Origin of the sequence: Oryzomonas sagensis, from assembly GCF_008802355.1 — a bacterium.
In the GTDB taxonomy this organism is placed as follows: Bacteria; Desulfobacterota; Desulfuromonadia; order Geobacterales; family Pseudopelobacteraceae; genus Oryzomonas; species Oryzomonas sagensis.
The window spans coordinates 465,392-521,531 of record NZ_VZRA01000002.1 but is presented as its reverse complement, the minus strand read 5'-3'; the positions used below and the strand labels follow the sequence as shown (position 1 = coordinate 521,531).

Annotated in this window: 55 protein-coding genes, 1 tRNA gene and 1 riboswitch (1 of these 57 only partly in view); of the genes, 33 read left to right on the top strand and 23 right to left on the bottom strand. The window is 61.4% G+C overall.

Features of this window, described 5'->3' with window-relative positions; translation table 11 throughout:
- Positions 1–47: 47 nt before the first annotated feature.
- Both hisG and hisI read right to left on the bottom strand, forming a co-directional pair.
- Complete coding sequence (hisG, locus tag F6V30_RS10285) at positions 48–923, bottom strand: ATP phosphoribosyltransferase (protein WP_151156879.1); 876 nt, start codon at positions 921–923, stop codon at positions 48–50.
- A 152-nt stretch (positions 924–1,075) separates the two neighbouring features.
- A complete protein-coding gene (gene hisI / locus F6V30_RS10280) occupies positions 1,076–1,456 on the bottom strand; it encodes a phosphoribosyl-AMP cyclohydrolase (RefSeq protein ID WP_151156878.1) in 381 nt (126 codons plus the stop codon).
- Between the two features lie 163 nt (positions 1,457–1,619).
- Here hisI and F6V30_RS10275 point away from each other — a divergent pair, with 163 nt between their 5' ends.
- Positions 1,620–2,603 carry an HD-GYP domain-containing protein gene (locus F6V30_RS10275; protein WP_151156877.1) on the top strand — a complete coding sequence of 328 codons (984 nt, stop codon included), beginning with the start codon at positions 1,620–1,622 and terminating at the stop codon, positions 2,601–2,603.
- A gap of 70 nt (positions 2,604–2,673) precedes the next feature.
- Here F6V30_RS10275 and F6V30_RS10270 read toward each other — a convergent pair whose 3' ends face one another.
- The 5 genes from F6V30_RS10270 to F6V30_RS10250 all read right to left on the bottom strand — a co-directional run bounded on the left by F6V30_RS10270 (position 2,674) and on the right by F6V30_RS10250 (position 6,957).
- Positions 2,674–4,770, bottom strand: coding sequence for a lytic transglycosylase domain-containing protein (locus F6V30_RS10270; protein WP_191965651.1), 2,097 nt, complete (start codon positions 4,768–4,770; stop codon positions 2,674–2,676).
- 159 nt (positions 4,771–4,929) lie between these two features.
- Complete coding sequence (locus F6V30_RS10265) at positions 4,930–5,811, bottom strand: ATP-binding protein (RefSeq protein WP_151156875.1); 882 nt, start codon at positions 5,809–5,811, stop codon at positions 4,930–4,932.
- Positions 5,812–6,051: 240 nt separating this feature from the next.
- Positions 6,052–6,312 (bottom strand): DUF507 family protein, encoded by a 261-nt coding sequence (locus F6V30_RS17460; RefSeq protein WP_151156874.1) that lies wholly within the window; start codon positions 6,310–6,312, stop codon positions 6,052–6,054.
- Positions 6,309–6,596, bottom strand: coding sequence for a DUF507 family protein (locus F6V30_RS17455; RefSeq protein ID WP_151156873.1), 288 nt, complete (start codon positions 6,594–6,596; stop codon positions 6,309–6,311). Before F6V30_RS17455 ends, F6V30_RS17460 begins: the two co-directional genes overlap by 4 nt.
- Before the next feature lie 52 nt (positions 6,597–6,648).
- Entirely contained in the window at positions 6,649–6,957 is a 309-nt protein-coding gene (locus tag F6V30_RS10250) for a c-type cytochrome (RefSeq protein WP_151156872.1), read from the bottom strand.
- 245 nt (positions 6,958–7,202) lie between these two features.
- On the opposite strand from F6V30_RS10250, the gene F6V30_RS10245 reads away from it, so the two are divergent.
- The 5 genes from F6V30_RS10245 to nuoE all read left to right on the top strand — a co-directional run bounded on the left by F6V30_RS10245 (position 7,203) and on the right by nuoE (position 11,129).
- Positions 7,203–8,084: a PKD domain-containing protein gene (locus F6V30_RS10245; RefSeq protein ID WP_151156871.1), complete on the top strand. Its 882-nt coding sequence runs from the start codon at positions 7,203–7,205 to the stop codon at positions 8,082–8,084.
- 26 nt (positions 8,085–8,110) lie between these two features.
- On the top strand, positions 8,111–8,686 hold the full coding sequence (locus F6V30_RS10240; protein WP_151156870.1) for an exosortase/archaeosortase family protein: 576 nt from the start codon (positions 8,111–8,113) through the stop codon (positions 8,684–8,686).
- Positions 8,658–9,122 (top strand): hypothetical protein, encoded by a 465-nt coding sequence (locus tag F6V30_RS10235; protein WP_151156869.1) that lies wholly within the window; start codon positions 8,658–8,660, stop codon positions 9,120–9,122. Before F6V30_RS10240 ends, F6V30_RS10235 begins: the two co-directional genes overlap by 29 nt.
- Before the next feature lie 190 nt (positions 9,123–9,312).
- On the top strand, positions 9,313–10,455 hold the full coding sequence (hemW, locus tag F6V30_RS10230; RefSeq protein ID WP_151156868.1) for a radical SAM family heme chaperone HemW: 1,143 nt from the start codon (positions 9,313–9,315) through the stop codon (positions 10,453–10,455).
- A gap of 188 nt (positions 10,456–10,643) precedes the next feature.
- Positions 10,644–11,129: an NADH-quinone oxidoreductase subunit NuoE gene (nuoE, locus tag F6V30_RS10225; RefSeq protein ID WP_151156867.1), complete on the top strand. Its 486-nt coding sequence runs from the start codon at positions 10,644–10,646 to the stop codon at positions 11,127–11,129.
- A 38-nt stretch (positions 11,130–11,167) separates the two neighbouring features.
- Here nuoE and F6V30_RS10220 read toward each other — a convergent pair whose 3' ends face one another.
- Complete coding sequence (locus F6V30_RS10220) at positions 11,168–12,799, bottom strand: methyl-accepting chemotaxis protein (protein WP_246163418.1); 1,632 nt, start codon at positions 12,797–12,799, stop codon at positions 11,168–11,170.
- Positions 12,800–13,067: 268 nt separating this feature from the next.
- On the opposite strand from F6V30_RS10220, the gene nuoF reads away from it, so the two are divergent.
- From nuoF to F6V30_RS10155, 13 genes are all read left to right on the top strand, one after another.
- Entirely contained in the window at positions 13,068–14,333 is a 1,266-nt protein-coding gene (nuoF, locus tag F6V30_RS10215; RefSeq protein ID WP_151156866.1) for an NADH-quinone oxidoreductase subunit NuoF, read from the top strand.
- 9 nt (positions 14,334–14,342) lie between these two features.
- Entirely contained in the window at positions 14,343–16,334 is a 1,992-nt protein-coding gene (nuoG, locus tag F6V30_RS10210) for an NADH-quinone oxidoreductase subunit NuoG (protein ID WP_151156865.1), read from the top strand.
- Between the two features lie 55 nt (positions 16,335–16,389).
- The gene (locus F6V30_RS10205) at positions 16,390–16,773 is read left to right on the top strand and encodes a sirohydrochlorin chelatase (RefSeq protein ID WP_151156864.1); all 384 of its coding nucleotides are present in this window, start codon (positions 16,390–16,392) and stop codon (positions 16,771–16,773) included.
- Positions 16,773–17,408 (top strand): precorrin-8X methylmutase, encoded by a 636-nt coding sequence (locus F6V30_RS10200; RefSeq protein WP_151156863.1) that lies wholly within the window; start codon positions 16,773–16,775, stop codon positions 17,406–17,408. Before F6V30_RS10205 ends, F6V30_RS10200 begins: the two co-directional genes overlap by 1 nt.
- A gap of 204 nt (positions 17,409–17,612) precedes the next feature.
- Positions 17,613–18,728 carry a cobalt-precorrin-5B (C(1))-methyltransferase CbiD gene (gene cbiD, locus F6V30_RS10195; protein ID WP_151156862.1) on the top strand — a complete coding sequence of 372 codons (1,116 nt, stop codon included), beginning with the start codon at positions 17,613–17,615 and terminating at the stop codon, positions 18,726–18,728.
- Between the two features lie 127 nt (positions 18,729–18,855).
- Positions 18,856–19,323 carry a 6,7-dimethyl-8-ribityllumazine synthase gene (ribH, locus tag F6V30_RS10190; RefSeq protein ID WP_151156861.1) on the top strand — a complete coding sequence of 156 codons (468 nt, stop codon included), beginning with the start codon at positions 18,856–18,858 and terminating at the stop codon, positions 19,321–19,323.
- On the top strand, positions 19,323–19,760 hold the full coding sequence (nusB, locus tag F6V30_RS10185) for a transcription antitermination factor NusB (RefSeq protein ID WP_151156860.1): 438 nt from the start codon (positions 19,323–19,325) through the stop codon (positions 19,758–19,760). Before ribH ends, nusB begins: the two co-directional genes overlap by 1 nt.
- A gap of 109 nt (positions 19,761–19,869) precedes the next feature.
- The gene (locus tag F6V30_RS10180; RefSeq protein ID WP_151156859.1) at positions 19,870–21,186 is read left to right on the top strand and encodes a homoserine dehydrogenase; all 1,317 of its coding nucleotides are present in this window, start codon (positions 19,870–19,872) and stop codon (positions 21,184–21,186) included.
- A 138-nt stretch (positions 21,187–21,324) separates the two neighbouring features.
- A complete protein-coding gene (locus F6V30_RS10175; RefSeq protein WP_151156858.1) occupies positions 21,325–22,680 on the top strand; it encodes a TrpB-like pyridoxal phosphate-dependent enzyme in 1,356 nt (451 codons plus the stop codon).
- Positions 22,681–22,762: 82 nt separating this feature from the next.
- The gene (locus F6V30_RS10170; RefSeq protein WP_151156857.1) at positions 22,763–23,380 is read left to right on the top strand and encodes a phosphoribosylanthranilate isomerase; all 618 of its coding nucleotides are present in this window, start codon (positions 22,763–22,765) and stop codon (positions 23,378–23,380) included.
- The gene (gene trpB / locus F6V30_RS10165; protein WP_151156856.1) at positions 23,377–24,567 is read left to right on the top strand and encodes a tryptophan synthase subunit beta; all 1,191 of its coding nucleotides are present in this window, start codon (positions 23,377–23,379) and stop codon (positions 24,565–24,567) included. Before F6V30_RS10170 ends, trpB begins: the two co-directional genes overlap by 4 nt.
- Positions 24,568–24,841: 274 nt before the next feature.
- Positions 24,842–25,846, top strand: a complete 1,005-nt coding sequence (gene pta, locus F6V30_RS10160; protein ID WP_151156855.1) for a phosphate acetyltransferase — start codon at positions 24,842–24,844, stop codon at positions 25,844–25,846.
- A 111-nt stretch (positions 25,847–25,957) separates the two neighbouring features.
- Positions 25,958–26,323 (top strand): hypothetical protein, encoded by a 366-nt coding sequence (locus F6V30_RS10155; protein WP_151156854.1) that lies wholly within the window; start codon positions 25,958–25,960, stop codon positions 26,321–26,323.
- A 95-nt stretch (positions 26,324–26,418) separates the two neighbouring features.
- On the opposite strand, the gene queC is transcribed toward F6V30_RS10155, so the two are convergent.
- The gene (gene queC / locus F6V30_RS10150; RefSeq protein WP_151156853.1) at positions 26,419–27,099 is read right to left on the bottom strand and encodes a 7-cyano-7-deazaguanine synthase QueC; all 681 of its coding nucleotides are present in this window, start codon (positions 27,097–27,099) and stop codon (positions 26,419–26,421) included.
- A gap of 95 nt (positions 27,100–27,194) precedes the next feature.
- Between queC and F6V30_RS10145 the strand changes: the two genes are divergently transcribed.
- The 3 genes from F6V30_RS10145 (at position 27,195) to F6V30_RS10135 (ending at position 29,954) form a co-directional block, all read left to right on the top strand.
- Entirely contained in the window at positions 27,195–28,010 is an 816-nt protein-coding gene (locus F6V30_RS10145) for an OB-fold nucleic acid binding domain-containing protein (protein ID WP_151156852.1), read from the top strand.
- A gap of 341 nt (positions 28,011–28,351) precedes the next feature.
- A complete protein-coding gene (locus tag F6V30_RS10140; RefSeq protein WP_151156851.1) occupies positions 28,352–28,792 on the top strand; it encodes a GSU0071 family protein in 441 nt (146 codons plus the stop codon).
- Positions 28,793–28,853: 61 nt separating this feature from the next.
- Positions 28,854–29,954 (top strand): class I SAM-dependent methyltransferase, encoded by a 1,101-nt coding sequence (locus tag F6V30_RS10135; protein ID WP_246163416.1) that lies wholly within the window; start codon positions 28,854–28,856, stop codon positions 29,952–29,954.
- A gap of 63 nt (positions 29,955–30,017) precedes the next feature.
- On the opposite strand, the gene F6V30_RS10130 is transcribed toward F6V30_RS10135, so the two are convergent.
- The 6 genes from F6V30_RS10130 to F6V30_RS10105 form a co-directional block, all read right to left on the bottom strand.
- Entirely contained in the window at positions 30,018–30,824 is an 807-nt protein-coding gene (locus F6V30_RS10130) for a TIGR03915 family putative DNA repair protein (RefSeq protein ID WP_151156850.1), read from the bottom strand.
- Positions 30,821–32,107 (bottom strand): putative DNA modification/repair radical SAM protein, encoded by a 1,287-nt coding sequence (locus tag F6V30_RS10125; RefSeq protein WP_151156849.1) that lies wholly within the window; start codon positions 32,105–32,107, stop codon positions 30,821–30,823. The genes F6V30_RS10130 and F6V30_RS10125 overlap by 4 nt, the downstream gene beginning before the upstream one ends.
- 61 nt (positions 32,108–32,168) lie before the next feature.
- Entirely contained in the window at positions 32,169–32,846 is a 678-nt protein-coding gene (locus tag F6V30_RS10120; RefSeq protein WP_246163414.1) for a metallophosphoesterase family protein, read from the bottom strand.
- Positions 32,843–34,174 (bottom strand): glycerate kinase type-2 family protein, encoded by a 1,332-nt coding sequence (locus F6V30_RS10115; RefSeq protein ID WP_151156847.1) that lies wholly within the window; start codon positions 34,172–34,174, stop codon positions 32,843–32,845. The genes F6V30_RS10120 and F6V30_RS10115 overlap by 4 nt, the downstream gene beginning before the upstream one ends.
- Positions 34,175–34,310: 136 nt before the next feature.
- Positions 34,311–35,342, bottom strand: coding sequence for a low-specificity L-threonine aldolase (ltaE, locus tag F6V30_RS10110; protein ID WP_218043324.1), 1,032 nt, complete (start codon positions 35,340–35,342; stop codon positions 34,311–34,313).
- A 138-nt stretch (positions 35,343–35,480) separates the two neighbouring features.
- A complete protein-coding gene (locus F6V30_RS10105; RefSeq protein ID WP_151156846.1) occupies positions 35,481–36,662 on the bottom strand; it encodes a class I SAM-dependent rRNA methyltransferase in 1,182 nt (393 codons plus the stop codon).
- Positions 36,663–36,791: 129 nt separating this feature from the next.
- Here F6V30_RS10105 and F6V30_RS10100 point away from each other — a divergent pair, with 129 nt between their 5' ends.
- On the top strand, positions 36,792–37,424 hold the full coding sequence (locus F6V30_RS10100) for a hypothetical protein (RefSeq protein ID WP_151156845.1): 633 nt from the start codon (positions 36,792–36,794) through the stop codon (positions 37,422–37,424).
- 6 nt (positions 37,425–37,430) lie between these two features.
- On the opposite strand, the gene F6V30_RS10095 is transcribed toward F6V30_RS10100, so the two are convergent.
- Complete coding sequence (locus F6V30_RS10095) at positions 37,431–37,964, bottom strand: YkgJ family cysteine cluster protein (RefSeq protein ID WP_151156844.1); 534 nt, start codon at positions 37,962–37,964, stop codon at positions 37,431–37,433.
- Positions 37,965–38,177: 213 nt separating this feature from the next.
- Positions 38,178–39,164 (bottom strand): NAD(P)H-quinone oxidoreductase, encoded by a 987-nt coding sequence (locus tag F6V30_RS10090; RefSeq protein WP_151156843.1) that lies wholly within the window; start codon positions 39,162–39,164, stop codon positions 38,178–38,180.
- A 315-nt stretch (positions 39,165–39,479) separates the two neighbouring features.
- Between F6V30_RS10090 and surE the strand changes: the two genes are divergently transcribed.
- The 7 genes from surE (at position 39,480) to F6V30_RS10055 (ending at position 45,602) form a co-directional block, all read left to right on the top strand.
- Positions 39,480–40,229 (top strand): 5'/3'-nucleotidase SurE, encoded by a 750-nt coding sequence (gene surE, locus F6V30_RS10085; RefSeq protein ID WP_151156842.1) that lies wholly within the window; start codon positions 39,480–39,482, stop codon positions 40,227–40,229.
- Between the two features lie 61 nt (positions 40,230–40,290).
- Positions 40,291–40,953, top strand: coding sequence for a protein-L-isoaspartate(D-aspartate) O-methyltransferase (locus F6V30_RS10080; protein WP_151156841.1), 663 nt, complete (start codon positions 40,291–40,293; stop codon positions 40,951–40,953).
- A gap of 17 nt (positions 40,954–40,970) precedes the next feature.
- Positions 40,971–41,954, top strand: a complete 984-nt coding sequence (locus F6V30_RS10075; protein ID WP_151156840.1) for a sigma-70 family RNA polymerase sigma factor — start codon at positions 40,971–40,973, stop codon at positions 41,952–41,954.
- Positions 41,955–42,178: 224 nt separating this feature from the next.
- Complete coding sequence (locus F6V30_RS10070) at positions 42,179–42,694, top strand: adenine phosphoribosyltransferase (RefSeq protein ID WP_151156839.1); 516 nt, start codon at positions 42,179–42,181, stop codon at positions 42,692–42,694.
- 61 nt (positions 42,695–42,755) lie between these two features.
- Positions 42,756–42,832, top strand: a tRNA-Arg gene (locus tag F6V30_RS10065).
- 450 nt (positions 42,833–43,282) lie between these two features.
- The gene (locus tag F6V30_RS10060; RefSeq protein ID WP_151156838.1) at positions 43,283–44,821 is read left to right on the top strand and encodes a glycosyltransferase family 39 protein; all 1,539 of its coding nucleotides are present in this window, start codon (positions 43,283–43,285) and stop codon (positions 44,819–44,821) included.
- Positions 44,822–44,921: 100 nt separating this feature from the next.
- Positions 44,922–45,602 (top strand): glycosyltransferase family 2 protein, encoded by a 681-nt coding sequence (locus F6V30_RS10055; protein ID WP_246163442.1) that lies wholly within the window; start codon positions 44,922–44,924, stop codon positions 45,600–45,602.
- Positions 45,603–45,795: 193 nt separating this feature from the next.
- Here the strand turns inward: F6V30_RS10055 and F6V30_RS10050 are convergent, their stop codons facing one another.
- Entirely contained in the window at positions 45,796–47,640 is a 1,845-nt protein-coding gene (locus tag F6V30_RS10050) for a carbon starvation CstA family protein (protein ID WP_151156836.1), read from the bottom strand.
- Between the two features lie 477 nt (positions 47,641–48,117).
- On the opposite strand from F6V30_RS10050, the gene F6V30_RS10045 reads away from it, so the two are divergent.
- On the top strand, positions 48,118–49,926 hold the full coding sequence (locus F6V30_RS10045) for an asparagine synthetase B family protein (protein ID WP_151156835.1): 1,809 nt from the start codon (positions 48,118–48,120) through the stop codon (positions 49,924–49,926).
- An 18-nt stretch (positions 49,927–49,944) separates the two neighbouring features.
- Here F6V30_RS10045 and F6V30_RS10040 read toward each other — a convergent pair whose 3' ends face one another.
- The 5 genes from F6V30_RS10040 to F6V30_RS10020 all read right to left on the bottom strand — a co-directional run bounded on the left by F6V30_RS10040 (position 49,945) and on the right by F6V30_RS10020 (position 54,667).
- A complete protein-coding gene (locus tag F6V30_RS10040; RefSeq protein ID WP_151156834.1) occupies positions 49,945–50,805 on the bottom strand; it encodes a diguanylate cyclase in 861 nt (286 codons plus the stop codon).
- 175 nt (positions 50,806–50,980) lie between these two features.
- Positions 50,981–51,625 carry a 3-keto-alpha-glucoside-1,2-lyase-like domain-containing protein gene (locus tag F6V30_RS10035; protein WP_151156833.1) on the bottom strand — a complete coding sequence of 215 codons (645 nt, stop codon included), beginning with the start codon at positions 51,623–51,625 and terminating at the stop codon, positions 50,981–50,983.
- 38 nt (positions 51,626–51,663) lie between these two features.
- Positions 51,664–52,830, bottom strand: a complete 1,167-nt coding sequence (gene chrA, locus F6V30_RS10030) for a chromate efflux transporter (protein WP_218043323.1) — start codon at positions 52,828–52,830, stop codon at positions 51,664–51,666.
- A gap of 99 nt (positions 52,831–52,929) precedes the next feature.
- Positions 52,930–54,162, bottom strand: coding sequence for a hypothetical protein (locus F6V30_RS10025; RefSeq protein WP_151156832.1), 1,233 nt, complete (start codon positions 54,160–54,162; stop codon positions 52,930–52,932).
- Between the two features lie 166 nt (positions 54,163–54,328).
- A complete protein-coding gene (locus tag F6V30_RS10020) occupies positions 54,329–54,667 on the bottom strand; it encodes a cytochrome c3 family protein (RefSeq protein WP_151156831.1) in 339 nt (112 codons plus the stop codon).
- A 201-nt stretch (positions 54,668–54,868) separates the two neighbouring features.
- Positions 54,869–54,944, top strand: a riboswitch (cyclic di-GMP riboswitch).
- 72 nt (positions 54,945–55,016) lie between these two features.
- On the opposite strand from F6V30_RS10020, the gene F6V30_RS10015 reads away from it, so the two are divergent.
- On the top strand, positions 55,017–55,370 hold the full coding sequence (locus F6V30_RS10015; RefSeq protein ID WP_151156830.1) for a hypothetical protein: 354 nt from the start codon (positions 55,017–55,019) through the stop codon (positions 55,368–55,370).
- A gap of 229 nt (positions 55,371–55,599) precedes the next feature.
- Positions 55,600–56,140, top strand: partial view of a diguanylate cyclase gene (locus F6V30_RS10010; RefSeq protein ID WP_151156829.1) — the beginning only. The gene runs 1,133 nt beyond the window's last position; the window shows 541 of its 1,674 coding nt (coding positions 1–541); it begins with the start codon at positions 55,600–55,602; its stop codon lies beyond the right edge, outside the window.

The window sequence follows — 56,140 nt, the reverse complement described above, 5'->3', positions numbered from 1 at the left end:
GTTGGGAGGTCAACGCCGGGATTGCGGCACGGGCGCGTTCCACTACGCTAGATGATTTTATTGAGGGGATATTCGATAATCCCCTCCGCGCCCAGCTTCAGCAACTCCGGCACCACGCGGCGCACTTCCTTCTCGGACATGATGCTCTCCACGGAGAGCCAGTCGGAGTTGTACAGGTGCGAGATGGTCGGATTTTTCAAGCTGGGCAGGACCTTGGTGATGGCCTCGATCCGGCTGGCCGGGGCGTTCATCTTGAGCCCCACCATCCCTTCGGCGGCCAGGGACGATTTCAGGAGGGTGGCGATCTGCTCGATTTTCTCCCGTTTCCAGGGGTCGGCCCAGGCCGACGTGCTGGCGAGCAGGACCGGCACGGACTCCATCAGGTCGCAGACGATGCGCAGGCCGTTGGCCTTGATGGTGGAGCCGGTTTCGGTCACCTCCACGATGGCGTCGCACAGGCCGTCCACCACCTTTGCCTCGGTGGCGCCCCAGGAAAACTCCACGTTCACCGGGATGTTGCGTTCGGCAAAGTAACGCTTGGTGAAACCGACCAGTTCGGTGGAGATGGTGGCGCCGTGCAGGTCTTCCGGTCCCTGAACCGTGGAGTCGCTGCCCACCACCAGCACCCAGCGGGCCGGGCGGCGCGACACCTTGGAGTAGACCATCTCGCAGACCTCGACCACGTCCGCCTCGTTCTCCCGCACCCAGTCGCGGCCGGCGATCCCGGCGTCGATGGTGCCCCGCTCCACATACTTGCCCATCTCCTGGGGGCGGATCAGCTTGCAGTGCATCTCGTTATCGTCAACGCCGGGGAAGTAGCTGCGGGAGGAGATGCTGATCTGCCAGCCGGCCTTTTTGAACAGCTCGACGGTGGCATTCTCAAGACTCCCTTTGGGAATGCCGAAGTTCAGAACATTGCTCATATCAACCTCGCATGATGTCGATTTTGATTTTCCTGGTGGATGCGATTTTTTCGCAAGGCCAAGGCGACCGAGGGATGCCGAGGAGGCGTAGCAGCGCTACGCCGCACGACAGCATCCCGAAGGTCAACGCCGGGATTGCGGAAAAGGCGCATTCATCCCTTCTTATAGACCTCATCGGGGTTAAACAAAGGATTCGAATGTTCTACCCACTGACCGTTCTCCCATTTGACATAGAAGCAGCTGCGGTTGCCCGTATGGCAGGCGGCCAGACCGTTCTGTTTCACCTTGATCACCACGCTGTCGGCGTCGCAGTCGGTCAGGACCTCCACCACCTCCTGGGTGTTGCCCGACTCCTCGCCCTTCATCCAGTACTTGTTGCGGGTGCGGCTGAAAAACCAGGTCTTGCCGCTCTCCAGGGTCAGGTCCAGGGTCTTTTTGTCCATGAAAGCCACCATCAGCACCTCGCCGGAGACGTGGTCCTGGATAATGGCCGGGATCAGGCCGCCCATCTTGTCGAAATCGATCTGAATCATCTGTCCCCCCACAATTTTTGAAGTGCTGAAGTATACGAAAATACCTCGCCGAATGCAATTGGCAAGAGACATTAGCCGGCAATCATTAAGTTAATTATTATTGACTGCCGCCCGCCGGAGCCCTATTTTGGTGACCCAAATCCAAGCCGGCGGAGGGCAGTGCATGCAGGAAGTTGTTCTTGTCGTGGATGACGATAAAGCCATTTTGGGCTATACGGCCGAACTATTGACCGGCATAGGCGCCAATGTCCTCTCCTGCAACTCTCCCGACGAGGCCCTGGCGATCATCAGGGAAAAGCCGATCGCCATCGTGGTTTCGGACTACTACATGCCCGGGATGACCGGGCTTGAACTCTTCAGCCGCATGCGGGAGTTTTCCCACAGCATCGTCAAGATCCTCATGACCTCCAAGGCGGACCTCGCCATGGCGGTGGGCGCCATCAACAGCGGCGAGGTGTTCCGCTTCCTGTCCAAACCGTGGCAGGATGCGGAGATGGTTGCCGCCGTGCGCGACGGGATACGTCGTTACCGGATGATGCTGGCTTCCAGCGAGGACATGGAGTTCCTTCTCCATGCCCTGGGGCAAACCATCGAACTGAAGGACCCGCTCACCAAGGGGCATTGCGAGCGGGTCGCGACCTATGCGGAGATTATCGCCCGGCGGATGGGCCTCGATATGGAAGCAAAGCACGACCTCAAGGTGGGGAGCTGGCTCCACGACTGCGGCAAGATCGGCGTCCCGGAGGCCATTCTGAATGCCGAGCGGGGCCTGACCGACGGGGAGATGGAGGTGATCCGCAAGCATCCCCTCTGGGGGGCGACCGTGGCCGAGGCCGCCAACATGCCGGCGGTCGTGGTAAACATCATCCTGCACCACCACGAACACTATAACGGCAGGGGGTATCCCATGGGGCTCGCGACAGACGCCATCCCCCTGGAAGCCCGGATCGTGGCGGCGGCGGACGTGTATGACGCCCTGCGTTCCTCGCGCCCCTACCGCCCCGGATTCTCCTACAGCGACACCCGCGGCATCATGGCATCCATGTCGGGTAATCAACTGGACCCGGCCATCCTGGAGACCCTCTTCGAGGGGCTCGAAGAGTACCGGGACGAGGAGGGCGATCATCCCCTTCCCCCCCCTCTCTAGCAAGGATATACGAGAAAGGCCTTCCCCCACCGGGAAGGCCTTTCTCATATACAGACTATGCCGGGCGGGCCTACTTGATGCCGTACAACTGCCGGTAGGTGGCGGCCGCGGCGTAGACCTTCTTCACGTAGTCCCGGGTCTCCTGGTAGGGGATGCTTTCGATGAATTCGTCCTTCTTCAGCCCCTTGAAGTTCTTCCTCCACCGTTCGACCGCCGCCGCCCCGGCGTTGTAGGCGGCGATGGAGTAGACCACATCCCCGTCAAACCCCTTGAGCAGTTCCCGGAGATGCTTCGTTCCCAGCTTTATGTTGTAATCCGCCGCAACCAGCCGCTGTGGGTTGAAATTACCCTTTTCCCGCGCTGTCTGCTTGGCCGTGGCCGGCATGAGTTGCATCAGGCCGATGGCCCCGGCCCCGGATCTGATGGTCGGCGAGAAACCGCTCTCGGCCCGGACCAGGGCGTAGACCAGCCCTTCCGAGAGGGCGTTGGCGGCGGCCTGCTGGCCGATGTGATCCGCAAAGGCCACCGGATACCCGACCGTCCAGAGCGGCAAGCTGGTCTTCTCCCACTTTATCGGCCGGTTTTGCAGGAACAGGGCGATGGCGGAACCGTACTCCCCCATCTCCACATAGATGCGGGCCAGGCCGGGAAAGGCAACTTTCCTGTCGCCGTTTTTTTTGCGGGCGGCCGCCATCTCGACCCGGGCCTCGTCCTGCATCCCCAGTGCGGCCAGGAGGCGCGGCTTCTCGAAGCCGGCAGGCAGGGGCAGTTCCGTCAGGGCGTTGCGCTTGCCCAACGGCTCGCGCAGATCGGCGATCCCCTTCCGGTCCCGGTACCAGGTGGCGTAGAAACCGGCCGGGCATTCGTCCAGGAGCGTGCGGTAGTAGAGAGCGGCATCGGCCGAGGCGGTGTTTTCCAGGGTCCGCGCCAGCCAGTACAGCGCCTTTTCCCGCACGTTGTTATCCTTGAGCTGCGCCTTGAACGCTTCGGCGGCCACGGCGTACTCGCCGGCCAGATAGTGGCACCAGGCGGCCTCCCAGGTGGAGCGGGGCAGGAACCTGGAGCCGGGGAAGTTCTTGGCAAGCTGCTCATACAGGCGCGCCGCCTCGGCAAAACGCCCCATGTTCTTGCGCAGGCCGGCCGCCTCCATCAGGGCGTCGTCGGCAAACTCCTGCCGTTTCCCTTCGCCCGCCAACTCCATGTAGAGGGCAAAAGCCTGCTCGTTCTGATCCTGCCCCTGGCGCTCCAACGACTTGGCCCGCCAGAAGCGCGCCTCGGAGCGTATGCTCGGCAGGGAGGAAGCGGTTGCCCGCAGAAAAGACTTCTCGGCCAGCTTGAAGTTCCGCAGGCGATACTGGGCCATGCCGGTCCGGAAATCCACCCGGCTGGCAAAACCCTCGGGCTGGCCATCGGTCTGAATCACCGCCAACGCCTTCAGGGCGGTGCTGAAGTCGTTCTGGGTGTACAGACTGGAGGCCCGGCGCAGAAGTTCCTCGGGGGTGAACAGGGCGGTCTTGACGCCGTTTTTCTCCAGGTCCGCGAGCCGGTCGCGGGCCTGGTTCGCCTGGGGCGCGGTCGGATTGTTCAGCCAGATGCTGCGATAGTTCTGGGCCGCGCCGCTCTTGTCGCCGTTTTCCTCCCGGCTGCGGGCCGCCTGGAACAGGGCGTCCACCGAGTCGCTACCGGCCGCGTACCGTTCCACAAAAGCCTGGTACGCCTTGAACGCCCTCCGGTAATCGGCGGCCCCGAACAGGCTGTCAGCGGCCAGTTTGTCGGCCCGGCGGGTCAGTTGGGAACCGGGGTAAGCCCTGGCAATGGCCTGCGCCTTGGCAGCGGCCTCGGCGTACCGTTTCTGCTTCAGCAGCGCCTCGGCCTGGTACAGGGCCGCATAGTCCCCTGCCAGGGGGAGCTTCTGTTCGGCCCCGGCCAACAGGGGCAAGGCCTCGTCGGCCTTGCCCAGACGCAGAGCGGTCACGCCGAGCAGAAAGGTGCGCTGGGGCGATTCGGCGCTTCTCTTGGCCAGGGAGTAGGCGTCATTGTAATCCTTTTCCCGAAACTGGGCGGCAGCCTGGGACAGGAGGTCGTCGGCGCGGGATGGGACTACGGACAGCGAAAAAAGGGAAACACCGGTGATGGTGATAAGGAACGATTTATACGGGAACTGCATGTACCTGCCTTTCGTGAAAAAAGGCCGCGGGCGAGTGCCCATGGCCCTGCGGTAATAGATTCGATGTAACCCTGCGGTTTAACTCTGCCTTGCTTTTTTCTGTGGACCTCTGTGTCTCTGCGTCCCTGTGGCGGAAGTCGGTCGTTCCGTTTTTTTCCTCTAACCCCGGGCCAAAAGCCGCTTTCCCACCCAATGGCTGGCGAACTGGTAGGCGATGCGGCCGCTGCGGTCCCCTTTTTGCTGGGACCAGAGGATGGCCGCCTGCCGGGCCTCGTCATCCCAGATGGACGCCGTGTCCCGCTTGGCGCAGAGCTTGCCGACCCACTGGCGGACGACCTCGACGTACTGGTCCTGGCTGAAGGGATGGAAGCCCACCCAGAGCCCGAATCTGCCGGACAGGGAGATCTTCTCCTCCACCGCCTCGCCGTGGTGGACTTCATTATTATAGAGCATGGCCCCGCGATTGTCGCTCTCGTACTCGGGCAGCAGGTGGCGGCGGTTGGAGGTGACGTAGATCAGCACATTCTCCGGGGGCGCGTACACCGAGCCGTCCAAGGCGCTCTTCAGCATCTTGTAGCTGGACTCCCCGGTTTCGAAGGAGACATCGTCGGAGAACACCAGGAACCGGTACGGCTCCGCCTTGATGGCGTCCACGATATCCGGCAGGTGCACCAGATCGTCCTTGTCCACCTGGATCACCCGCAACCCCCGGGGTGCGTAGCTGTTGAGGATGGCCCGCACCAGGGACGACTTGCCGGTCCCCCGGGTCCCCCACAGCAGGCAGTTGTTGGCCGGCAGCCCGGCCAGGAACTGGCGGGTATTCTCCTCGACCACGCTCTTCTGCTCGTCGATGCCCAGCAGGTCGTCCAGGCGGATGCTCGCCACCACGTCCAGCGGTTCCAGGTATCCGGCAAAGGAATGGCGGTGCCAGTTGGCGGCGGTGGTGACGGACCAGTCGATGCGTGGAATCGGTCGGGGCAGGAGTTGTTCAATCGAGGTCAGCACCCGCTTGAGCTGGGCGGTCAGTTCGGGGTCAAGCATATCGTTGGTCTTTCCGTTTAGCACGTTGTCGAAAACTCAGGTTGTTCAAAAACAGTCAGATCGTCGCACCCGCGAGACAAGCCATGAGGAGTCCCTCACCCGGCCTTTGGCCACCCTCTCCCGGAGGGAGAGGGTAACGGTATCCCTTCTCCCTTTGGGAGAAGGATAGGATGAGGGGCGCTACGCCGCACGAAAGGGCTTTTGAGGACGAAGGCCTGATGGCTGTTTTTCAACAACCTCTTAAAGGTGCCGCTTGGCCAACTCTTCCTGGTAGAACTTCTGGTAGAGGAGTTCCCAGTCCCGGCTCCCCTGGGCATGGTTCCGCAGCTTGGCGCGCACCGTCCCGTCGATTTCCTCGACGGCGCCGAAGAAGGCGCCCAGGGATTGTTTGACCCGTGCCAGAGCCCGGCTTTCGTCGATCACATCGGCCAGGTCGTCGCGCCAGATGCAGTTGATGACCTCGTGGGCCATATTGGATACGCGGTCTTCGGAGAGGCTCATAGTACGATTTTCCGTTCTTTTGCCAGTTTTTCCTTGATCATCCTGAGCATCTTGCGCCGGTCGATCTCTGCGGCGCCCCGCCCCATGGCGGCAACGGTTTCGTCCAGCAGCCGTTCGGCATCACGCTCCAGCAGCTGCTCGCGGCTGAAATCCTGGCTGATGGCCTTGGCGATCCCGGCCACCACGGCGCCCCGCTCGCCCTTGGGCGTGATGAGCCCTTCGGCGGCCAGGTCGCTGTACACCTTTTCCGCCAGGCGGTGTATCTGATCTTCCCTCAGTCGCATAAGCCTCCAAAGAAAAAAGGCCCGCCTCGCGGCAGGCCTTTCGATGCGCCGGTTATTTCAATGTCTTCAAATACCCCAGCAGGGCGACCATATCGGCCTTGGGCAGAGTTTTGAAAGAGGGCATGGAGGTGGAGGGGTTCTTCTTCTTGGGGTTCTCCAACTGGACCTTGAGGTCGCCTTCTTTCAGCCTGGCGGCGATCTTGGTCAGGTCCGGGCCGATGGAGCCGCCCTTGCCCTTGACGATGTGGCACATGGCGCACTTCTGCTTGAAGATCTGCTCGCCCTTGCTCTCAGCCTGGGCCGCAACCGTTACGAACGCTACGGCGACAAAGGCGACCAGGATGGCAACTGCACGTTTCATGACGAATCTCCTTGGCGTTGTTTTATAGATGAGGGAACATTGTACCCAATCCGGCTAAAATTGCAATCCATAAGAGGCATGAAAGTATATCAAACCGATTTATCGATTTTTTCCCCCGTAATCCTAAAAAATGTGTATAAATAACGGCAGTGACTTCAGGCTATGAACCTGTTATTTTCCAGCTCGTTGCACCACCTACCGCCTGAAATTCATGCAGGACCGCACTCATCGGGGAGAATCGCGTCATGAAAAATGCCGTTCCCATCATCTCCGTCCTTTTTCTCATCCTGTTTTTTGCCGGCTACGCCCTGGCCACATGTCCGGCGGGTTCAACATGGACGACATCATGGACGGATAGCGGCAATCAGACGACCTATACCCTTGAGGCGCCGTGCAAGGTCTATATCGGCATCCCCTTCACGGTTACGGCAACGGCCACCGACAGCGTGAACCCCAATAGCGACGTCGCCTACCCCTGGGCCATTTACGACACCTACAGCACCAGCAGCAAAAAGATCAAGGGCACCATTGCGGGGGGCGCGGCAGGAGGCGCCGACGCCTGGATTACAACGGTCAACGGCCAATGGCAGAGGACGGTCCCCCTGACATATTCCGGCACTCCGTACGATCACAGGATCGAATTCTACGCCAATGACCTGGGCTATGGCACCGGCGGCCATTCCTATGGGAGCCGGACCATCGGTGATATAACGGTAGACCCGTTTTTCGTCGATGCCGGCGCGGACATTACCATTTCGGCCAGCCAGCAAAGCTCGACGATTCTTCAGGGCCGCGTTGCGGGAAGCGGCCTGACCTACCGCTGGCTGGAGGGGAGTACGGTTCTTCAGGATTCCCAGCCGGTGGACGGCTCGGGCAATGCCCCTCTGAACCTCGCGGGCCTTCCGCCCCTATCCCCAGGAGCCCACACCTTTACCCTGTCGGTAACGGATGGCAGTGCGACGGCCTCCGATACGGTCGTGGTTTCCGTGAGCGCCGCCCCTGCCCCCTCCCCACCTCTAACCTCTGTCCCGGTCATGGAGAGCTGGTGGCTTTTGCCGGGAATCATGGGGGGCGTGGGAATTATCTTCCGGCGAAAGAGACAACAAAACCAGGGTTCGCGCGGTTAGTTCGCCGCAGCAGTCCCGAGGGATGAATGAAAAGCGCCGAATACGAAACGACGGGGAAACGGGACATGCCCCATGAGCCAAGGGGGGCGGTTCAACGCCCCGCCGCTTCTTTGGTGAAGACCTGCCTGCTCTTCGGCCTTTTCATGGGAATCTTTCACCTCACCCTCTGGTTCGCGATGCCGGCCGACACCGACCCGTTGCGGGAAAGCACCATCAGGATCGTATCCGGCCTCCTGAAGCGCATCAATGTCGAAAACAGCGTCGATGCGACGTATATCATGCTCAAAAACAAGACGTGGATCATCACGCCGGAATGCACCGCCATCAACGTCTTCATACTCTTCGTCTCGTTTGTGCTGTCCTATACCTCTTCCGCCCGGGCAAAGCTCGTTGCCCTCGCCGTCGGCATGCCGTTCATCTTTGCCGCCAACATAGCCCGGCTCGTTTTTCTCGGCTGGGTGACGGAACATGCTCCGCACTATGCCCGTTTCACCCACGACTACGCATGGCAGGCGCTCTTCCTCATTCTGGTCGTTGCCATGTGGCTTGCCTGGATTGAACTGGTGGTGAACCGTGAAGAAAATCCTGTTCTTCCTCGCTAGGCTTATCATCTTTTCCCTACTGTTGGTTCCCCTGCTGCCCCGCTTTGACCTTGCCTGCCGGTTCGTACTGGTCCTCATCACCTCCCGGATAATGCCGACCACCGAGGCCATGAGGGCCATACCGTATGTCAGCTCAGTCAAGCTATACCCCTTCTTCGCTCTGGTCCTTGCCACACCGGGACTGGCCATCGGGAAGCGGCTGATCGGCATCGCAGGAGCCATACTGCTCTACCTCTTCATGGATTTCTGCATGATCCTGCTCTGGCGGGGGGTACCGTTTATCCAGATACCGAACCCGACCCTCCCTCACATCATCGCCACCAATCTTTGGGACATGCTCGGGCACTGGCTGCTGCCGTTTTTACTCTGGTTCATGATCGCGTATCGCCAGATCGGCGTTTTCCATAGCGGAGAGGGAGCAGGCCATGGGGCGTAAATTGTGGGTTTGTGGCTCTCCGCCTCCCCGGCCCAACCGGGATCTTGACATTTTTTGTTAAATTCCCCCATTTTTGTGCTATAGCCAGATGGTCGGAATAATGTTGCACGTCGGAAACCAACGGCAGTAATCAATCATTCCCCAAGAGCCCTCGCGTCAACAGGGCGGAAAACGGCACTGCACGTCATTTATGTTCACACGCCTGTATCTCCACATTCCCTTCTGCCGCCGCAAATGCCCCTACTGCGCCTTTGTCTCCCAAGAGTCCACCACCGCCGACCTGGATGGTTACGCCCATACCCTGCTGGCGGAGATGGGCCTGGCAGCCCACGCTTTCAGAGCGGAGAGGCCGCTGGAGTCGGTGTACTTCGGCGGCGGCACCCCCTCCCTGATCGCCCCCCCCCTGATCGACCGAATCCTGAAACGGGCGGGCGAACTGTTCGGCCTGGATCGGGAGGCCGAGATCACCCTGGAGGCCAATCCGGGCACCGTGGACCGGGAGCGGCTGGCCGCCTTCCGCAGCGCCGGGGTCAACCGCCTCTCCCTGGGGGTGCAGTCCTTCCACGATCCCCTGTTGAAGGCCCTGGGACGCATCCATAGCGCAGTCGCGGCCAGGGAGGCCTTCCTGGCCGCCCGCGCGGCCGGTTTTACCAATATCGGCATCGACCTGATCCACGCCCTGCCGGGACAGACCATCGGCATGTGGCGCAGCGAACTGGAACAAGCCCTGGCCCTGGGACCGGAGCATATCTCCGTCTACGGCCTGACCGTGGAGGAGGGGACCCCCTTTGCCCTGCGCTACGGCGCAGAGAGCCCGTTCCTCCCCGACGAGGATCTGGCGGTGGCCATGTTCGAGGAGGCGGACGATGTCCTGACGGCCGCAGGCTACGAGCATTACGAGATCGCCAACTACGCCCTCCCCGGCCGCCGTTCGGCCCACAACAGCGGCTACTGGCACCGGGACGGCTACCTGGGACTGGGGTGCGGGGCCCACTCCTTCCTGCGGGAGGGATACGGCGTCCGCTTCGGCAATCCGGCCGACCTGGACGCCTATGCCGGGACAATCGCCCAGGGCCGCCTTCCCCATGGGGCGGAGTTGAGCCTCACCCGGCAGGACGCCATGGCCGAGTTCATGTTCCTGGGGCTGCGCATGGCGGACGGCATCGGGGCGGACGGGTTCCGGCAGGAATTCGGGATCGGTCTGGATGAAACCTTCGAGGCAGCCCTGGCCAAACTGACCGCCATGGGGCTGCTGGAACCTGCCGGCAACAGGGTCCGCCTCACCCGGCGCGGCATGCTCCTCTCCAACCAGGTCTTCGCGCACTTTCTTTAGGAGGTTGTTGAAAAACAGCCATCTCGCCGCCGTCCTCGAAAACCCTTTCGTGCGGCGTAGCGCTGCTACGCCTCCTCAGGGCTTTCTGCGGGTGCGACGATCTGACTATTTTTGAACAACCTGATTCTTCAACAAACTGTTAGCATTTCCCCTTGCCACTCCCGGCAAACCATCTATAATCTACTCCCATGATCCCGGCACAGCTCAAACAGGAACTGGAACAGCGCGTGGCCCAGGCCATCACCCCCCGCGAGGCCGCGGTGGACGTGATGAAGGAGTTGCAGCGCCACTACGGCTGGCTGACCGACGAGGCGGTGGCCGAGGCCGCCGTCCTCCTGGGGCTTTCCCCCCTCCAGGTGGAGGAGTTGGCCACCTTCTACGAGATGATCTATCGCCGCCCCGTGGGACGAACGGTAGTCCACGTGTGCGACTCCATCTCCTGCTGGGCCATGGGGGGCGAAACCCTCCTGCGCCACCTGGAACGCCACCTGGGGATCGAGGCCGGCGCCACCACCGCCGACAACGCCGTCACCCTGCTCCCCTGCTGCTGCCTGGGCAACTGCGGCAACGCCCCGGCCCTGATGATCGGGGACCGGCTTTTCGGCCCGGTCTCACCGGAACAGGCCGCAGCCATCATCGCCGACCACCGCACTCCCCGCCCCGCTGACCCATGACGGCACACCCCGCATAAGGGGGTTTACAACTTGCACAACTAGGCCAGCCTGAAGTGGCCCACCAGACTACGTAAGTCCTCTCCCAGGCGGGAAAGGCCGGACGATGCGGCAGCCGTGTTCTGGGCACCCCGGGACGCGTCCATGATCACCTCAGAGATCTTCTGAATGTTATTGGTGATCTCGTTGGTCGTGGCGGTTTGTTCCTCCGTTGCCGTGGCGATCTGACTTACCTGCATGGTCACGGCGTTCACCTGCTCCAGGATCTCCTGCAACGATGTCTCCAGTTGAGCCGCCTCCTGGGCGCCCTTCTCCGTGCCGATAACCCCTTCCTCCATGGAGACAATGGCACTCCTGGTCTCCTGCTGGATCGCCCGGATCATCTCGCCGATTTCCTTGGTGGCTCGCGTGGTACGTTCAGCCAGAGCCCTCACCTCGTCGGCCACGACGGCAAACCCCCGCCCCTGTTCGCCGGCCCGGGCCGCCTCGATGGCGGCGTTCAGCGCCAGTAGGTTGGTCTGGTCGGCAATGTCCTCGATAGTGCCCACGATCTGGCCGATTTGATCGGAACGTTCGCCCAGGGAGGCGATTGCCCGGGCGTTGGCCTTGGTCCGCGCACCCCGCTCGCGGATGCCGTTAACGGTGTTCCTGACCACCTCGAACCCTCTCTGGGTCGTTGCCACCGCGCGGTTGGCACTCTCGGCGGCCATATTGCAATTACTGGCGATATCCTGGCCCGTGGCAGCCATCTCCTCACTGGCCGTCGCCACGGTGCCCGCCTGGGCCGCAACCGCCTCAGTACTGGCGGCCATCTGCTCGGCGGTGCTGTTCAGTTCAAAGGTGGCCGAGGCCAGGGTGGAGGTGGTGCCAGCCACTCCGGATATGGTCTGGGACAGCTTGTTCATGAACTGGTTCAGCCAATGGGCCGCTTGGGCCATCTCATCCTTTCCCTTGATCTCGATGCGTTTGCTCAGGTCCCCCTCGCCGGAGGCGATATCCCGCAGACGGCCAGTCAATTCGTTGAACGAGCCCTGCATGACCCGCCAGAAAACGAGCAGCAGCACATTGACCAGCACGACGGTCAACACCAGGGTGGCAACGGTCATGGTAAAAGTTTTCACCGTGAATGCATCAAGGGATGCCCGCTCGGCCTTCATATCCTTCTTTATGTCGTTCTGGGTCTCGATGATCCGGTCTTTTATCCGGCGCCACTGGGGGGTTTCCTTCTGCACCAAAAGCTCTATCGCCTCCGGTTGCTTGCCGTCCCTGGCCAGACGGATAATCTCATCCTTGATGACCGCCGCCTCCTGCCAGAGGGGCGGCACCTGCTCCAGTCTCTTGGCATAATCCTTGATCCCTGCGGCGGTTGCGGTCGCCTCCTTGTGTAATTTGAGAAACTCCGCTGAGGCTTTCTTGTAGTTGGCCAGGGCCTTGTCATCGCCGGGATTGAGGATCACGTTGCGGATAGCCTGTTCTGCCTGGAGCCCCTGGGCCTGCATCTCGCCCACGGTGGAGCCGAGGGTCTGGTACTTGTCGGCATAGAGTTCGAAACGTTCGTTCGTCCCCCGCATGCCCCGGTAGGAAACCACCATGGCAATCAGAAGCAACAGCGTGGCAAGTCCGGCAAAGATCGTGAATTTCCAAACCAGATTGATATTCCTGAACAACGTCATGGCGCCCCCCTCACGGCACGTAAATTTTATGTTATTAAACGTACATCATTCCAATTCATTTAGCAAAATTTACATTAAATTTCTATTAAATAGCAACAGACCTCTTACCACGTTACTTGCAGAATATACGTCATTTAGCGGTACATTTCAGTACCTGGAGACGCTATGACATGACCGGTTACGGGGCGCCGGTAACACGGGAGGTGAATTCGGTGTGCCGCGCTTGCCATGCCGGGACTATGATGGTAATTTAAAGCACGAGCAAACCATGAACGATATCCTCTTCAGGCATAACCGCCCCGACCGGGCCGTGACCTTCGACGAATACCGGGCCGAGGGGGGCTTCCGGGCACTGAAAATGGCTCTGGCCGACCTGTCTCCCGACGCCGTGCAGCAGACGGTGATCGACTCGGGCCTGCGGGGGCGCGGCGGGGCCGGGTTCCCCACCGGCAAGAAATGGTCCTTCGTCCCCCGCAACCTGCCGGGGCCGCGCTACCTGATCTGCAACTGCGACGAGATGGAGCCGGGCACTTACAAGGACCGGGTGCTTCTGGAGCGCAACCCCTATCTGCTGGTGGAGGGGATGGCCCTGGCCTGCTACGCCCTCGGGGTGGAGCGCGCCTTCATCTTCATCCGCCGCGGCTACGAACTGGCCGCCCAGAACCTGAAGGGCGCCATCGCCAGTGCCCACAAGGCCGGATTCCTGGGCAGCGCCATCTGCGGCAGCGGCTTCAACCTGGAGCTGGACGTGCACCAGTCGGCCGGCCGCTACATCTGCGGCGAGGAAACCGCCCTCATGAACGCCCTGGAGGGCATCCGGGCCAATCCCCGCTCCAAGCCCCCCTTCCCCGCCGTCAAGGGGTTGTGGGGCCAGCCCACGGTGGTCAACAACGTGGAGACCCTCTCCAACATCCCGGCCATCGTCACCCACGGCCCGGCATGGTTCAAGGCCCTGGCCGCCACCCCGGAAGGGGCCGGCACCAAGCTCTTCTGCGTCAGCGGCCATGTGCAGAGCCCCCTCTGCCTGGAACTCCCCATCGGCACCACCCTGGGGGAGATCATCGACACCCACTGCGGCGGCATGCGGGCCGGCAGCACGTTCAAGGCCTGTATCCCCGGCGGCGCGTCCACCCCCTATTTCACCAAGGACCACTGGACCGTGCCCCTGGACTTCGACCCGGTGGCCAAGGCCGGTTCGCGCCTGGGCACCGGCGGGATCGTGGTCTTCGACCAGAACACCTGCATGGTGGCCGCCACCCTCAACCTGGTCCGCTTCTTCGCCCGCGAGTCCTGCGGCTGGTGCACCCCCTGCCGGGAAGGGCTCCCCTTTGTGCAGCACACCCTGGAACGGATCGAGGCGGGTCGCGGCGACCTGGCCGACATCGACATCCTGCGGGAGCACGTGCATAAGCTGAACTACGCCTTCTGCGCCCTGGCCCCCGGCGCCATGGGCCCGGTGGAAGGGTTGCTGAGGTTGTTCGAGGATGAGGTACGGGAGCATATCACCGGGGGGAAATGCCCTCTGGGGAATTGAACATTTAAAATGATCAAACTCATCATCGACGACATACCGGTTGAAGTCCCCGAGGGCACCACGGTGCTGGAAGCCGCCCAGTCGGTGGATATCCCCATCCCCCATTTCTGCTGGCATCCCGCCCTGGGCAAGGCCGGCGCGTGCCGGGTCTGCGCCGTGAAGATGCTGGACGGCCCGATCAAGGGGGTGCAGATGTCCTGCATGCTCCCCGCCCAGGACGGCATGGTGGTCTCCACCACCGACGACGAGGCGGTGGCCATGCGCAGGAGCGTCATCGAGTGGTTGATGATCAACCACCCCCACGACTGCCCGGTGTGCGACGAGGGGGGCGAGTGCCAGTTGCAGGACTACACCATCGCCGGCGGCCACGGCATCCGGCGCTACGACGGCAAAAAACGCACCCACGTTAACCAGTACCTGGGCGAATACATCGAACACGAGATGAACCGCTGCATCCAGTGCTACCGCTGCGCCCGCTTCTATCAGGAATACGCCGGGGGCACCGACTTCGGCGTCATGGGGCGGGCCGCCACGATCTACTTCGGCCGCCAGGAGGAGGGATCGCTTGAGTCCCCCTTTTCCGGCAACCTGGTGGACATCTGCCCCACCGGGGTCTTCACCGACAAGACCGCCCGCTTCCGCGCCCGCTACTGGGACTACGACATGGCCCCCTCCATCTGTCCCCACTGCTCCCTGGGGTGCAACACCGTCCCCATGGCCCGCTACCGGGAACTGCTCAAAACCACGGCCCGCAGGAACGATCAGGTCAACGGCTGGTTCATCTGCGATAAGGGGCGCTTTGCCAACGCAGTCGTCAACGCCCCCGACCGCCCCCGCCAGGCATTGGTGGACGGCAGGCCGGTCACCCTGGACGAGGCGTTGGATGCCCTGGCGACCCGCATCGACGATTTTCTGGAACTGCACGGCCCCCAGGCCCTGGCCATCGTGGGCTCGCCCCGCATGGACCTGGCAGGGAACATCATGGCGGCGCGCCTCGCGGAACTGCTCGCCGCCGGGACGCTCTGCTACTTCGACGACCCGGACCGGGCCCAACTGACCGGCGCGGCGGTGGCGCTGCTGACGGAGGACGACAGCGCCTCCCTGGAGGACGTGCGCCAGGCCGACCTGATCGCCCTCGTGGGGTGCGACCTGCTGGCGGATGCCCCCATGATGGCCCTGGCCGTGCGCCAGGCGTGGCGGAACGGGGCAAAGGTGTACGTTATTGCCCCTCATCCCGACCTTCTCCCCGAGGGAGAAGGCACAAATCATACCCTCGCCCCAGGGGAGAGGGTGGCCGAAGGCCGGGTGAGGGGGCCCCTTCCCTTCCCATTCGAGCACTTCGCCGCTATTTCAGACATCCCCCTGGCAGAGGCCAAGCGCCCGGTCGTCATCTGCGGCGCCACCACGGAAGGAGTGGAGGCGGTGCAGTCAGTCCCCCGCACCGCCAAACTGGCCTTTATCCTGGACGGCCCCAACGCTTTCGGCTGCGCCGAACTGACCCGGCAACACAACGGCGTGGCGCTCTCCACGGCCCTGGCCGACGGCCGGATCAGGGGAATCATCTCCTTCGAGGCCGACCTCCCCTGCGACCTGCCTCCAGGGATCGCAGTGCTGGCCGCCGCCGACTGGCGGCCCACCCGGCTCACGGCCCGGGCCGGGGTGTTTCTCCCCACCACCGCCTGGGTGGAGCAGGAGGGGATCTACATCAATAACGAGGGGCGCGCCCAGCGCTTCAACAAGGTGATGAACCCCGGCCTCCCCATCAAGGGCCTCACCCCCGAACTGCACCCGCCCAGGACCCACGGCAAGGCCGCCCCCGGCGGCGACGTGGCCCCGGCGGAACGGCTCATTGCCACCCTCATGCAGCGCCTGGGGGAGGCAGAGGTGGAGGAGCCGCTGAGCGGGCATTGGGAAGGGTTGCGGGGGTTGGATGCGCAGGGGGATGGGAAAAAATTACAGACTACCACCCCCAGCCCTTTAGGCCCCAGAGGGTCCTCCTAAACTAGGAGGGGAGAAAACCGCCCGGCATCACCACTCACATCAAAAGCGAGGTACAATGAAAACCGCAATCCTGATGATGGCTCACGGCAGCCGCATCCCCCAGGCAAACGACGCCGCCCGCGAGGTGGCGAAGATGGTACAGGAAATGACCGGCTTCGAGATCGTGGAGGTCTCGTTCCGCGAGATGCATGAACCGAACATCCAGCACGGTATCGACGCCTGCGTGAACCGCGGGGCCGAGCGCATCCTGCTCATGCCCTATTTCCTCTTCATGGGCGCCCATGTGGTCCACGACCTGCCCGAGGAGATCGAGGCGGCCCAGAAACGCCACCCCGGCCTGGTCATGGAGATGGGTCCGCACCTGGGAGTGCACCGCAAGCTGGCCGAGGTGGAGAGCGAGCGGATCGGCGAGGCGCTGGACTTTTTGGGGTGGCGCTGATGGACTCCCTGACCATGAAGCCCGAGGAGATCGAGGCCGAATCGTTCCGCATCATCGACAAGGAGGCCGGGGAGCACGGCTGGCCCGAGGCCGAGTGGCAGGTGGTGCGCCGCAGCATCCACACCAGCGCCGATTTCGAGTATGCCGGTTCCATGGTGTTCTCCGACGGGGCGGTGGAGAAGGCGGTGGCGGCCATCAAGAGCGGCTGTGGCATCGTCACCGACACGAACATGGCCCTGTCCGGCATGAGCAAGGCCCGCCTGGCCCCCTTCGGTTGCCGGGTCTCCTGTCACGTGGCCGACCCGGACGTGGCCGAGGCGGCACGGCACGAAGGGGTCACCCGCTCCATCGCGGCCATGCGCAAGGCAACGGCAAACCCGGACAACCGCATCTTCGTCATCGGCAACGCCCCCACGGCCCTGTTCGAACTGCTGCGCCTCGTCGGGGAAGGTAAAGCCCATCCGGCCCTGATCATCGGCCTGCCGGTCGGTTTCGTGGGGGCCGAGGAGAGCAAGAACGCCCTGGCGGCCACGGACGGCGCCATCCCCTTCATCACCAACATGGGGCGCAAGGGGGGGTCCAACGTGGCGGCGGCGGTGGTGAACGCCCTGGCGATCATGGCCGCAGAGGCGTAGGAGGTTGTTGAAAAACAGCCATCAGGCCTTCATCCTCGAAGGCCCTTTCGTGCGGCGTAGCGCTGCTACGCCTCCTCAGGGCCTTCTGCGGGTGCGACGATCTGACTATTTTTGAACAACCTGGCTGGTACAAAGCGCCCAGAGAGCCCTCCTAAACGAGGAGGGCAGAAAATCTCCGAAATATTTAAACCTACAAGGTACCAGATGAAAAAAACGCTGCGACACGGCTACACCACCGGCGCCTGCGCCGCTGCCGCGGCCAAGGGCGCGGCCCTGATGCTCATGCGCCAGGCGGAGGTCGGGGAGGTTGCCATCGACCTGCCCGCCGGGGTCTCCGCCACATTCCCGCTGCACGACCAGCGGTTCAGCGACCATGAAGCCGCCTGCTTCGTGGTGAAGGATGCGGGGGACGACCCGGACGTGACCAACGGGGCCGAACTGCACGCCAGGGTGACGTTCGTCCCCACCCCGCCCCACTCCTCCACCGGAGAAAACGGAATCGTCATAGAAGGTGGCACCGGCGTCGGCAAGGCCACCAAACCGGGCCTGGCCGTGGGGCCGGGAGAATGGGCCATCAACCCGGTGCCCCGCCGCATGATCGAGCAGGCGGTGCGCGACGCCCTCGCCGATTCCCCCACCCCGGTTCGCGTAACTATCAGTATCCCGGACGGCGAACTCCGGGCGCAGAAGACTTTGAACGCCCGCCTCGGCATCATGGGGGGGCTCTCCATCCTGGGCACCACCGGCATCGTCCGTCCTCTGTCGGCCAAGGCGTGGACCGATACCATCGACGCGGCCCTGGACGTGGCCCGCGCCTGCGGCTGCCCAAACGTGGTCCTCTCCACCGGCCGCAGCAGCGAACTGGCGGCCCAGCACCACCTGAACCGCGCCGCCGATCCCGCGACAGCCCTCCCGGAGGAGACCTTCGTCATGATGGGGGACCACGTGGCCTATGCCCTGCAATCCTGCGCCCGGCGCGGTTTTCTCCAGCCGTTCGTGGCCTGCCAGTTCGCCAAGCTCCTCAAGATCGCCTGCGGCTACGAGAACACCCACGCCGCCGCGTCGGAGCTGGACCTGTCCGCCCTCCTGGGATGGGCAAGGGAGGGGGGCTTGCCCGAGGCCATCACCGCCACCATCGCCCCGGCCAACACTGCCCGGGAGATCGTCATCGCCGCAAACTTCGACCCGAGCCTGCTGGAGCTGGTCTGCAGCCACGCCAGCGCCGCCGCCCGACGCCATGTGCCGGAGTTGAGCCCCCGGTTCCTGGTGGCCGACTACGGCGGGGCCATCGCCTTCCATGGCCGTAGCGCAGGGCTTTGAGTGCACTTTTTTCTCCCTTGTCGCAAAAAATTATGATAATATTTGTGTTTCTTTACACCATACATCCCGGCTGTTGAAAATCACCCAAACGGAGCGGTTTTTCGGCACCCCGCACAAGGAGATCGTCATGCCACAATTCTTTGAAGGTAACCTCGATGCCAAAGGCCTGAAGGTCGGTATCGTCGTCGCCCGTTTCAACAGCTTCATCTCCGACCGTCTGCTGGAAGGGGCCCTGGATTCCCTGATCCGCCACGGCGCCAGCGACAAGGACATCCACGTGGCCCGCGTGCCGGGCGCCTTCGAGATTCCCCTGGCCGCCAAGAAGCTGGCCGAATCCCGCAAGTACGACGCCATCATCTGCCTGGGTGCGGTGATCCGCGGCTCCACACCCCATTTCGATTTCGTCTCGGCCGAGGTATCCAAAGGCGTGGCCATGGTCTCCCTGGAGAGCGGCGTGCCGGTCATCTTCGGCGTTCTGACCACCGACACCATCGAGCAGGCCGTTGAGCGTGCAGGCACCAAGGCCGGCAACAAGGGCTTCGAGGCCGCCGCCGGGGCCATTGAAACCGCCAACCTGCTGAAGGCCCTCAACTAATGGGCATCCGACGGGAAGCGCGCGAACTGGCATTGCAGATGCTGTACGCCCTGGATGCCAATCCGGCCATGGGGCTACGCGAAACCTTGCAGACCTTCCGCGAGGAGCGGGATGAGACCCCGGCCAGGACCAGGGAGTTTGCCGAGGGGCTGGTAACCGGGGTGCAGCAGCATCGCGAGACCATCGACACGGCCATCAAGGCCCGCTCCAAGAACTGGGCACTGAGCCGCATGCCGCGGGTGGACCTGAACGTCATGCGTCTGGCCGTCTTTGAACTGATGTTCAGAAGCGACATCCCCAAGAAGGTCACCATCAACGAAGCCATCGAGATCGCCCGCCGTTTCGGCGACAAGGACTCGCCGGCCTTCGTGAACGGCATCCTGGACGAGATCGAGGCGTGCGCCAAGACCGAGGGGCCGGCGGAAGAACACATCTGAATCCAACATCAGCCACAGCGACACGGAGAGCATCAAAGGCGGAACCTGATTTTGGTTTCCTGCCCGTGACGCTGTGGCGGAATTTGATGTTTCCTAAAAGAGGTCAGCAATGAGCGACATCAAGGTAGGTCTGATAGGATACGGCAATATCGGGGCCGGGGTGGTCAAGCTGCTCCAGCAGAACGCGGACGTCATCCGCAGCAAGGTCGGAGCCAGCATCGTGCTGAAGAGGATCGCGGACCTGGACATCACCAGCGACCGCGGCGTCACGGTGGACCCCGCCTGCCTGACCACCGACGTGAATGCCATCTTCGACGACCCCGAGATCTCGGTGGTGATCGAACTGATGGGAGGGTACGAGCCGGCCAAGACCTTTGTGCTCAAGGCCATCGAAAAGGGCAAGCACATCGTCACCGCCAACAAGGCGCTCCTGGCCTTGCACGGCGACGAGATCTTCGCCGCCGCGGCCCGCAAAGGGGTCGAGGTACAGTTCGAGGCCTCGGTGGGCGGCGGCATCCCGGTGCTCACCTCCATCAAGGGGAACCTGGCCGCCAACCGCATCGGCTCCGTGTTCGGCATCATGAACGGCACCTGCAACTACATCCTGACTCGCATGACCCAGGAGGGGGCGGATTTCGCCGACATGCTGGCGGCGGCCCAGAAGCTGGGCTACGCCGAGCCCAACCCTACCTTCGACATCGAGGGAGTGGATACGGCCCACAAGCTGGCCATCCTGGTTTCCCTCTGCTTCGGCACGCGCATCGATTTCAACAGCATCTATACCGAGGGGATCTCCCGCATTAGCGCCCTGGACGTCAAGTTCGCCAGCGAGTTCGGCTACCGCATCAAGCTGTTGGCCATCGGCAAGCTGAACAACGGCCAGGTGGAGGCCCGGGTCCACCCCACCATGATCCCGCTGCACAACCCGCTGGCCGAGGTGAACGGCGTGTTCAACGCCATCCGTCTGCACGGCGATTTCGTCGGTCCGGTGATGTTCTACGGCCGGGGCGCCGGGCAGAACCCCACCGCCAGCGCCATTGTGGGCGACCTGATCGGGCTCTCCCGCAGCATGATGGCCGGCGCGGGGCGCAGGATGGCGCCGCTCGGCTTCATGGACGACCAGGTAGCCACCCTGCCGCTCAAACCCATGGCAGAGATCGTCAGCAAGTACATGCTCCGTTTCAGCGCCCTGGACCAGCCGGGCGTGTTGTCCGCCATCTCCGGGGCCCTCGGCAGGCACGGCATCAGCATCGAATCCATGGTCCAGACCTCGCACCAGGCCGACGACACGGCGCCGGTGCCCATCGTGATCATGACCCACGAAGCCCGGGAAGGGGCCGTGCAGGCCGCCCTGGCGGAGATCGACCGTTTCGACGTCATCAGCCAGCAGACAGGCTTCATCAGGATCGAGGACAACTTGGAGTAACAGCTTCAACCTTGCCGGGGAGAGATTGGAGGGGATGGGTCTCATGGGACTTATGAGTCCTATAAGTTCCATGAGACCCATAAGTCCCATAGAACCTCCCCCCTCTCCCTGGTTTGACTTCATTTCGGGAGCGACCACATGAACACCAAGATTCTCCTCAGCGAAGACCAGATCCCCCGTCAGTGGTACAACATCATCCCCGACATGCCCGGCCCCCTGGCCCCGGTCATCAACCCCCAGACCCTCAAGCCGATCACCCCGGACGACATGCAGGCCATATTCCCCATGGCGCTGATCGAGCAGGAGATGTCCCCCACCCGCTGGATCGATATCCCGGACGAGGTCAGGGAGATCTACAAACTGTGGAGACCGGCGCCGCTCTTCCGCGCCCATCGCCTGGAAAAGGCGCTCGGCACCCCGGCCAAGATCTATTACAAGTACGAAGGGGTCTCCCCGGCAGGCTCCCACAAGCCCAACTCGGCCATCCCCCAGGCATGGTACAACAAGCAGGCCGGCATCCGGCGCCTGGCCACCGAGACCGGCGCCGGCCAATGGGGCAGTTCCCTGGCCCTGGCCTGTTCCCTGTTCGGGCTTGAGTGCACGGTGTATATGGTCAAGATTTCCTGCACCCAGAAGCCCTACCGCAGGAGCATGATGCAGTTGTGGGGCGCCCAGGTCATCCCCTCCCCCTCGGAGTTCACCAACGCGGGGCGCGCCATCCTGGCCCACGACCCGGAATGCCTCGGCTCTCTGGGGATCGCCATCTCCGAGGCGGTGGAGGATGCCGCCACCCACGCCGACACCAACTACGCTCTGGGGAGCGTGCTCAACCACGTCTGCCTGCACCAGACCGTGATCGGCCAGGAGGCGCGGGAGCAGATGAAGATCGCCGGCGACTACCCGGATGTGGTCATCGCCTGCTGCGGCGGCGGCTCCAACTTCGCCGGGCTGGCCTTTCCCTTCATCGCCGACCGGGCCGCCGGCAAAAACGTGCGCTGCCTGGCCGTGGAACCGGCCTCCTGCCCGACCCTGACCAAGGGAGTCTACGCCTTCGATTACGGCGATACCGCCAAGATGGCGCCCATCTCCATGATGTACACCCTGGGTCACGATTTCATGCCCCCCGGCATCCATGCCGGCGGGTTGCGCTACCACGGCGAGTCTCCGCTGGTTTCCCAACTGCACCACGCCGGGCAGATCGAGGCCAAGGCCTACAAGCAGAACTCCTGCTTCGAGGGCGCCCTGCTCTTCGCCCGCAGCGAGGGGATCGTCCCGGCCCCCGAGTCGTCCCACGCCGTGCGCGCCGCCATCGACGAGGCGGTAATGGCCAAGGAAGAGGGGAAGGAGCGGACCATCCTGTTCGGCCTCTCGGGCCACGGCCAACTGGACATGGGCGCCTACGATGCCTACCTCTCGGGCAACCTGGAGGACTACGAGTACCCGGAGCGGAAGATTCGCGAAGCGCTGGAGCGGCTGCCCAAGGTGGATTTGTAAATCAAGAGCAGGCGTCTGCACGCCTTTGGACCTATAGGACTTATACATCCTATAGGTCCTACGAATTTTCGAAAAGGCCACCATGATAAAAGTCAAGATCTGCGGCATAACCAATCTGGAGGACGCCCTGACGGCCATCGACGCCGGGGCCGACGCCTTGGGTTTTGTCTTTCACCCCCAATCCCCCCGGCACGTGTTTCCCGAACAGGCCGCCGCCATCATCCGCCATCTGCCCTCCTTTGTGCAGACCGTGGGCCTGTTCGTCAACGCCCCCCAGGAACAGGTGAATACCACCGTGGATCTGTGCGGCCTGGACCTGATCCAGCTGCACGGCGAGGAAAAGCCGGGGTACTGCGACTCGGTCAGGCGCCGGGTCATCAAGTCCTTCCGGGTGAAGGACATCACCTCCCTGGAACCGATGCGGGATTACCGGGTTGCGGCGTTTCTGCTGGACGCCTGGTCCCCGGCCGCCCACGGCGGCACCGGGCAGACCTTCAATTGGGAGATCGCCGCCTGCGTGGCCCAGTCCAACCGCATCATCCTGGCCGGCGGGCTGACGCCCCTGAATGTGGCGGAGGCGGCCCGCCGGGTGCGCCCCTATGCCGTGGACGTTTCCAGCGGCGTGGAGTGCGGGCCGGGCAAAAAGGATGCGGACAAGATACGAGAATTCATCAGATTGGCGAAGGAGGCTGTTCCTTGAAACTCCCCGATAAATATGGACACTTTGGCGAATTCGGCGGACGCTACGTCCCCGAGACCCTCATGCCGGCGCTTTTGGAACTGGAAAAGGCCTACGAACACTACCGTCACGACAAGGAATTCAAGGAAGAGTTCCAGTACTACCTGCGTCAGTACGTGGGTCGCCCCAACCCACTCTACTATGCCGAAAAACTGACCCAAAAACTGGGAGGCGCCAAGATCTACCTCAAGCGGGAAGACCTGAACCACACCGGCGCCCACAAGGTGAACAACACCATCGGCCAGGGGCTGCTGGCCAAACGCATGGGCAAGAAACGGGTCATCGCCGAGACCGGGGCGGGCCAGCACGGCGTGGCCACCGCCACCATCGCCGCCCTGTTCGGGATGGAGTGTGAGGTATTCATGGGCGAGGAGGATACCCGCCGCCAGGCCCTCAACGTCTTCCGCATGCGGCTTTTGGGGGCCACGGTCACGCCGGTCACCGCCGGCACGGCGACCCTCAAGGACGCCATGAACGAGGCCATGCGCAACTGGGTGACCACCATCACCACCACCTTCTACGTCATCGGCACCGTGGCCGGACCCCACCCTTATCCCCAGATGGTGCGCGACTTCCAGTCGGTCATAGGCCTCGAGGTCAAGAAGCAGCACCAGAAGATCGAGGGGCGCCTGCCCGACTACCTGGTGGCCTGCGTCGGCGGCGGCAGCAACGCCATGGGCCTGTTCCACCCCTTCCTGAAAAACCACAAGGTCAAGATGATCGGGGTGGAGGCGGCCGGCTTCGGCATCGAGAGCGGCAAGCACGCGGCCTCGCTCAGCGCCGGTTCCCCCGGCATCCTGCACGGCAACAAGACCTACCTGCTCCAGGACGGGCACGGCCAGATCACGCCGGCCCATTCCATCTCCGCCGGCCTGGACTATCCCGGCGTGGGGCCGGAGCACGCCTGGCTGAAGGACACCCTGCGCGCCGAGTACGTCTCCATCACCGACGACGAGGCCCTGGAGGGGTTCAACGTGCTGACCCGGGAGGAGGGGATCATGCCGGCCCTGGAGTCGTCCCATGCCATCGCCCACGTCCTGAAGCTGGCCCCCACCCTGTCCAAGGACAAGACCATCGTGGTCTGCCTGTCGGGCCGGGGGGACAAGGATATTCATACGGTAGCCGACGCCATGGGGGTCAAATTTTAAATCCTGTTTTAAACATTTCAATCGTACTGAAAAGCCTGACTGGTCAGGCTTTTTTGTTTGACCGGCGCACCTGTTTCGAATATACATATACCCCTGTTTTATTTAAAGCCAAGCAGGCTCTTGAAAAACAACAAAGGTTGTTCAAAAATAGTCAGATCGTCGCACCCGCTAGACAAGCCCTAAGGAGGCGTAGCAGCGCTACGCCGCACGAAAGGGCCTTCGAGGACGGCGGCGAGATGGCTGTTTTTCAACAACCTCCACGAGGAGGTAAGCCATGCATCTTGTTGACCAGATCAAGGAAAAGGCCCGGAAAAACCTGCAGACCGTGGTGCTGCCGGAGAGCTACGACGAGCGGATGCTGTTCGCCGCCGAGAAGGTGACCAGGGAGGGGCTGGCGCGGATCGTCATCCTGGGGGACCCGGCCAGGATCCTGGCCGATGCCGCCGCCAAGGGAGTCAACCTGACGGGGGTGGAACTGCTCAACCCGGCCGCCTCCCCTAAGCTGGAGCAGTACGTGGCCGATTTCGTCGAACTGCGCAAGGCCAAGGGCATGACCTCCGAGGAGGCCCGCGCCCTCCTGACCGCGCCGGACAACCTGTACTATGCCGGCATGATGGTGAAGAGCGGCGACGCGGGGGGGGAAGTGGCCGGGGCTACCGGCACCACCGGCAACGTGCTCAAGGCGGCCTTCCAGACCGTCGGCCCGGCCAAGGGGATCAAGACCGTCTCCTCCTTCTTCCTCATGATTACCAAGAGCGAGAACTTCGGTGAAAACGGCATCATCCTGTTCGCCGACTGCGCCGTCAACCCCAACCCGGACGCCCAGGCCCTGGCCGAGATCGCCGTAGCCACGGCCGGCAACTGCAAGGCCTTCCTGGACGTGGACGCCCGGGTGGCCCTGCTCTCCTTCTCCACCAAGGGGAGCGCCACCCACCCCGACTGCGACAAGGTGACCAAAGCCCTGGAAATCGCCCGGCAGCTCAAGCCGGATATGCAGATCGACGGCGAACTCCAGGCCGACGCCGCCCTGCTCCCCAAGGTGGGCGAGAAAAAGGCCCCCGGCAGCGCCGTGGCCGGCAAAGCCAACGTACTGGTCTTCCCGGACCTGGACGCCGGCAATATCGCCTACAAGCTGGTGGAACGGGTGGCCGGCGCCGAGGCGGTCGGCCCGATCATCCAGGGGCTGGCCAAGCCGGTCAACGACCTGTCCCGCGGCTGCTCCGTGGACGATATCGTCAACGTCGCCGCCATCACCGCCGTCCAGGCGGCCCAGGGGTAAATTGTCAGGCGGGGCTCCTATGGACCGGCCCCCTAGGTCCTAAAGAGGGTGTGATGATGCTTTGACCTGCTCTCCCATCCCTGATAGAATTTCAGTGAGAAGGAGACGGCCATGGTAAAAAGAGGAATTATTGCCCTACTGCTCCTGGCGCTGCCTGCCGTTCCCTGCCGCGCTGACACCCCCATCCGGGAGAAGGGCAGGGAGGTCGGCCAAGGGTTCAAGAAAATGGGCAAGGACGCGGGAAAGGCCATGAAAGAGGGGGGCAAAGAGGTGGGCCACGCCTTCAGGAAAGGGGGCACGGAGGTCGGCCAGGGGTTCAAGAAGCTCGGCACGGACACCGGACGGGCTTTCAAGGAAGGTGGCAGGGAATCGGGCCAAGCCGCCAGGAAGACCGGCCGCTCCATGGGTGAGTGGTTCAGGGATACGGGGCACTCCATCAAGGGCTTCTTCCACGACCGCTTCACCACCACGAAGTAGTCCGCCGCTTCACAGTCTCGAATAGTACAAAAGGCGCACCCCGGGATGGGATGCGCCTTTTGTTTTTGTCGTGCCGCCCTGTGGCGGGGCCGATCCTACCGGTTCACATACCTGAGAGGGTCCTTCAGCCCCGCCTCGGCAAACCCCTTCAAGCGCAGCCTGCAGGAATCGCACTCCCCGCAGGAGAGCCCTTCCGGCGTCGGGTCGTAGCAGGAATGGGTCAGGCCGTAATCCACCCCCAACGCCATCCCCTTTTTGATGATCTGGGCCTTGGTCAGGTCGATGAGCGGCGTATGGATGCGAAAATGCCCCGTTCCCTCCACGCCCGCCTTGGTGGCCAGGTTGGCCATGGTCTCGTAGGCTTCGATATAGGCGGGGCGGCAGTCCGGGTAGCCGGAATAATCCAGGGCGTTCACCCCGATGTAGATGTCGAAGGCCCCCAGTACCTCGGCCCATCCCAGGGCAAAGGAGAGAAAGATGGTGTTGCGGGCCGGCACGTAGGTGACCGGGATCTCGTCCCCCACCCCCGCCTTGGGCACGGCGATATCCGCCGTCAGGGCGCTCCCCCCCATCAGGCGCAGGTCGAAATCCACCACCAGGTGTTCGGCCGCCCCCAGGCGCACCGCATTGGCCTTGGCCACCTCCAATTCGTGCCTGTGCCGCTGACCGTAGGAAAAACTGATGGCGTACGGGGTGAAACCCTCGGCCTGGGCCATGGCAAGACAGGTGGTTGAATCAAGACCGCTGCTATAAAGAACGACCGCTTTGCGTTGCATAGTATTCCGTCCCCTCTATTTTTGAACTGCCAGTTATCATGCTTTCGTGATAGTATCAAAAAATTCGAGTTGGTAAATTCAAAAATGAGGACCACATGAAAAAGAATCATTTTCTGTCTCTTGCGCTCATCGTTTTTTGCTGCGCCTCCTCCGCCGCCCTGGCCGCAACGTCCACCCCCAACGTGCCGGCCGGCCACCCGAAGATCGACTATCCCGCCCAATCCACGACCCACCAGCAATCGGCCCCAATCTCGGGCAAGGTGCTGCAGGCCATGAACAGCGGCGGCTACAGCTATATCTACCTCCAAAAGAACAACGGCGAGAAGGTCTGGCTGGCCGTGGCCGAGACCAGGGTGAGTGTGGGCGACCGCATGAGCTTCAAGGAAGGCCTTGTCATGAAGGACTTCGAGAGCAAGACCCTCAAACGCACCTTTGCTTCCATCATCTTCTCCAACGGCGTCATCCCCCAGGCGAAAGCCGTCGCACCGGCAGCGCCGGCAAAAGTGCCGGCGGCACCGGCGGTTCCGCTAAAGGCGCAGACGGCCCCCCTCGGCAGCAAGGTTGCCGTAAAGGCCAAGGAGGTGAAAATCTCGGTCAAAAAGGCGACCGGCCCCAATGCCTATACCATTGCCGAGGCGTACCGCAACAGCGCCAAGCTCAACAAAAAGCAGGTTTCCATCAGGGGCAAGGTGGTCAAGGTCACCCCCAAGATCATGAAGAAGAACTGGATACATATCCAGGACGGCAGCGGCTCCCAGGCCAAGGGAACCCATAATCTGGTCTGCACCACCACGGCAACGGCCCAGGTGGGCGACGTGATCACGGTGAAGGGAACCCTGGCCAAGGACCGGGACTTCGGGTACGGCTACCGCTACAGCGTGATCATCGAAAACGCCGCCATCGGCAAATAGCCGCCCGCTCAACGCAGCCGGTCATACCAGCCCCTCCCTCACCGGAGGGGCTTTTTACTTCTGTTCTGCCACAAAACGCCGATGTTAAACCTGGTGCCGAGAAAAAGGGCACCACCTGTCAGAATGATGCACCCCTGCATCATTTTTGCATCGTCCCACCTCCCCACATCCTACCGCATCCCCTCAACCATTCGGCATCATTAGGTTTAACAATTTACCCTATCCCGGCACGCATTATGTATATCCGTTAATTATCCTTGTGTATCATGGCGACTTTGATTCAAAATGATAGGCAAGCGACAAGAGTCATGTTCAACACCGTTGCACCAGGGAGCATTACCATGAATACCGATCTTATCGACGAAGCCATTGACCGATATGTGAGTGAACGCATGACCGCAGGACGGGAACACGCCAGTTCGCGCTTTCTCAGCTACGCCCATCTCAAATGCACCGGCGGCGAGATCGGCGAATTCATGCGCCACGTGACCGGACTGACCCGCTACTACATAGACGTGACCAAGGTGTTCGAAAATCCCTTCCGCGGTATCGAGATGGCCTTTTTATCCACCATGCTGGTGGTCGCGGTGGTCGCTTGCTGGCTGATGCAGGACGAGGCCACCCGCCTGTGCGGCATCTGCGTCTTTGCCGGCACCATCGTCCACGGCTTCGCCCTGATGCGGCACATCGCCCGCAAATGGCTCAAGTCCGGCGTGATGATCGCCATGTACGAGGAACTCGTCGCCTTGGTGGAGCAGGAGGAAGCGAGCCTCCGGGGGTGACCCCCGCGCCGTCCTGACTCGCCCCCCCCCGGCAGCACGCGCTTGTCAGGAACCGCGGGACTTGCTACAGTGGGGCATGGCCGACGACGTACGCACCCATTACGAGCTCTACCCCTATCCCCACTACCCCTTGCTGGCTTCGGTGCGCCGGTGCGATACCTACGCCCTTAACCTGACCGCCGTATGGACCCGCTTCAACGGCGCCCTGCCGCCCCCCGAGGCCCAGCGCATCCTGATAGCGGGTTGCGGCAGCTTTTCCCCCTATCCCTTCAGCCTGGCCAACCCCCATGCCGCCATCACCGCCCTCGACCTGTCGGAGCGCAGCCTCCGCCGCGCCCGGCTGCACTGCCTGCTCCACGGCCGCACCAACGTCACCTTCTGCCGGGGCGACCTGCTGGACGCCCCCCTGACCGGCGGCCCCTTCGGCCTGATCGACGCCTACGGCGTGCTCCACCACCTGGACGACCCCCTGGCCGGGCTCAAGGCCCTGGCGGGACGCCTCGCACCGGGAGGGGTGCTGCGGCTGATGATCTACAGCCGCTACGCCCGCCGGGAAGAGGAGTCCATCCGCCGCGCCTTCCGCCTGTTGGGGATTACCGACCCGGCCGCGGCGCGGCGGCTCATCGCCCGGGCCAAACCGGGGTCGCGCCTGCGCCGGTTCGTGGAGGCGTCCGACGAGGCCGCCTTCGACAACGGGCTGGCCGATGCCCTGCTCCACCCCCGGGTCCATACCTTCCGGGTCGGCGAGTTGCTGGACCTGGTCCGCCAAAGCGGCCTGGAGCCGCTCCTGTTCGCCCACCACGACGCCCTGGAGGACGTGGGGAACGAGGTGGAACGGCTCACGGCCCTGGAGGCCTCCCGGCGCTCCCCCGGCAACTTCATCCTCTACGCGGGCCGCAACGTTTCCGGCCCCTGCCCCGACGACCGCGGCTCCTTCGTCATGCTCAACCCCTGCCTCTCCCGGGCCGTCACCCCGTTTAGCCTGGGTGCGGTGCATATCGCCCCGCGCCTGGGGGGCGCCACCCCGGTGCTGACCCGCCCGGAACGCGCCCTGCTGCGGGGCCTACGCAGCCCAAAACCGTGGGACGCCCTCTCCCCCGCCTGCCGCGCCCTCCTGCCTGCCTACCGCACGGCCCTGTTCCTGCTCCAGTTCAGGGGCTGACCGAAACCGTCCCCCGACCCAGGCCTCGGGCCGTAACCCAGAAGGAAAGGTCCGCATTCCCTTTCAGGCATCATCTCCGCCGAACTCCACCAGGTGGGCGCGGAAGCGCAACGGCACGAGTTGCTGCTGGAGCCGGGGGTTGTGACGCTCCGGTATGGCCATGCGCTGGAAGTAGCTGCGCCAGAGGCGGCTGCACACCTCCTCGTCGGCGGTGTAACCGGGCGGGCTGTTCAATGCCACCTCCCTGACCAGCCGCCACGTCCTGCGGTTATAGATCGCCGCCTGCGAGCGGCGCAGGTCGTGGATCATCCAGTCGCGGTCGTTGAGCCGTTCCGTGAAGAAGGGGGCGATGAAGGTGAGGATGTCGACCGCCGGCTCGATCCGGGCGTAGAGGAACGAGCCCCCCTCCTGTCCCTCTCCCCCGTGCCGCGAATCCCCTACAGGCCACGCCACCTCCCGGAAACGAACGAACCCGGTGAACCTGTGGGCCTCGTGGGAGACCTGGCGGGCCAGCCGGTTCACCGTGCAGACCGGCTCCCGGGCCAGCATGCCCTCCAGCAGCTTTCCCTGTTTCAATCCCACCAGCACGTAGCGCCACAGCAAATCCTCCACCCCGGCCGCCTCGCTGTGAAAGGCGTAACGCAGGGTGGCAAAGGCCTCCCGCGACACCGCCGTGACGAACCGCTCCCGAAAGCGGAGCGCCGTTTCCCGCTCCGTGGCCACCTCGCGGGGGACGCCCGCGAACAGCCCCGCCCCGCTCTCGGCGCCGGGGCGCAGGAACTCCGCCTCCCCGCCCCCGGATTCGAGGCACGCCGCCAGGGCGCAGAGAAATCCCTCCAGGGTCCCGTCGTAGCGGTAGCACGCGGTCACAACTCCCCCGTCAGGGCCGAGGCGTCGGGGGGCGCCGGAAACAGTTCCAGTTGATCCAGCCGGGCGGGGCGCCGCTCCGGCGCCAGGAGCCGCGCCACCAGGGTGGTCCCGTCCAGGCGGATGCCGCCCAGGTAGCGGCCGCCGGCGGTGAGGAAATAGCGCGCCCGCTTGAGCACCACCCCGAGCCGCTTCAACTCCGCCTCACCCAGCCGGGCATGGCGGCGGGCCGCGACGATGCGCTGGGCCGAGCGCACGCCGATGCCCGGCACCCGGAGCAGTACCTCGTACTCGACGCTGTTCACCTCCACCGGAAACAGGTCCAGGTGACGCACGGCCCAGTCGCTCTTGGGGTCGAAGCGCATGTCCAGGTTGGGGCGATCCTCGTCCAGCAGCTCGTGGGCGGCGAAGCCGTAGAAGCGCAGCAGCCAGTCGGCCTGGTACAGGCGATGCTCCCGCAAGAGGGGCGGCGTGGGGAGCGCCGGCAGGCGGCGGTCGCTGGAGCCGGGCACAAAGGCCGAATAGTAGACCCGCCGCATGTCCAGGCGGCGGTAGAGCCCCTCCGCCAGGGTGACGATCTCCCGGTCGCTCTCGGGGGTGGCCCCCACGATCAACTGGGTGCTCTGTCCGGCCGGGGCGAACTGGGGCGCCGTGCGGGATTTTTTCCGCTCTTCGCGGGCCGAGGCGATGAGGCCGCTCACCTGGCGCATGGGGGCGATCACCGCATCCCGCGGCTTGTCCGGGGCCAGCAGCGCCAGGCTCTGGCGGGTGGGGAGCTCGATGTTGACGCTGACCCGGTCGGCGTAGCGCCCCGCCTCGGCCACCAGCAGCGGGTCGGCCCCCGGCACGATCTTGAGATGGACATAGCCGTTGAAACGTTCCTCGTCCCGCAGCGTACGCACCACCGCGATCAATTGCTCCATGGTGTGGTCGGCGGAGCGGGTGACGCCGGTGCTGAGGAACAGCCCCTCGATGTAGTTGCGGCGGTAGAAGTCCATGGTCAGCCGCACCACCTCCGCCGGGGTGAAGGCGGCCCGGGGGATGTCGTTGCTGCGCCGGTTGACGCAGTAGGCGCAGTCGTAGATGCAGACGTTGGTGAGCAGGATCTTGAGGAGGGAGATGCAACGGCCGTCGGCGGTCCAGGTGTGGCAGATCCCGGCAACGGCGGTGCTCCCCACCCCGCCGGGCGTGCCCCTGCGGTTGCTGCCGCTGGAGGAGCAGGAGACATCGTACTTGGCGCTGTCGGCCAGTATTTCCAGGCGTTGTTCGAAAGTTCGATTGTTCATGGGGGCCCCGCATTCGTTGTGCGGAGGAGTATGGTGGAGAAGTACGACAGGATATGTCCTATCAATCGATATTTTTCTGAAAGACCACCCGCATGCTGTTCAGCTCCAGGGCCGCCAGGTATCCCATTTCGGGCCGACAGGCGGTGACGCAGCCGTTGTCCAGCATGATCTTGTCCGACTTCAGGGAGGCTTCCAGCTGTTGGCGCGTGACCATGGTATGGCCGCAGATGAGCCGCCTGCCGCCGATGCGTTGCCGGTCCACCACATCCGAGCGGGTCCAGAGCATGGCCTCGGTATCGTCGAAGGGGTCGAGGGGGGGGGGCTGATCGAAGTTGAGCCCGGCGTGGACGATGACGTAGTTGTCCAGCAGGATATAGGGGGGGAGGGAGTTGAGGTACTCCAGGTAGCGGCGGGGGATGTCCCCCGGACCGTCGGCCTGAAAACTGGCCAGGGTGGCCAGGCCGCCGTTGGCGGTCCACATCTCCATGGCCGAGCGGCTGTAGGGGGCGCGCAGGCACATCTCCTCGTGGTTCCCCTGTACCGAGGCCACATTGTAACCGGCCGCAGTCAGCTCGAAGATAAAGTCCAGCACCCCTTTGCTGTCCGGTCCCCGGTCGATCAGGTCCCCCAGCAGGTAGAGGGTATCGCTGGGGGTGAGGCGGATCCCCCTGGTGACCAACTCCCGCAGGGTGCGGGCGCAGCCGTGCACATCGCCGATGACGAAAACGCGGCGGCTCATGGTGTCACGCTCCCACCGGTGATCAGGCAAATCTGCAGGTCCATCACATTGGTCCCGGTCGGCCCGCATTTGAGCAGCGCGCCGCAGGCATCCAGCAGCGGGTAGGCGTCGTTGTCCGCAAGGCTGGACAGGGGGTCCAGCCCGGCCCGCCGGGCCAGGGGAATGGTCTCCCCATCCACGATCGCCCCGGCCGCATCGGTCGGCCCGTCGATGCCGTCCGTACCGGCGGACAGGAGGGCGATGCCCGGTGTACCGGCGATCTCCAGGGCAAAGGCCAGAGCCAGCTCCTGGTTGCGTCCTCCCCTGCCCGTTCCCCGCACCGTGACCGTGGTCTCGCCGCCGCTCACCAGGCAGACCCGCTGCCCCGCCGACAGGTTCGCCCGGCAGCGCAGCGCCTCCTGGGCCAGTCGTCTGCCCGCCTCCCGCGCCTCACCGGTCACGATCTCTTCCGAAATATTCACCTCTACCCCCAGGGCCTCGGCCGCTACGGCGGCGGCGTTAAGAGCGTCCCGGTTGCGCGCCGCGATAACGCTCTCCACCGTTGCGAAGAGTGGATCGCCCGGCTTGGGGGTCTCGGCCACCATCCCGGCGCCCCCCTGCTCCAGGCGCCGGCGAACGGCAGAGGGCACCCGGTCCGTAAGGCCGAAGCGCCCCAGAACCCCCAGGGCATCGCCAAAGGTGGTCGGGTCGGCCACGGCCGGGCCGGAGGCGATCACGTCCGACCGGTCCCCCGGCACGTCCGAGATCATGAGGGCCATGACCCGCGCCGGGAAGGCCAGACGGGCCAACTGCCCCCCCTTGACCGCGGAGAGGTGCTTGCGCACGCAGTTCAACTCAAGGATATCGGCCCCGGCCGCCATGAGCAGGTGGGCCGTGACCCGCTTCTCCTCCAGGGTGATCCCCTCGGCCGGGGCCGCCAGCAGGGCCGAGCCGCCGCCGGAGATCAAAAGGAGGAGCAGGTCGCGCTCGCCGCAGGTGTGGGCCAAGCCCATGATGCGGCGGGCCGCCGCCTCCCCGGTGCTGTCCGGGTGGGGATGGCCGGCAAAGGCCAACTCTAGCGTTTCCAGTTCCCCTTTTTTAAGAGGCGGAGTACCATGGGGGGCGATCACCAGCCCGGAGGAGATGCGGTCGCCCAACCGCTCCTGGGCGGCCAGGGCCATGGGGATGGCCGCCTTGCCGAAACCGGCCACCACGAGGCGTCGGAGTCCCCCGTTGCGCAGGCGCTCCCCAACCCGATCCAGGTGCGGGGCCAGGGCCGCCCCCGGCTCCACCGCCCCCAGGGCGGCCTTGAAGAGGGTGTGCAGGGTATGTCTGGCCGTTTCCGTCACAGGCGGATCGACCCTTTGCACACGGTTTGGGCCAGCCTGCGCCGGTCGCAGGGGGTCTTCCCCCGGCGTTTTCCACTCCCCTTTATCATGGCGATGTCCTTTCTATCAGCTGGCGGAAAGCAGCCAAGACAAGCGATCACCCCCGGCTGAAGTACTGCTTCACGGCACGGACAAAGGCGTCCATGTCCGTTACCGTCACATCCAGGTGGGTGACCAGGCGGGTCGTGGGGGTCACCTGCACCAGCATCCCCCGCTCGGCCAGGTATGCCTGCAACGGCGCGCACGCCTCTTCCGGGAACCGGGCGAACACCATGTTGGTGGCCTGCCCCTGGACCGTGACCTGGTCGACGGCCCCGAGCCCCCTGGCCAGATGCTCGGCATTGGCGTGGTCCCGGGCCAGCCGGTCGAAGTGGTTGTCCAGGGCGTACAGGCATGCCGCGGCCAGAAAACCGGCCTGGCGCATGCCGCCCCCCAGCACCTTGCGCCAGCGGTGGGCGCGCTCGATAAATGCCTGCGACCCGACCAGCACCGATCCCACCGGCGCCCCCAGCCCCTTGGAAAAGCAGATGGAGACGGAATCGAAGGGCGCGCACGCCTGGGCCAGGGTTTCATTCCGGCTCACCGCGGCATTGCAGACCCGCGCCCCGTCCAGGTGCAGGGCCAGGCCCCGCTCCCGGGCCAGGGCGGCGGCCTCGGCAATATACCGGGCCGGAAGCACCTGGCCGTTGAAGGTGTCTTCCAGCGCCAGAAGCCGGGTGCGGGCGAAGTGCACCCCCATGCCCGGGCCGTAGTGCTTGATGGCGGCCGCCACCTTGGGGAGCGGCAGGGTGCCGTCGGCGGCGTTCTCGATGGGTTGGGGCACGATGGAGCCGAGCACCGCCGCGCCGCCCCCCTCGTACTTGTAGGTATGGGCCACCTGGCCCACGATATACTCGTCGCCACGTTCGCAGTGGGCCATCAGCGCCGCCAGGTTGCTCTGGGTGCCGCTGGGCAGGAACAGGGCCGCCTCCTTGCCGCTGCGCTCCGCCACCACGTCTTGAAGTCTGTTGACGGTGGGGTCGTCCCCCCACACGTCGTCCCCCACCTGCGCATCCATCATGGCGGCCCGCATCCCAGGCGTGGGGCGGGTCACGGTGTCGCTGCGCAGGTCGATGATATGTCCGGTCATGGGTGATCTCCTTATGGGTAAGGTTATACGACCATTGCCCGGAGTGCAAGGCGGGATGTGGGGAGGAGGCACCTCGCTCCTCCCCCTCTGGGACCTATAAGACTCATAAAACTCATAGGTCCCATCAACCCCTGTCCCCTACTCCACCGCCTGCACCACGAAGCACTTGAGGTACTCCGACTCCGGGAAGGAGAGCAGGACCGGGTGGTCCGGAGCCTGGGCGCGGGCCGAAACCAGGCGCACCTCGCGTTTGGCCAGGCGGGCGGCCTGGGTCAGCAGATCGCGGAACGGCTCCCGCCCCATGTGATAGGAGCAGGAGCAGGTGATCAGGTAGCCGCCCGGCTCCAGGAGTTCCAGGGCGCGGCGGTTGACGGTGAGATACCCCTTGGTGGCCTCGGCGATGTTCTTGCGGCTTTTCACAAAGGCGGGCGGGTCCATGACCACCACCCCGAAACGCCGCCCCTCGTGGTGCAGGGAGCGGAGGCGCTCGAAGGCGTCGCACTCCTCAAAGGTCGCCCGGCCGGCCAGGCCGTTCAGTTCCGCGTTACGGGCGGCCTGGGCCACGGCCCGGGCCGAGATGTCGATCCCCAAGGCCGACGCCGCGCCGAAGGAGGCGGCGTGCACGGCCCAACTTCCGGTGTAGCAGAAGCAGTCCAGCACTGTTTTCCCCTCGCTGATGCCCTTGAGCAGCAGGTGGTTTTCCTTCTGGTCCAGGAAGCCGCCGGTCTTCTGCCCCTCCCGCAGGTTCACCTGGAAGCGGAGGCCGTTCTCCTCCATTTCCACCAGGTCGGGGATTTCCCCCGCCAGCACCTCCACCCGTTCCTCCAGCCCTTCAAGCTGCCGCACCCCCACGTCGTTTCTGGCGATGATCCCGGCCGGGGCAAAGACCCGCTGCAGCGCCTCCACCACCAGCGCCCGGCGCACGTCCATACCGGCGGAGAGGAACTGCACCGACAGGTGGTCGCCGTATTTGTCCACCACCAGGCCGGGGAGGAAATCGCTCTCCCCGTACACGGCCCGGAAGGTGGCCATGCCGGGATAGAGAACCCGGCGGTGGGCCAGGGCGCAGGCCACGCGCTGCTCGTAGAATTCGGGCTGGTCCAGGTCCGTCTGGTGGCGCGAGAGGAGGCGGAAGGCGATGAGGGAACGGGGGTTGTAATGGCCGCAGCCGATGAAACCGCCGCCGGCGTCGTACAGTTCGGCCGCCGCACCGGGAGCGGCGCCCTTGTCGGACACCTCGCGGATTTCGTTGCTGAACACCCAGGGGTGGCCGGACTTGATGCGTTTGTCCTCGTTCTTATGCAAAACAATGCGAATCATAAGGTATCCTCGGTTGATATTGGCAATTGCCGCCGAAAGGGGCGCGGCCGCTTGACAGCCTGTCGTTTGTACACCATTATTGATGATAAATCAGCACTTATCGGCGATGCGCCGGAAAGGCAGGAAGGCATGAACGGCGTATGCGTCCCCGGTTTCGACCGGCTGCTGGATTTCATGGAAACAGGGTGGCAGGGGAACGGCAGCGAGATCATCTACGGGGTCTGGCCCGATTTCAGGCTGGCGTACTTCAACGAGGGGTGGGTGCGCTTTGCCCGGGAAAACGGCGGCGCCCCGTGGCTCATGTCCCCGGAATGCCTCGGCAGGTCGGTGTTGGAGGTCACCACCCCGGAGTTGCGCCCCTTCTACCGCGAACTTTTCACCAGGGCCATTACCACCGTAACGGCCCGCCCCTACAGCATCAGCCACGAGTACGAGTGTTCAAGCGCCGAAATCTACCGGAAATTCGCCATGCTGCTCTTTCGGCTGAAGGGGGGCCAGGGCCTGTTGATTGCCAACTCCCTGGTGGTGGAGATGCCCCACACGGTCCGGGGCACCGTGCCGGTGGAACCGAGCGCCAATTCGGCCCCCTACCACAACGAACACGAGTTGGTCATCCAGTGCGCCGCCTGCCGCCGCATCAGGCACCAGCAACTCGAAGGCCGCTGGGACTGGATTCCCGCGTGGGTCAGCCAGCCGCCGGAGCGGACCAGCCACGGCCTGTGCGACCTATGCATGAGTTACTATTACCCGGCAAAGGGGTAAAACAGGTCAACGGGGATCGGTGCGTTTCAAGAGCGCCTCGACGATGGTGAACCGTTCGGGCATGTCCTGGGCGTCCGACTGGGACAGAAAGAGCGCATTGACCGCCACCAGGAGCGAGTTGAGGTTGTCCAGATCGATGATCACGGAACCGGGGAGCGATTCGCTCTCGGTCAGATTGAGGGGGCAGTAGTCGATGCGCCGCTCCTGCCCCGTGCCGTAGATGATGGGGAGACCGTGGGTGCGGCAGACCACCGGACGGGCGGCGTACAAGAGGCAGCGGTGATTGCGGAGCAGCGGGCAACGCTCATCCTCCGCGTGTTCGGCCACGTAGCGCCGGATCTCCTCCGCCTCCTCCTCGGGCAGCGCTTCCAGGGCCGCGGCCAGCGAGGCCGCCTCCACCGGAAAGAGATTGATGGCCGTGCAGCAGTCGCTGCACCCCTCGGAGCAGGTGATCTGCTCCCCCAGGGCATCCACGATGCCGCGGCAGAGGGCGTCGATGCGCGCGATCAATTGGCGGTAGTTGTGTAAGAGATCGTCCATAGGCAATTGAGTTACCACATCCTTTGAGAAATAAAAAGGGGGGCAAACGCCGTAACAACGGACAGTATCCTCAACCACCCCCTTCCCCCTCCTTATCAAGGAGGGGAAATATCCGGGCGTTTTTCCTCCCCTCCTAGTTTAGGAGGGGCCGGGGGCGGTAGCCATCCGCAGTTCACCGTCTGCCCCTCCCACGCTGAGGGAGGGAATTAGATACTACTGGATCTTCAGGACGATCTTGCCGAAGTGCTTGTCCTCTTCCATCATGCGGTGGGCATCCACCACCTGGTCGATGGTGAAGACCTTCTCGATGATCGGCACAATGGTGCGGTCGGCGAACTTGGGCAGGGCGCGGCGGGTGAACTCGGCCACGATCTCCCCCTTTTCCGCGACCGGCCGGGACCGGAGCACCGAGCCGATGATCTGCTGCCGCTTCACCATCATCAGGGCCAGGTTGAGCTCGGCCTTGATGCCGCTGACCACGCCGATGATCACCAACCGCCCCTTGTAGGCCAGGGAGTTCATGTTGGGCGCCAGGTACTTGGCCCCCACGTGGTCCAGGATCAGGTCCACCCCCTTCTTGTTGGTGTACTCCTTCACCACCTCGGTAAAATCCGGGGTCTCCCGGAAATTGATCAGGAAATCCGCGCCCACCTGACGCACCCGCTCCATCTTCTCCGGCGACGCGGTCACGATCAGCTTGCTGGACGGGGCAAGGGCCCGGCAGAGCTGGATCGCCGCCGTATTGACGCCGCCCCCCCCGCCGTGCAGGATGGCGGTCTGCCGGTCCTGGAACTCGCCGATCATAAAGACGTTCAGAAACGCGGTGATGTAGGACTCGCAGATACAGGCCGCCTCCTCGAAGGACATGGACTCCGGGATGGGCATCAGGTGGCAGGCATAGGCCACGGCGTATTCCGCATATCCCCCCCCGCCCACCAGGGACACGACCCGCTGCCCCACCTGCCAGCCGGTGACCCCCGTCCCCACCTCCTCCACCGTGCCTGCGACCTCCAGGCCCAGAATCTCCGAATCCCCCGGCGGCGGCGGGTATTTACCCTCGCGCTGCACCAGATCGGGACGGTTGACGCTGGTGGCGTGCACCTTGATCAGCACCTGCCCCTCGCCCGGGACCGGGCGTGCCACCTCGCCCACCTTGAGCACCTCCACGCCGCCGAAACCTTCCATCAAAACCGCTTTCATAGTCCTAACCTCCCGATATGCGTATGGATGTCCTATCCTTCAAAACCATGTTTGCTTCCGAATGTACCCAGTTAGGATTATTTTGTAAACACAAAACATGAACCGGGTGCGCCATGCCGCCTGCGCCGTTCGTCCTCCGCCCTGATGGAAACACGACCGGCCACGCCAGGACAGAGGCAGAGGAGCGAGCGAAGCCGTGAGGGCGTCACGGGCTCAGGCGCGGCTTCCGGGACGGGGCAATCCACACCTTGATTTATGCCCCGTTTCTGTGCGATAACTGTTTGGTATCGCAACACGCCACACAGGATCTATTCCATGCACATCATGGTCACAAACGACGACGGCATCAACGCTCCCGGCATCATCGCCCTGGCTGCGGCCCTGGGCGAACTGGGGACCGTGACGGTCGTCGCACCGGATCGGGAACGGAGCGCCGTCGGCCACTCCCTCACCCTGCACGCGCCGCTGCGGGTCTTCGAGCTGCGCAAGGGGTTCTACGCCGTGGACGGCACCCCCACCGACTGCGTCAACATGGCCATCCACAGCCTGCTCCCCCATCGCCCCGACCTGGTGGTCTCCGGCATCAACCACGGCGCCAACCTGGGGGACGACGTGACCTATTCGGGCACCGTGGCGGCCGCCATGGAGGCCAATCTCATGGGCATCCCGGCCATCGCCGTCTCCCTGGCCACCCTTGCCTTCGAACGCCAGGGGCACTTCGACGCAGCCGCCCGGGTGGCCCTGGGCATCGCCCGCCAGGTCACGGCCAACGGCCTGCCGGCCGACACCTTCCTCAACGTCAACATCCCCAACTGCCCGGCCGAAGAGATGCAGCCCACGCTCATCACCCGCCAGGGCAAACGCTCCTTCGTGGGTACGATCATCGACAAGACCGACCCCCGGGGGCGCAAATACTACTGGATCGGCAGCGTGGAGCCGGCATTCAACGACGAAGAGGGGACCGACTTCCATGCCATCAACCGCAAGCACGTATCCGTCACGCCGCTCCACCTGGACCTGACCAACCACGACTCCCTGAAGGTTCTTTCCCAATGGCCCCTGTGACGCGACTGGACATACCCGCACGCCTTTGGTATAGTGCCGCCTTCTTACGGGGCGCACAACCATGAACTACGATATCGCCAGAAAACGGATGGTCAAGGAGCAGATCATCGCGCGCGGCATCGACGACCGCCGGGTCATCGACGCCATGCTCAAGATCCCGCGTCACATCTTCGTCCAGGAGGCCTTCGCCGCCCAGGCCTACAGCGACACCCCCCTTCCCATCGGCGAAAAGCAGACCATCTCCCAGCCCTTCATGGTGGCCCTGATGACCGAACTCTTGGGCCTGACCGGCACGGAGAAGGTGCTGGAGATCGGCACCGGCTCCGGCTACCAGACCGCCATCCTGGCGACCCTGGCCGACCGGGTCTGCACCGCCGAGCGCATCCGCCCCCTGGCTATGCGGGCCAGGAAATGCCTGGATTCCCTCGGGCTTTTCAATGTTAAGCTGAAGATCAACGACAGTCACGACAGCCCCATCGGCTGGGAGGAAGAGGCCCCCTTCGACGCCATCATGGTGACGGCCGGGGCTCCCGACGTGCCGAGCGTGCTCACCGACCAATTGGCCGTGGGGGGCAGGTTGGTGATCCCGGTGGGGAACGAGATCGAGCAACGCCTGCTCAGGGTCGTGAAGGAACCGGACGGAACCCTGGTGACCGAAGCATCGGTCGGCTGCCGTTTCGTCCCCCTGATCGGGCGACAAGGATGGCAGATAGAGCGCACGTAAAAGAGCGAGGGCCGACCATGCAGCGTGACCACCTTCTGGATACGGAAAACAACATCTTTCTGGAAAAAGAGCCCACGGTCGGCGTGACCCTGGCCCTGGACGATGTGGACGAGCCGCTGGAATTCCCGGACGACGAAGCGGCCGCCGAAGAAGAGGAAGAGGCGGTTGAAGAGAAGCTCCCCCCAGAAGAGCTGGAGAGCTTCGACGACGCCATCAAGATCTACCTGCGGGACATCCAGCGCACCCCCCTGCTGACCGCCGAGGCGGAGAAGGCCTTGGCCCGCAGCATCGAAAAGGGGGACAAGGCCGCCCGGGACAAGATGATCGAGTCCAACCTGCGGCTGGTGGTCAAGATCGCCAAACGCTACATCAACCGCGGCCTCCCCTTCCTGGACCTGATCGAGGAGGGAAACCTCGGGTTGATCAAGGCGGTGGAACGGTTCAACCTGGCCAAGGAGTGCCGCTTCTCCACCTACGCCACCTGGTGGATCCGCCAGGCCATCGAACGCTCCCTGGTCAACCAGTCCCGGACGATCCGCCTGCCGGTCCACGTCTCCGACGACATCAACCGCATGCTCAAGGTCACCCGCGCCCTCTCCCAGACCCTGCAACGGGAGCCGTCCGTCCAGGAGGTGGCCGACGCCATGAAGGCCAAGGTGGCCTACACCCGCCGGCTCATGACCCTGCTGCGGCGCACCTGTTCCATGGAGACCCCCATCGGGGACGGCAACGACTTCTTCCTCATCGACACCATCGAGGACAACTCTCTGGTGTCGCCGTCCGACCTTTTGGAGAACGTCAACCGCTTCGAGCTGATCTCCCGCCTCTTCGAGGACCTGACCGAGAACGAGCAGAAGATCCTGACCCTGCGGTTCGGCCTGGACGACAAGGAGCCCCAGACCTTGGACACCATCGGCCAGAGCTTCGGCGTCACCCGGGAACGCATCCGCCAGATCGAGGCCAAGTGCCTGGAAAAACTGCGTAAGCTCTCGGAGAGCTGAGACCTGGAGAAAAGAAAAAGGCTGACATCCGCCACAGAGACACGGAGACACAGAGGTCCACAGAGAAAGCAAAAACTTTTGGATAAAAGTACCATTCCAACCAGATGTTTTTGGAGTTTCTTGAATTTTGCCCCACTCTCCGTGGCAAGAGGTTTTTCCCGGATAAACCGTTTGGCACCACGCACACGTAGCGAATTTACCTACCGATAAGGAGCACAAACCTGATGGACGAGTTGAAGAGCATCATCCGCGACATCCACGACTTTCCCAAGAAGGGGATCGTCTTCAAGGATATCACCACCCTGCTGCAGGACGCCAAATCCTACCACCGTATGATCGACCTGCTGTCCCACCACTACATCGGCAAGCGCGTGGACAAGGTGATCGGCGTGGAGGCCCGCGGTTTCATCATCGGTTCGGCCCTGGCCTACAAACTGGGGGCCGGCATCGTGCTGGTGCGCAAACCGGGCAAGCTCCCCTCGGAGACCTTCAGCAAGACCTATGCCCTGGAATACGGCACCGACACCCTGGAGATCCACAAGGACGCCATCAAGCCGGGCGAGCGCATCCTGATCGCCGACGACCTGTTGGCCACCGGCGGCACCATGTCTGCGGTGGTGGATCTGGTGCAGAGCATGGGGGGTGAGTTGGTTGATTGCTGCTTCATGGCCGAGTTGGAATTCCTGGAAGGGCGCAAAAGGCTGCCCGAGGGTAAGGTTTTCTCGCTGCTCAAGTTCTGAGGCGAGCGTTTCGCTTGAAACCGGGGCGCAACTCTGCTATAAAAGTCCCTCATTTCTATCTGTCCCCGTAGCTCAGCAGGATAGAGCACTTCCCTCCTAAGGAAGGGGTCGGACGTTCGAATCGTCTCGGGGACGCCAATAAAAAACAGGCCCCTGCAAAAATATTTGCAGGGGCCTTTTCTATTAAATGCTTTTAAGGTCTAAAAGATCAACCACACCACACATAGTGATTCCGGTCACATAGGTGGCCTAGTCAATATTTAACGCACACACCTGCTGGATAATCGGCATCCTATCTCCACTTACGCCAACTCACAACACTCCCTCAGGAATTTTCATGAATTTGCGTTAACCATGCGCCCTACCAGAAATATTGTTAAGCAGTAATTTAGGGAGTCGGCTTGCGCAGCAAAAAAATTATGCAATAATTTTGAAACGTGTCAGGGGCAACGTCGCGTGATGCTGATTCTTTTTGTGCAAGGAGCATCTTCCGATTTTGGAGGCGCACCATTAAAAAGCCCATCACAATGGTTTTGCGACTGTCATGCAGTCAAGTTCGGATAGCTTTATTCGGCGGCGGATAAAAATATGATGAACTCAAACAGTAGTGACAGAAGTAGCAACCTGCTAATTATCGACATTTTTCTATTTTCGTTAGCTTTTTACTTACTGATTTTATCGGGTCTGAATATCTTTGATGTCGGCCAGGCTAGAGTTGATGTTTTGTCGTCTCTAACAAATCACTTCGATTTCAACGTCCCAACTGGTAGCGGCGTCAAAGGCGTTGATGGTCGAGATTATTCTTGGTTTGGAATAGGTTCCGTGTTGCTGGGTATTCCGTTTTACCTTTTAGGTAAATTGTTACATATTGAACCGGCGACATTGATACCATTGGTAAATGTGACCATCAGCGCATCTACAAACTGCTTAATGTATGTATTTACATCTTCCATTGGATATTCAAAACGTATCAGCCTGACAATATCTTTTATTTATGGTTTTACTACAATGGCCTGCTACTATGCTAAAGACCCAGGTGATCAAAGCATTGAAACACTCTTTATACTTTTTTCAGTTTATTGCATGCACAAGCACACAATTACCCAAAAAACTTCATATATAATTTATTCAGCCTTTTCTATCGGCATGGCTGTCATAACACGAATAAATGCAGTCATTGCTATTCCAGCAGTACTTACATTACTGCTCTTAGAATATATCTTTAGCGAGTTTTATCAAGACAAGCTAAAACAAATAGTAACATGTATTTGCCTTTTTTGTATATGCCTGACTCCATTTGCAGCCTTGAACATGTGGTATAATTATTATAGATTTGGTTCAGTATTTGAAACCGGCTATGGAATCATGGCAACAAAGTGGGGGCTAAATATTTTTGCTGGCACAAATACTATTATTGGCTTAACCGGGCTTCTCTTCAGCCCAGGAAAAGGCTTCTTCTTTTATTCACCCCCTACGTTATTCTTTTTCATATCAGTTTACTGTTTTTTTAAATTAAATTTCAAAATAGCACTCTGCTTTGTCACTCTCATCATTTCCTACTTTGCTTTTTACTCGAAATATTTGTTTTGGCATGGGGACTGGGCGTGGGGGCCACGATTTCTCCTGGCTACTATTCCCTATTTCATAATTCCCATAGCCTCCATACTTTCCAACCCGTCCGGAAAGCTCAAAACCTTCATTGTCGCGGGTGTAATTTTAGGGGCGGCAATTCAGATCACAGCAATATCGATAAGCCCTTACAGGTACTTTAATTATTTGAAACTTAACGAAAATATAAAATTTGACATCGCACAAGGTGACGGAGTGCAGCCCATTCAAGAACCACCAACGGAGACCTATTTTAACTGGCGCAGATCGCCGATTTTGTATCATGTCAAATTCGTTTATGATTCCGCTAAAAAATTATCAAACTACAACTATGTTGAAAAAACATATCTAGCAAACAATAATGATGTACTTTCTCAACCATACATGAATATTTTTGATTTTAAATGGCTCTATTTAAATTATATCAACCACACTTATAAAGGAATATTGGTACCACTTTTAATGATAATTGTTTTGTGTGCTTGTGGTAAAAATATTTATATACATTCAAATAGCTGACTTAAAATTCAGCATCACGAGTGAGGCATCATTACGCGACTAATTTAGCTCATAATAACTTTGATATTGTACTCATGCATAATCTAAGGGGTAATTTGTGATGCTATCAGTTGTCATACCTGTTTATAACGAAAAAAACACCATCCTGGAGTTACTCAATCTGGTCAGCTCAGTTACTTTAGAAAAAGAAATCATATTAATAGACGACTATTCAACTGACGGTACCCGGGATATTCTTCGGACTTTGGACAATGGCATTGCAAAGGTCCTATACCATGACTTTAATAAAGGCAAGGGGGCTGCTCTCAGGACAGGGTTTAATCATGTGACAGGCGATATTGTAATCATACAGGATGCCGACCTAGAATATGACCCTCAACAATACTCGAAGCTCATCCAACCTATTCTTGATGGCAAGGCGGATGTTGTCTATGGATCTCGTTTTGTAACCGGTGAATATCGTCGAGTACTTTTCTTCTGGCATATGGTCGGAAATAAATTCCTTACCATGCTCTCAAATATACTAACAAACCTAAACCTGACTGATATGGAGACGTGTTACAAGGCTTTCCGCCGAGAAATTTTGGGAAATATTTATATTGAAGAAAACCGTTTCGGTTTTGAACCTGAATTTACAGCAAAGATTGCACGATTAAACTTACGCATTTATGAAACCGGTATTTCTTATTCAGGAAGGAATTATTCTGAAGGGAAAAAAATAGGCTGGAAGGATGGCATTTCGGCATTGCGCTGTATTCTTAAATATAATTTGTTTCGTTGACCTCCTCCTTGGAAGGCCCCGAGGGGTCTCGTTTGACATTTAAACATTTTGCAGATGCTGACGACAAACGAAACGAAATGTTTGAAAGTGCTCCCCAGAGGCGAGAGTAGAGAGCAGGTATTACCCCTGCCCACCCTCATCAGACCGGGAGAAGTCCAGGCCAGGCTTGCACCTTTGCCCCTCCTCCGGCCTTTCAGGCCAGCGGCAGGTCATCCGGCGCATGGGCAGGGACCACCGGGCAGTAGATATGTTCCCGTTCATCGTTCATGCCGAGCGGTTTTTCCGTTTTGAGGAGGGTGAGCCAGACGCGCAGGTTTTCCACGATGATGACCGTCACCAGGACGATGATCACGACGCTGAGCACGGTGTTGAGTATCATGCCCTGGGCCAGGTAGAGCTGGATATTCATAAAGGCCGCCGCGAAGGTGGTCACCGTGACAAAGGCGCACGGCACCGCCGTGATCAGCGCGTACCGCTTCTTGGCCGAGATCCTGAGGATGATCGTGGTCCCGATGGCCAGCGCCAGCGCCGCCAGCGTCTGGTTGGTCACGCCGAACAGGGGCCAGATGGAGGAGACATCGCCCGTGTAGAGGATATACCCCCAGGCAAAGGAAACGCCGCCGCTGGTCAGCACCACCCCCGGTATCCAGTCGGTCTGCTTGAGCGGGGCATAGACCTTTCCCAGGATATCCTGCAGGATGTAGCGCGCCACCCGGGTCCCCGCGTCTATCGTGGTCAGAATGAACAGCGCCTCGAACATGATGATGAACTGGAACCAGTACTTCATCGTATGCTGCAATCCCGCGCCGACGTGGGAGAAGATGTACGCCGTGCCGACCGCCAGCGAGATCGCGCCGCCGGGGCGGTGGGCAACGTCCAGGCCCACCAGGCGGCACAGCTCCGGCAGGTTCTGCACCGGCATGTTGAGCTTGGCAAAGGCCGCGGCCGAGGAGTTGATGGCGAAGTAGTCGTTGGGCACCAGCGTGACGGCGGCCAGAAGCGCCATCACGCCGATGAATGCTTCCGTCAGCATGGCGCCGTACCCGATCAGACGGATCTGCCCTTCCCGTTCCAGCATCTTGGGGGTCGTGCCGGAGCCGATCAGGGCGTGGAACCCGGAGATGGCGCCGCAGGCGATGGTGATGAAGACGTACGGCCAGACCGGGCCGGGGATGATCGGGCCGCCGCCGGCAATGAAGCGGGTCGCGAAGGGCATCTGCACGGTGGGATTCACAAAGAACAGCCCCATCGCCAGCCCCCCGATCACGGCGATCTTCATGTAGGTGCTGAGATAGTCGCGCGGCGCGAGCAAAAGCCACACCGGCAGCGCCGCCGCGCAAAATCCGTACAGCGGCAGGATGATCGACAGATTCTGCTTGCTGAAGGTGAACCATCCGGCGACGGATGACTGGGCGACCGGTCCCCCGAAATACACGGCTGCCAGTATGGCGATAACGCCGAAGGTCGTCCCGGACAGGATGGCGCCCGGCCTGATCCTGAACATGTAGACCCCGGTGAGCATGGCGATGGGGATGGTCATGGCGATGATGAAGACGCCCCAGGGGTTGTTGAACAGCGCATTGGCCACGGCCACGGCCAGGCCGGCCAGGGCCACGATGATGATGAACAGGGTAACGAATGCGGTGGTAATGCCGGTGAGCTTGCTCACATCCTTTTGGGCGATGACCGCCAGGGATTGCCCCTGGTGGCGGACCGAGGCAAAGAGGATGATCATGTCGTGGACGCAGCCGGCGAAGACCGAGCCCAGCAGAATCCAGAAGAAGCCGGGGCCCCAGCCGTACTGTGCCGCCAGCGTCGGCCCGATGAGCGGCCCCGCCCCAGCAATGGCGGCGAAGTGATGTCCGAAGACCACCCACTTGTTGGTCGGGACATAATCCTTGCCGTCGTTGCAGGTAATCGCCGGCGTAATGTTGCGGTCGTCCAGCATCAGGACCCTGGCGGCAATGAAGGCGGAATAGTAGCGGTACGCCAGGGCAAGGATACAGAGGGAGGATATGAGAAGATAGAGGACACTCATCGGTCAGGCCTTTCTTGCGCTGTTTCGGGAGCTTTACCCTGCTCCCTTATTGGGGGGATTGCATTTGCGGCTTGAGGCACAATTGGTAACGCCGGCACGTCAATAACGCCGAAACCCAGTCAACTGATGTTCTTCCGTGCAGGTGGCAGCATACAACCGTGGTATGGATGTGTCAAATTGATGCAAAAAAGGCCCGTGGAGATGTTCCGAGGGCCTTTCTTTGTGTGATGAGGGGATGGTTGGGGAACCGGCATCATGGTGTTAATTATTTCAACATTTTCTGGATCGTGGCGACATTTCTAACATGCTGAAACTGCATTTGAATTTATACTTGTATGGGGTAAAATTATGACTGTGGGTTTGATGGGGCGGCAACTCGAAAATGGTCCGTCAGCGGCGGCTATCCCGACAGAAGTGCTTATGGAGTGAACAAACCCTTAGCAGGCAAAAAGTTTGCACGTCGTGGGGGAGGGGAAAATGGCTCGATGGTACCTGACATCAAACGAGAATTCGCATCGACAAGCCGAAAACGCATGCAAGAGAGCGGGTCTGAGCTCATCAGGGTATCTTTCCACCCATAACTGCCATGTTCAGGCATACAGAAAGCGCGCCGTCGGCACCGATAACCTTGTTACCTGTGGAGAAGACGATTGGATATGCTCAGCCGGCACGATCATTTACCGGTCCAGGCTTGGTCCTTCGGCGCTTCGGGACTTCTATGCCGATTTCGTCAACAGTGGCATTGAAGCGGTACGCTCAAAGGCAATCGGCCACTACGCCGTCGCGATCAGGCATCAAAATAAAATAACCGTCTTCACCGATCCTCAGGGTGCGATTTCTCTGTATTACTCCGCTATGGATTCGTGCTGGAATATTTCGAATTCGCTCGATATCTGTGCGCAGATGTTGCCAGAGCGGAGAATAAATCCACTAAAACTGGTCATGACCGCATTTGAGAGCTGCACCCTGGGAGAAGAGACTTTCTACAGGGGAGTGAGGCGACTTTTCGGCACCCAGGCGATAACTGTCGACCTTAACGATGGAGAGTTCAAAGTAACTGATCTACCGGATACCCCTACTGCCGGGCAAAAATATTCATCGATTTCCGATGCGGTTGATGGGTATAAATCCGAGGTCCAGGCGGTGTTCCGCGAGATAACGGCGGTCGGCTCTGTTGGGCTTTTCGGAACAGGCGGACGCGATTCAAGAACCGTCCTGGCGGCGTTATTGGATCAGGGGGCGGCTCCTAAAATCATGTATGGAGTCGGAAACAGCGACCTGACCGACGACCGCCCAATCGATCTTGAAATTGCAACAAAAATCGCCAAAACATTCAACCTCCCTTTCCAGCTACTGGACTGGTCCGGAGAACAGCCATACCATCAAAATATGTTACAGGAGTTATTCCGGACTTACGGCTTCCAGTATGAGGTTTATGGAGCTTCCCGGTCGTTGTTAGCGGGATTGAGCGGCGGCATTTCACCTTATCCCGATCTCCTGCTCGGCGGACGCGGCGTTATTACGGCATGCAGGAGGCCATGGGCGCAAGCGCAGAGAAACTATACAATCGATGACCTCATTGATTTCAATATGTCTGCCGAAGGCAAGAGCCCTGATCTTCCTTGCCGGGAACTCTATAGATCCGAATTCATCCAGGATGCGAGAGAGGGCTTGCGCCGCGGCCGGATAGAATATCCTGATGATGGAGCGCCATTAGAAACCTTCGTAAGAGCGGCCCTTTTCCTTTACATCCGCACCGATGCAAGGTTCCTGAACTTTGCCAACGAGTTTTGCCACTATATTGACCCATTGGCGTTGAAGTGTCTGCACGATTCACTGTTAGAGATGCCGTTCGAGTATCGATCGAACGATGTATTCCAGATACGGCTCATTCATACCCTGATGCCGGAGCTCTTAGACCTGCCCGTATGCACCACACATAGGCCGGCAAAAATTAATCGCACGACTTTCGAGTTGGAATTCCTGGATGGTTATAAGCAGACGTTTCTGTCTCGTCTTGCCCATGCGGTTTTACCTTCCGCATGCATCGAACCGGCAAAAAAGTTGTACCACTGGGTAAAAGGCGGCAAAAAACGCGAGAGTGCGATATTGCCGGATGACAGGAAGCTCAAGAGCAATCAGATTATGGAGACGTATGGCAGACAGGTGCTGAGCGACCCGTTGTCCACGCGTTATTTGACGACCACAACGTTCCTGAAAATAAAGGCGGCTGAGAGATTTGCGCACTATCTGGCCGGGGTGAATGCTCTGGGGTATCAGGAATAGCCTTTCAGGTTTGTCCCGTTACGCCCGCGGATACACGGCATATTCAACGCCGTTTTTCCCGGCACGCTTCACGTCGTACATGAGCTTGTCCGCCGTCGATATGAGGTCGTCGAGTTTGCATCCCCCGTCCGAACAGGTTACGACCCCCATGCTGATGGTGGTGGGCCACTTGTTGAGTTTCGCCAGCCGGTCCAGTGACTTCACCAGATCCAGCGTTACCGTCTTCACCGCCTCATGGTCCGTCGAGGGGAAAAAGATGGTGAATTCGTCCCCGCCCAGCCTGGCGATGATATCCGTCCTCCGTATCTTTTCCCTCAGGCAGCTTACCACCGACTTGAGCAGTTCGTCACCCTGGCGGTGCCCGTACCTGTCATTCACCTTTTTAAAGTTGTCGATATCGAAATAGGCAAGGGAAAAGGGCCTATAGTCGCGCCGCAAGCGCAATATTTCATACTCCACAAGTTCGGTGAACGCTCGGAGGTTCATTGCCCCGGTCAGCGCATCGGTGCGGGACAGAATCCGTTCGTTGTCCAGAAGCTGATGGATCTTGCACACCATGACGGCGACGACGCAGAAGATGCCGAGCGTCGACAGGTTGTTCCATATAGCGGCGAGCATGTCCGCCTGAAAGTTGTACCGCGCCAGAATGGCGGTGCACGTTATGGAAGCCAGCAGGCCCGCGCGTTTGCCGGCAAACCAGGTGGTAAAGGAGATGGGGAGGAGGTAGAGAAAGGAAAACATGTATTCCGGCGGCGTCAGAACGTCCACAGCCCCGAGGAGCACGCAGCATAACAGCCCGATGGCGGCATTGACGGTGCTCCCCAGCCGGTAGAGGTAGTCGAAATAGCGGGACGAGACGGTTTCCTGTTTATGCACCATGTTCACCCGGAGAGGTTAGTTGGATAAATCATGCCATATTTTCTCACTGTTTCAATATCTTAGTACTATTTTTCACGGGAGGGCCGAAAATCTTTATGACGCTGCCGCAAATCTTGCTGTCCTTCCCCTTGCCCCCTATCCGCACCCCAAAAAGGGAAAACAGACAGCAAGGCCCCTATTCCGGTTTCGCCGGGTTGACCCGGACGTTGTCGAAACAGGTGACGGAATCCGCTTTGGTCCATAACCCTACCTTCCCGGCCTTGAAGGTATCGTCAATAGCCTCAACGACCTGTTTGTTGTTCAGGAAACCGCGAATGCGGTTTCCCCGGACCTCCACCCGCAACTCCTGCCATGTGCCGGAGGGCACCTTGGCCGAACCTTCACGGACGGATCTGCGCCTGCCACCTGCATACGTATAAATGTTGACGTTATCTTCCAGGGCGTTGGCCCTCAGAATGTAGTAGTTGTCCTTGTCCCTGATACGAAAAATGATTCCTGCGGCCCGGTCGCCGCTGCCCGAGATCGCCTTGAATTGGGTGGCGATCGTCACGTCGCCGTAGACCTTGTCCCCCAGGGAGAGCGCGGGATAGTCGGAGTAGCCGGTCTGGCAGAGGGCATTCGGCGCACTCGGCGCGCCGGGCTCCCCTCGAACGGCCCATTTTCCGGCAAAGACCGTCGCCCCGGCCGGAAGCTTCCCCGCCTGCTCCCTGTCGAAGGTCCACTGGCTTGCCGTGGCGGCCTCCGCGGCCCAACACGTGCTACCGCCCGCCGTCAGTGCAACCATTATGCAGATGCTCCCACAGACTGCTCTCCTTTTCATGGATCCTCCTCAGGGGCCAATCGGCCTTTTTTTCGGTTTCAGCCCTTAAACAGCACAAAGCCCACAACAGCGCCCCCAAGTATGAGTACCGGTTCCGGCAGCCTCCAGCGCCGGATGAGCAGGAGGCTGACAATGCCGATGGCCGCCGTGGGGACGTCGATAATCGAGCCTTGCCCGAGAATGACGGCTGCGCCTGCGATTGCCCCCGAAGCCGCCGCTGTGGCGCCTTTGACGAACCCTTTCAATGCGGGATGTTCACGGTAACGGATAATGTACCGGCCAATGAACAGGACAAACAAATAAACCGGCAGGAACACCCCGGCCGCCGCGATGAACGCACCCCATAATCCGGCCACGAGATAGCCGACGAAGGTTGCGGTTATGACCACCGGACCCGGTGTTATGATCCCGACCGCAACGGCATCGAGGAACTGTCGTTCGGTAAGCCAGTGGTAATTGAGAACGACTCCCTGGTGCAAAAACGGGACGATGGCAAGGCCGCTGCCGAAGGTAAACGCCCCCGCCTTGACGAAAAAGCCTCCCAACTTCCAGAGGAGCGGCGCCGTAGCCGATAAACCGGTAAAAGCGACCAGAACCGCAGGAATCAGATTTCCCCGCCTTTTCCAGCTTGCAGGCGGGCTATAGAGCAGAATGCCGATCAAACCGGAAATAACGAACAGCAGGGCGATTTCGGTGCGGGACACCATCGTTATCAGTGCAACGATGCCAAAGATGAGCCACATGCGGCGCTCTGCGCCGACCGTGCTTTTGGCGAGGCGGACGGCGGAGTGCGCGACTATGGCGATCACCACCGGGCCAATGCCGTAGAAAAGCGCCTGCACGACCGCAAGCCCCTGGTAGGCCACGTAGAAGAAGGAGATGGCGACAACGATCAGGAAGGCGGGGAGAATGAAGGCGATTCCCACCAGGGAGGCCCCTGCCGCCCCATGACGGATAAACCCTATCCACATGGCTAACTGGGCGGCAAGGGGGCCGGGCATCATCTGCGCAAAGGCAAGACCCTGGAGATACTCTTCTTCGGTAATCCAGCCGCGGGGAATCAAGTCGCGCTGCATGTATCCGGCAAGGGCTATCGGCCCGCCAAAGCCGAAGGCGCCGAGGCGGAGAAAGTAACCGACAAGCTCCCACAGTCCGGCTGGTTTCAGCGGTATCGTTGCAATCATGTCAGCCGGTTTCTCCAGCATTTCGATCTCCCCGATGGTTCTGTTTTCACAGCCCCATGTGCACCGTCGGAAAGAGACGCTGATGTGGCCTGTCATGCATGGTAACGGCCATAAGCGGCCTCACCGCACCCTGAAGGCAAGGATGGCGCTGTTGATCTCGGTCTGGTCGTCGGTGAACGACTCGTCGTTGTACCGGTTGAGGTCGTAGACGAGGCGTGCCCGTACGGTATACTCGCCGGCCGGCAACTTCGGCGTCCAGGGAAGAATCCGCTCCTCACCCGCACGGATGATCTCTTCATGGGGGCCCTGGGCATCGGCCTGCATGGCCGCTTTCGCGTCCGGCCGTTTTTTATCCTCTTCCAGGAATTTCTTGTCATCGGGGCGGGCACCATACCACGGGGCAAACATCCACTCGTTCCGGGCAACATTTTTGCCGTCTTTGTCCATAATCTCCACGTTCAGGTATATGGCCCGGCGGTTGGAGCCTGTGGGCACCGAATGTCCGGCGCCCACATTGATGACATGGAACGACAGATCGGATCGTCCTTTATCCTGCTGGCTGATGGCCAGACTGAGTGCGCTGGCAAGCCGCTGCTGGGAACGCCCGCCGGTCCAGAGATGCCGGGCAACGGCCCGTGCCGGGTTATCGAAATCTTCCGCCACCTTGCGGACGGTACGGGGCATGTGGCAATCCTGGCAGTGCTGTTTGCCGAGGCCGGGCTTATTGAAGTCATCCCGCCACTCCAGGAAGGTCTGGGTCTGCTTGCCGGGCACCCGCTTGCCCATGCTGTGGCAATAGGCGCACATGGCGGAGGTCTGGATGGCGGGGTCGGCAACGGTCGCGTGGGGGGCCTTCACGGCGTGGGGTCCGCGGATCACGCCTTCAGGCGTCAGGTGGCAACTGGCGCAGGTCAGCCCTCCGGCCTCTTTGCCTTTTGGCCGCGCTTTCGGCTTGGTCATCTCCTCGACACCCATGGCCGGTATGGCGAACGGTTCCGGGAAGTGGCAGACGTTGCAGGATTTTCCCCCCTCTTCGGCCTCGCGGGAGTGGATGGGATACGGTTCGACACCGGCAAAGGCATGGGCTGTGGCGGTATCCGAAATATTCGCGGGCATGGTCAGTTTTTGATTCGGTGCTGCCGGTATCGTCGTTGGCTTGTAATGAATGTCGCTCCCGAAGCCAAAGGCAAACTCCCGATAGATCGCCTTGTGGCATCCCCCGCATGTTTCGGAGGGCGTTGCGGTCCCCTCGGGGGACGCCATCCCTTCCGCTCCTGCCACGGCCGACACGGTGAGCGATACCAGAACTGCCGCCACGGTCGATACAACGCCTGATGTAATGCCATTTTTCATCGGGTGCTCCTTTCATGTTTGTCAGGTAAAACGTGACGACTGGGGGTAGGTGGGGCGGCACGCAGACGCGCGGCTTCTTCCGGGCCAGGGGAAAATCCCGGCGGGTGCAGGCCCGGCCTTCCAAACCATGCCCTCCGGGATTTCGACAGCACTATAGGCCACCTCGCTACGGGCGGTCCTTCTGCATCGAGGTGTAGGTGGGGCCATGGCATTCCTTGCAGTCCACCGGCCCTTTTTTCCCCTGGTCATGGCAGGAGATGCAGATCTGGTGGGCGACCTCCTTGTCCCATTTTTTGATCTTCCACTCCTGGGCCGTATGGCAGCGGAGACATTCACGGTTGGTCCACTTCTGATGCTGCCAGTGCTTGAAGACCAGATAGAGGTCGCCCATCTTGAGCTTGATGATCTCAGGACCGGCATTTTGGGGAGCATCCGCCGCAACAAGGGCGGCGGGCGTCCCGGCCGTCGCGAGAACCACGGCAAGAGCCACGGTGAGCTTTTTCATGATGTGACGCCTCCTTTCGGGGCTCGGTAGGAAAGTGATGTGCTAATTGTAATGCACAAATGGAAACTCGCAAGAAAGCGCGGCGGGTGCGCCGCGAAGGGATGCCCCCCGGGAAGAGGGACGCACATTCTCCCAAAATGTGACGGCCGTCACATAATATCTACCCGGGCAGGGGTAGAGTGAATCAACAATTGCATAGGGTATCGACAATACTAAACCATCCGCGAGGGTGGGACGGAAAGCCCACGGGTCTTACAGAGACAGCCGGGTCGCCGAAATATCAGGATAATGATATCGGCGACCCGGCTTTTTTTGTGCCCGCAGATGGAATAAGGAAAAGGAAGGACGTATGCAAGCACACCACCAAGCAACACCCCGCTTGTTCCTGGCCGCTGCGGTCTGTGCCCTGCTCTCCCTGCTGCTCGCCCCCCTCCCCGCCCGCGCGGAAAACGTGCTTTTCCTCCAGGCCCCGGATCAACAACTCCGGGAGCAACCCGCTCCCCAGCTCCCTGCCGCGAAAAAAGCCCTCCTGACCCTGAACGACGACGGCAACGTCATGGTCCGCTACAACAACGGGGTATCGCTCACCTTCAGCTACGAAGCGGGGGGCAGTCCCCAGGAAAGCCGGATAAAAGCCCCTCCTCCCCGCCAGGAGGTCGCCAGCTTGGGCGGCCTCAGCGTCAGATTCGGCGTCGCCTTTTAGCCGCTCCTTCCCCCCTCCCTGAGCTACCGCCCCCCCCCGAGTCCCACCCGCAGAACCCGCCTGAGGGAACACACAAATAGACTTTGTTAATGGAAACCTGGTGTGGTATAGCAGAAGGCATACGGTTGCCCGCACCGGGGACAATCGTACGATCTTCACCGGCAACGGATGCCCGCGGCCCAAGGGCTGAGACCCGGGGCCGCGGGCGTTGTTTCCCCACAGAGGCGTTATGGGCGGCAAATCAACCTTAATAGCGACAAAATTGAAGAATTTCCGCGAGACGTTCATGCGGCAGCTCCCCGCCAAGCTGGACGCCGTCAGGGAGGCGCATGCCGCCCTCGGCCAGGGGGTGCCGGCCAAAGAAGCGGTCAACGAGTTGTACCGCTGCTTCCACACCCTGCGGGGGGAGAGCGCCAACTTCGGCCTGCACGCATTGAGCGACCTGGCCGCGGAGGGGGAGCGGCTGGCGCGGCAGGTGCGCAAGGGAGAGGCGGGCCCCGAGAGCGCCTGGCGCCCCCTGCTGCAGGAGCTTGTCGGCCGGATGGAGCGCGAGGCGGCCCGCACCGATGCGCCCCGGGCCATGGACCTGCAAGCCCTTGAGGTCGTGGCGGCCGCCGAGACCTTCCACGGGATGGAACGCCGGGTCGTCTACCTCTGCGAGCACGACCCCCTGCAACGCCTGAACCTGGCCACCCAGATCGGCTGTTTCGGCTTCGAGGTGCTGACCTTCGGCGAGCTGGAGCAGTTCCGCAACGCCGTCCGCGGCGGGC

Coding starts and splice junctions, on each gene's coding strand:
- hisG (WP_151156879.1), bottom strand. CDS start 923: ATGAGCAATGTTCTGAACTTCGGCATTCCCAAAGGGAGTCTTGAGAAT.
- hisI (WP_151156878.1), bottom strand. CDS start 1,456: ATGATTCAGATCGATTTCGACAAGATGGGCGGCCTGATCCCGGCCATT.
- F6V30_RS10275 (WP_151156877.1), top strand. CDS start 1,620: ATGCAGGAAGTTGTTCTTGTCGTGGATGACGATAAAGCCATTTTGGGC.
- F6V30_RS10270 (WP_191965651.1), bottom strand. CDS start 4,770: ATGCAGTTCCCGTATAAATCGTTCCTTATCACCATCACCGGTGTTTCC.
- F6V30_RS10265 (WP_151156875.1), bottom strand. CDS start 5,811: ATGCTTGACCCCGAACTGACCGCCCAGCTCAAGCGGGTGCTGACCTCG.
- F6V30_RS17460 (WP_151156874.1), bottom strand. CDS start 6,312: ATGAGCCTCTCCGAAGACCGCGTATCCAATATGGCCCACGAGGTCATC.
- F6V30_RS17455 (WP_151156873.1), bottom strand. CDS start 6,596: ATGCGACTGAGGGAAGATCAGATACACCGCCTGGCGGAAAAGGTGTAC.
- F6V30_RS10250 (WP_151156872.1), bottom strand. CDS start 6,957: ATGAAACGTGCAGTTGCCATCCTGGTCGCCTTTGTCGCCGTAGCGTTC.
- F6V30_RS10245 (WP_151156871.1), top strand. CDS start 7,203: ATGAAAAATGCCGTTCCCATCATCTCCGTCCTTTTTCTCATCCTGTTT.
- F6V30_RS10240 (WP_151156870.1), top strand. CDS start 8,111: ATGAAAAGCGCCGAATACGAAACGACGGGGAAACGGGACATGCCCCAT.
- hemW (WP_151156868.1), top strand. CDS start 9,313: ATGTTCACACGCCTGTATCTCCACATTCCCTTCTGCCGCCGCAAATGC.
- nuoE (WP_151156867.1), top strand. CDS start 10,644: ATGATCCCGGCACAGCTCAAACAGGAACTGGAACAGCGCGTGGCCCAG.
- F6V30_RS10220 (WP_246163418.1), bottom strand. CDS start 12,799: ATGACGTTGTTCAGGAATATCAATCTGGTTTGGAAATTCACGATCTTT.
- nuoF (WP_151156866.1), top strand. CDS start 13,068: ATGAACGATATCCTCTTCAGGCATAACCGCCCCGACCGGGCCGTGACC.
- nuoG (WP_151156865.1), top strand. CDS start 14,343: ATGATCAAACTCATCATCGACGACATACCGGTTGAAGTCCCCGAGGGC.
- F6V30_RS10205 (WP_151156864.1), top strand. CDS start 16,390: ATGAAAACCGCAATCCTGATGATGGCTCACGGCAGCCGCATCCCCCAG.
- F6V30_RS10200 (WP_151156863.1), top strand. CDS start 16,773: ATGGACTCCCTGACCATGAAGCCCGAGGAGATCGAGGCCGAATCGTTC.
- cbiD (WP_151156862.1), top strand. CDS start 17,613: ATGAAAAAAACGCTGCGACACGGCTACACCACCGGCGCCTGCGCCGCT.
- ribH (WP_151156861.1), top strand. CDS start 18,856: ATGCCACAATTCTTTGAAGGTAACCTCGATGCCAAAGGCCTGAAGGTC.
- nusB (WP_151156860.1), top strand. CDS start 19,323: ATGGGCATCCGACGGGAAGCGCGCGAACTGGCATTGCAGATGCTGTAC.
- F6V30_RS10180 (WP_151156859.1), top strand. CDS start 19,870: ATGAGCGACATCAAGGTAGGTCTGATAGGATACGGCAATATCGGGGCC.
- F6V30_RS10175 (WP_151156858.1), top strand. CDS start 21,325: ATGAACACCAAGATTCTCCTCAGCGAAGACCAGATCCCCCGTCAGTGG.
- F6V30_RS10170 (WP_151156857.1), top strand. CDS start 22,763: ATGATAAAAGTCAAGATCTGCGGCATAACCAATCTGGAGGACGCCCTG.
- pta (WP_151156855.1), top strand. CDS start 24,842: ATGCATCTTGTTGACCAGATCAAGGAAAAGGCCCGGAAAAACCTGCAG.
- F6V30_RS10155 (WP_151156854.1), top strand. CDS start 25,958: ATGGTAAAAAGAGGAATTATTGCCCTACTGCTCCTGGCGCTGCCTGCC.
- queC (WP_151156853.1), bottom strand. CDS start 27,099: ATGCAACGCAAAGCGGTCGTTCTTTATAGCAGCGGTCTTGATTCAACC.
- F6V30_RS10145 (WP_151156852.1), top strand. CDS start 27,195: ATGAAAAAGAATCATTTTCTGTCTCTTGCGCTCATCGTTTTTTGCTGC.
- F6V30_RS10140 (WP_151156851.1), top strand. CDS start 28,352: ATGAATACCGATCTTATCGACGAAGCCATTGACCGATATGTGAGTGAA.
- F6V30_RS10125 (WP_151156849.1), bottom strand. CDS start 32,107: ATGAACAATCGAACTTTCGAACAACGCCTGGAAATACTGGCCGACAGC.
- F6V30_RS10120 (WP_246163414.1), bottom strand. CDS start 32,846: ATGAGCCGCCGCGTTTTCGTCATCGGCGATGTGCACGGCTGCGCCCGC.
- ltaE (WP_218043324.1), bottom strand. CDS start 35,342: ATGACCGGACATATCATCGACCTGCGCAGCGACACCGTGACCCGCCCC.
- F6V30_RS10105 (WP_151156846.1), bottom strand. CDS start 36,662: ATGATTCGCATTGTTTTGCATAAGAACGAGGACAAACGCATCAAGTCC.
- F6V30_RS10100 (WP_151156845.1), top strand. CDS start 36,792: ATGAACGGCGTATGCGTCCCCGGTTTCGACCGGCTGCTGGATTTCATG.
- F6V30_RS10095 (WP_151156844.1), bottom strand. CDS start 37,964: ATGGACGATCTCTTACACAACTACCGCCAATTGATCGCGCGCATCGAC.
- F6V30_RS10090 (WP_151156843.1), bottom strand. CDS start 39,164: ATGAAAGCGGTTTTGATGGAAGGTTTCGGCGGCGTGGAGGTGCTCAAG.
- surE (WP_151156842.1), top strand. CDS start 39,480: ATGCACATCATGGTCACAAACGACGACGGCATCAACGCTCCCGGCATC.
- F6V30_RS10080 (WP_151156841.1), top strand. CDS start 40,291: ATGAACTACGATATCGCCAGAAAACGGATGGTCAAGGAGCAGATCATC.
- F6V30_RS10075 (WP_151156840.1), top strand. CDS start 40,971: ATGCAGCGTGACCACCTTCTGGATACGGAAAACAACATCTTTCTGGAA.
- F6V30_RS10070 (WP_151156839.1), top strand. CDS start 42,179: ATGGACGAGTTGAAGAGCATCATCCGCGACATCCACGACTTTCCCAAG.
- F6V30_RS10060 (WP_151156838.1), top strand. CDS start 43,283: ATGATGAACTCAAACAGTAGTGACAGAAGTAGCAACCTGCTAATTATC.
- F6V30_RS10055 (WP_246163442.1), top strand. CDS start 44,922: ATGCTATCAGTTGTCATACCTGTTTATAACGAAAAAAACACCATCCTG.
- F6V30_RS10050 (WP_151156836.1), bottom strand. CDS start 47,640: ATGAGTGTCCTCTATCTTCTCATATCCTCCCTCTGTATCCTTGCCCTG.
- F6V30_RS10045 (WP_151156835.1), top strand. CDS start 48,118: ATGGCTCGATGGTACCTGACATCAAACGAGAATTCGCATCGACAAGCC.
- F6V30_RS10040 (WP_151156834.1), bottom strand. CDS start 50,805: ATGGTGCATAAACAGGAAACCGTCTCGTCCCGCTATTTCGACTACCTC.
- F6V30_RS10035 (WP_151156833.1), bottom strand. CDS start 51,625: ATGAAAAGGAGAGCAGTCTGTGGGAGCATCTGCATAATGGTTGCACTG.
- chrA (WP_218043323.1), bottom strand. CDS start 52,830: ATGCTGGAGAAACCGGCTGACATGATTGCAACGATACCGCTGAAACCA.
- F6V30_RS10025 (WP_151156832.1), bottom strand. CDS start 54,162: ATGAAAAATGGCATTACATCAGGCGTTGTATCGACCGTGGCGGCAGTT.
- F6V30_RS10020 (WP_151156831.1), bottom strand. CDS start 54,667: ATGAAAAAGCTCACCGTGGCTCTTGCCGTGGTTCTCGCGACGGCCGGG.
- F6V30_RS10015 (WP_151156830.1), top strand. CDS start 55,017: ATGCAAGCACACCACCAAGCAACACCCCGCTTGTTCCTGGCCGCTGCG.